The 57,671-nt window shown below is 41.7% G+C and carries 53 protein-coding genes, 1 pseudogene and 1 other annotated feature (1 of these 55 running past the window's edge); of the genes and pseudogenes, 21 read left to right on the top strand and 33 right to left on the bottom strand.

All coding sequences use genetic code 11. The features are described 5' to 3' along the window. Both IQ211_RS02765 and ompW read left to right on the top strand, forming a co-directional pair. Window positions 1-413 carry the 3' portion of a glutathione S-transferase family protein gene (locus IQ211_RS02765; protein ID WP_189759533.1) on the top strand. Its footprint begins 184 nt before the window's first position, so 413 of the gene's 597 nt are visible here — the last part of the coding sequence; its start codon lies off the left edge, out of view; it ends in the stop codon at window positions 411-413. Between the two features lie 612 nt (window positions 414-1,025). Further along, window positions 1,026-1,670, top strand: a complete 645-nt coding sequence (gene ompW, locus IQ211_RS02760; RefSeq protein WP_189759534.1) for an outer membrane protein OmpW — start codon at window positions 1,026-1,028, stop codon at window positions 1,668-1,670. 78 nt (window positions 1,671-1,748) lie between these two features. Here ompW and trpA read toward each other — a convergent pair whose 3' ends face one another. From trpA to IQ211_RS02730, 6 genes are all read right to left on the bottom strand, one after another. After that, window positions 1,749-2,555 carry a tryptophan synthase subunit alpha gene (gene trpA / locus IQ211_RS02755; RefSeq protein ID WP_189759535.1) on the bottom strand — a complete coding sequence of 269 codons (807 nt, stop codon included), beginning with the start codon at window positions 2,553-2,555 and terminating at the stop codon, window positions 1,749-1,751. Next, window positions 2,555-3,745 (bottom strand): tryptophan synthase subunit beta, encoded by a 1,191-nt coding sequence (gene trpB, locus IQ211_RS02750; protein ID WP_189759536.1) that lies wholly within the window; start codon window positions 3,743-3,745, stop codon window positions 2,555-2,557. Before trpB ends, trpA begins: the two co-directional genes overlap by 1 nt. Before the next feature lie 29 nt (window positions 3,746-3,774). Beyond that, on the bottom strand, window positions 3,775-5,139 hold the full coding sequence (trpCF, locus tag IQ211_RS02745; protein WP_189759537.1) for a bifunctional indole-3-glycerol-phosphate synthase TrpC/phosphoribosylanthranilate isomerase TrpF: 1,365 nt from the start codon (window positions 5,137-5,139) through the stop codon (window positions 3,775-3,777). Further along, a complete protein-coding gene (gene trpD, locus IQ211_RS02740) occupies window positions 5,136-6,140 on the bottom strand; it encodes an anthranilate phosphoribosyltransferase (RefSeq protein WP_189759538.1) in 1,005 nt (334 codons plus the stop codon). The genes trpCF and trpD overlap by 4 nt, the downstream gene beginning before the upstream one ends. 66 nt (window positions 6,141-6,206) lie before the next feature. Next, a complete protein-coding gene (locus tag IQ211_RS02735; RefSeq protein ID WP_189759539.1) occupies window positions 6,207-6,785 on the bottom strand; it encodes a glutamine amidotransferase-related protein in 579 nt (192 codons plus the stop codon). After that, entirely contained in the window at window positions 6,785-8,344 is a 1,560-nt protein-coding gene (locus IQ211_RS02730) for an anthranilate synthase component 1 (protein WP_189759540.1), read from the bottom strand. Before IQ211_RS02730 ends, IQ211_RS02735 begins: the two co-directional genes overlap by 1 nt. A 28-nt stretch (window positions 8,345-8,372) precedes the next feature. After that, window positions 8,373-8,478 (bottom strand) — a sequence feature (Trp leader region). Window positions 8,479-8,720: 242 nt separating this feature from the next. On the opposite strand from IQ211_RS02730, the gene rnm reads away from it, so the two are divergent. The 3 genes from rnm to rluB all read left to right on the top strand — a co-directional run bounded on the left by rnm (window position 8,721) and on the right by rluB (window position 11,236). Then, window positions 8,721-9,614, top strand: a complete 894-nt coding sequence (gene rnm / locus IQ211_RS02725; RefSeq protein WP_189759541.1) for an RNase RNM — start codon at window positions 8,721-8,723, stop codon at window positions 9,612-9,614. Then, window positions 9,611-10,231, top strand: a complete 621-nt coding sequence (locus tag IQ211_RS02720; RefSeq protein WP_189759542.1) for an L-threonylcarbamoyladenylate synthase — start codon at window positions 9,611-9,613, stop codon at window positions 10,229-10,231. Before rnm ends, IQ211_RS02720 begins: the two co-directional genes overlap by 4 nt. Before the next feature lie 81 nt (window positions 10,232-10,312). Then, entirely contained in the window at window positions 10,313-11,236 is a 924-nt protein-coding gene (gene rluB / locus IQ211_RS02715) for a 23S rRNA pseudouridine(2605) synthase RluB (protein WP_189759543.1), read from the top strand. A 66-nt stretch (window positions 11,237-11,302) separates the two neighbouring features. Here rluB and cobO read toward each other — a convergent pair whose 3' ends face one another. Together cobO and IQ211_RS02705 are read right to left on the bottom strand one after the other, a co-directional pair. After that, window positions 11,303-11,899 carry a cob(I)yrinic acid a,c-diamide adenosyltransferase gene (gene cobO, locus IQ211_RS02710; RefSeq protein WP_189759544.1) on the bottom strand — a complete coding sequence of 199 codons (597 nt, stop codon included), beginning with the start codon at window positions 11,897-11,899 and terminating at the stop codon, window positions 11,303-11,305. Then, window positions 11,899-12,663 (bottom strand): YciK family oxidoreductase, encoded by a 765-nt coding sequence (locus IQ211_RS02705; RefSeq protein WP_189759545.1) that lies wholly within the window; start codon window positions 12,661-12,663, stop codon window positions 11,899-11,901. The genes cobO and IQ211_RS02705 overlap by 1 nt, the downstream gene beginning before the upstream one ends. A 242-nt stretch (window positions 12,664-12,905) precedes the next feature. On the opposite strand from IQ211_RS02705, the gene sohB reads away from it, so the two are divergent. Next, entirely contained in the window at window positions 12,906-13,952 is a 1,047-nt protein-coding gene (gene sohB, locus IQ211_RS02700; protein ID WP_189759546.1) for a protease SohB, read from the top strand. Window positions 13,953-13,983: 31 nt separating this feature from the next. Here the strand turns inward: sohB and IQ211_RS02695 are convergent, their stop codons facing one another. Further along, on the bottom strand, window positions 13,984-14,178 hold the full coding sequence (locus tag IQ211_RS02695) for a DUF2498 family protein (RefSeq protein ID WP_189759547.1): 195 nt from the start codon (window positions 14,176-14,178) through the stop codon (window positions 13,984-13,986). Between the two features lie 307 nt (window positions 14,179-14,485). On the opposite strand from IQ211_RS02695, the gene topA reads away from it, so the two are divergent. After that, window positions 14,486-17,083: a type I DNA topoisomerase gene (topA, locus tag IQ211_RS02690; protein ID WP_189759548.1), complete on the top strand. Its 2,598-nt coding sequence runs from the start codon at window positions 14,486-14,488 to the stop codon at window positions 17,081-17,083. A 361-nt stretch (window positions 17,084-17,444) separates the two neighbouring features. Beyond that, entirely contained in the window at window positions 17,445-18,419 is a 975-nt protein-coding gene (gene cysB / locus IQ211_RS02685; protein ID WP_189759549.1) for an HTH-type transcriptional regulator CysB, read from the top strand. Window positions 18,420-18,524: 105 nt separating this feature from the next. On the opposite strand, the gene IQ211_RS02680 is transcribed toward cysB, so the two are convergent. Next, the gene (locus tag IQ211_RS02680) at window positions 18,525-19,364 is read right to left on the bottom strand and encodes a hypothetical protein (RefSeq protein ID WP_189759550.1); all 840 of its coding nucleotides are present in this window, start codon (window positions 19,362-19,364) and stop codon (window positions 18,525-18,527) included. A 397-nt stretch (window positions 19,365-19,761) separates the two neighbouring features. Here IQ211_RS02680 and acnA point away from each other — a divergent pair, with 397 nt between their 5' ends. Then, the gene (gene acnA / locus IQ211_RS02675) at window positions 19,762-22,452 is read left to right on the top strand and encodes an aconitate hydratase AcnA (protein ID WP_189759551.1); all 2,691 of its coding nucleotides are present in this window, start codon (window positions 19,762-19,764) and stop codon (window positions 22,450-22,452) included. Between the two features lie 81 nt (window positions 22,453-22,533). On the opposite strand, the gene ribA is transcribed toward acnA, so the two are convergent. Then, a complete protein-coding gene (gene ribA, locus IQ211_RS02670; RefSeq protein ID WP_189759552.1) occupies window positions 22,534-23,142 on the bottom strand; it encodes a GTP cyclohydrolase II in 609 nt (202 codons plus the stop codon). 359 nt (window positions 23,143-23,501) lie between these two features. Here ribA and IQ211_RS02665 point away from each other — a divergent pair, with 359 nt between their 5' ends. From IQ211_RS02665 to yciH, 4 genes are all read left to right on the top strand, one after another. Beyond that, window positions 23,502-23,816: a LapA family protein gene (locus IQ211_RS02665; RefSeq protein ID WP_189759553.1), complete on the top strand. Its 315-nt coding sequence runs from the start codon at window positions 23,502-23,504 to the stop codon at window positions 23,814-23,816. 6 nt (window positions 23,817-23,822) lie between these two features. Beyond that, complete coding sequence (gene lapB / locus IQ211_RS02660; protein ID WP_189759554.1) at window positions 23,823-24,992, top strand: lipopolysaccharide assembly protein LapB; 1,170 nt, start codon at window positions 23,823-23,825, stop codon at window positions 24,990-24,992. A 66-nt stretch (window positions 24,993-25,058) separates the two neighbouring features. Next, window positions 25,059-25,799 carry an orotidine-5'-phosphate decarboxylase gene (gene pyrF / locus IQ211_RS02655; RefSeq protein ID WP_189759555.1) on the top strand — a complete coding sequence of 247 codons (741 nt, stop codon included), beginning with the start codon at window positions 25,059-25,061 and terminating at the stop codon, window positions 25,797-25,799. After that, complete coding sequence (yciH, locus tag IQ211_RS02650) at window positions 25,792-26,118, top strand: stress response translation initiation inhibitor YciH (protein ID WP_189759556.1); 327 nt, start codon at window positions 25,792-25,794, stop codon at window positions 26,116-26,118. The genes pyrF and yciH overlap by 8 nt, the downstream gene beginning before the upstream one ends. 48 nt (window positions 26,119-26,166) lie before the next feature. Here the strand turns inward: yciH and bla are convergent. From bla to IQ211_RS02600, 10 genes and pseudogenes are all read right to left on the bottom strand, one after another. Further along, window positions 26,167-27,103, bottom strand: a pseudogene (gene bla / locus IQ211_RS02645) (class A beta-lactamase). 93 nt (window positions 27,104-27,196) lie between these two features. Then, window positions 27,197-29,134 (bottom strand): exoribonuclease II, encoded by a 1,938-nt coding sequence (locus IQ211_RS02640; protein WP_189759557.1) that lies wholly within the window; start codon window positions 29,132-29,134, stop codon window positions 27,197-27,199. Between the two features lie 378 nt (window positions 29,135-29,512). Continuing rightward, window positions 29,513-30,145 carry an endonuclease III gene (gene nth, locus IQ211_RS02635; RefSeq protein ID WP_189759558.1) on the bottom strand — a complete coding sequence of 211 codons (633 nt, stop codon included), beginning with the start codon at window positions 30,143-30,145 and terminating at the stop codon, window positions 29,513-29,515. A gap of 13 nt (window positions 30,146-30,158) precedes the next feature. Then, window positions 30,159-30,863 (bottom strand): electron transport complex subunit E, encoded by a 705-nt coding sequence (locus IQ211_RS02630; protein ID WP_189759559.1) that lies wholly within the window; start codon window positions 30,861-30,863, stop codon window positions 30,159-30,161. A gap of 2 nt (window positions 30,864-30,865) precedes the next feature. Further along, entirely contained in the window at window positions 30,866-31,492 is a 627-nt protein-coding gene (gene rsxG / locus IQ211_RS02625) for an electron transport complex subunit RsxG (protein ID WP_189759560.1), read from the bottom strand. A 13-nt stretch (window positions 31,493-31,505) separates the two neighbouring features. Beyond that, a complete protein-coding gene (rsxD, locus tag IQ211_RS02620; RefSeq protein ID WP_189759561.1) occupies window positions 31,506-32,585 on the bottom strand; it encodes an electron transport complex subunit RsxD in 1,080 nt (359 codons plus the stop codon). A gap of 12 nt (window positions 32,586-32,597) precedes the next feature. Further along, window positions 32,598-34,961: an electron transport complex subunit RsxC gene (gene rsxC / locus IQ211_RS02615; protein WP_193836318.1), complete on the bottom strand. Its 2,364-nt coding sequence runs from the start codon at window positions 34,959-34,961 to the stop codon at window positions 32,598-32,600. Continuing rightward, window positions 34,954-35,577 carry an electron transport complex subunit RsxB gene (gene rsxB / locus IQ211_RS02610; RefSeq protein WP_189760138.1) on the bottom strand — a complete coding sequence of 208 codons (624 nt, stop codon included), beginning with the start codon at window positions 35,575-35,577 and terminating at the stop codon, window positions 34,954-34,956. Before rsxB ends, rsxC begins: the two co-directional genes overlap by 8 nt. Further along, window positions 35,577-36,158: an electron transport complex subunit RsxA gene (gene rsxA / locus IQ211_RS02605; protein ID WP_189760139.1), complete on the bottom strand. Its 582-nt coding sequence runs from the start codon at window positions 36,156-36,158 to the stop codon at window positions 35,577-35,579. The genes rsxB and rsxA overlap by 1 nt, the downstream gene beginning before the upstream one ends. 117 nt (window positions 36,159-36,275) lie before the next feature. Continuing rightward, window positions 36,276-36,716 carry a DUF2569 domain-containing protein gene (locus IQ211_RS02600; RefSeq protein ID WP_189760140.1) on the bottom strand — a complete coding sequence of 147 codons (441 nt, stop codon included), beginning with the start codon at window positions 36,714-36,716 and terminating at the stop codon, window positions 36,276-36,278. A 167-nt stretch (window positions 36,717-36,883) separates the two neighbouring features. Here IQ211_RS02600 and IQ211_RS02595 point away from each other — a divergent pair, with 167 nt between their 5' ends. Together IQ211_RS02595 and IQ211_RS02590 are read left to right on the top strand one after the other, a co-directional pair. Next, entirely contained in the window at window positions 36,884-37,924 is a 1,041-nt protein-coding gene (locus tag IQ211_RS02595; protein WP_189760141.1) for an oxidoreductase, read from the top strand. Between the two features lie 36 nt (window positions 37,925-37,960). After that, window positions 37,961-38,950 carry a bile acid:sodium symporter family protein gene (locus tag IQ211_RS02590; protein ID WP_189760142.1) on the top strand — a complete coding sequence of 330 codons (990 nt, stop codon included), beginning with the start codon at window positions 37,961-37,963 and terminating at the stop codon, window positions 38,948-38,950. 28 nt (window positions 38,951-38,978) lie between these two features. Here IQ211_RS02590 and add read toward each other — a convergent pair whose 3' ends face one another. The 3 genes from add to manA form a co-directional block, all read right to left on the bottom strand. Next, the gene (gene add / locus IQ211_RS02585; RefSeq protein WP_189760143.1) at window positions 38,979-39,980 is read right to left on the bottom strand and encodes an adenosine deaminase; all 1,002 of its coding nucleotides are present in this window, start codon (window positions 39,978-39,980) and stop codon (window positions 38,979-38,981) included. Window positions 39,981-40,055: 75 nt separating this feature from the next. Next, window positions 40,056-41,519 (bottom strand): YdgA family protein, encoded by a 1,464-nt coding sequence (locus IQ211_RS02580; RefSeq protein ID WP_189760144.1) that lies wholly within the window; start codon window positions 41,517-41,519, stop codon window positions 40,056-40,058. 117 nt (window positions 41,520-41,636) lie between these two features. After that, window positions 41,637-42,809, bottom strand: coding sequence for a mannose-6-phosphate isomerase (manA, locus tag IQ211_RS02575; RefSeq protein WP_189760145.1), 1,173 nt, complete (start codon window positions 42,807-42,809; stop codon window positions 41,637-41,639). A gap of 172 nt (window positions 42,810-42,981) precedes the next feature. Here manA and fumC point away from each other — a divergent pair, with 172 nt between their 5' ends. Beyond that, window positions 42,982-44,376, top strand: coding sequence for a class II fumarate hydratase (gene fumC / locus IQ211_RS02570; RefSeq protein WP_189760146.1), 1,395 nt, complete (start codon window positions 42,982-42,984; stop codon window positions 44,374-44,376). A 110-nt stretch (window positions 44,377-44,486) separates the two neighbouring features. On the opposite strand, the gene tus is transcribed toward fumC, so the two are convergent. Next, window positions 44,487-45,413, bottom strand: coding sequence for a DNA replication terminus site-binding protein (tus, locus tag IQ211_RS02565; RefSeq protein WP_189760147.1), 927 nt, complete (start codon window positions 45,411-45,413; stop codon window positions 44,487-44,489). Between the two features lie 230 nt (window positions 45,414-45,643). On the opposite strand from tus, the gene IQ211_RS02560 reads away from it, so the two are divergent. Beyond that, window positions 45,644-46,276: a helix-turn-helix domain-containing protein gene (locus tag IQ211_RS02560; protein ID WP_189760148.1), complete on the top strand. Its 633-nt coding sequence runs from the start codon at window positions 45,644-45,646 to the stop codon at window positions 46,274-46,276. A gap of 43 nt (window positions 46,277-46,319) precedes the next feature. Here the strand turns inward: IQ211_RS02560 and IQ211_RS02555 are convergent, their stop codons facing one another. Beyond that, window positions 46,320-47,525 (bottom strand): MFS transporter, encoded by a 1,206-nt coding sequence (locus IQ211_RS02555; RefSeq protein WP_282885664.1) that lies wholly within the window; start codon window positions 47,523-47,525, stop codon window positions 46,320-46,322. A gap of 201 nt (window positions 47,526-47,726) precedes the next feature. On the opposite strand from IQ211_RS02555, the gene IQ211_RS02550 reads away from it, so the two are divergent. The 3 genes from IQ211_RS02550 (at window position 47,727) to bioD (ending at window position 50,786) form a co-directional block, all read left to right on the top strand. After that, window positions 47,727-48,647 (top strand): LysR family transcriptional regulator, encoded by a 921-nt coding sequence (locus tag IQ211_RS02550; protein WP_189760150.1) that lies wholly within the window; start codon window positions 47,727-47,729, stop codon window positions 48,645-48,647. Between the two features lie 142 nt (window positions 48,648-48,789). Further along, window positions 48,790-49,989, top strand: a complete 1,200-nt coding sequence (gene mlc, locus IQ211_RS02545) for a sugar metabolism global transcriptional regulator Mlc (protein ID WP_189760151.1) — start codon at window positions 48,790-48,792, stop codon at window positions 49,987-49,989. A gap of 128 nt (window positions 49,990-50,117) precedes the next feature. Further along, window positions 50,118-50,786 (top strand): dethiobiotin synthase, encoded by a 669-nt coding sequence (gene bioD, locus IQ211_RS02540; protein ID WP_189760152.1) that lies wholly within the window; start codon window positions 50,118-50,120, stop codon window positions 50,784-50,786. Between the two features lie 57 nt (window positions 50,787-50,843). Here bioD and IQ211_RS02535 read toward each other — a convergent pair whose 3' ends face one another. The 3 genes from IQ211_RS02535 to ydfG form a co-directional block, all read right to left on the bottom strand. Further along, a complete protein-coding gene (locus IQ211_RS02535; RefSeq protein WP_189760153.1) occupies window positions 50,844-51,128 on the bottom strand; it encodes a DUF1161 domain-containing protein in 285 nt (94 codons plus the stop codon). Window positions 51,129-51,158: 30 nt separating this feature from the next. Continuing rightward, entirely contained in the window at window positions 51,159-51,515 is a 357-nt protein-coding gene (locus IQ211_RS02530; RefSeq protein WP_189760154.1) for a DUF1283 family protein, read from the bottom strand. 64 nt (window positions 51,516-51,579) lie between these two features. Next, window positions 51,580-52,326, bottom strand: coding sequence for a bifunctional NADP-dependent 3-hydroxy acid dehydrogenase/3-hydroxypropionate dehydrogenase YdfG (gene ydfG, locus IQ211_RS02525; protein ID WP_189760155.1), 747 nt, complete (start codon window positions 52,324-52,326; stop codon window positions 51,580-51,582). A gap of 410 nt (window positions 52,327-52,736) precedes the next feature. On the opposite strand from ydfG, the gene IQ211_RS02520 reads away from it, so the two are divergent. Further along, window positions 52,737-53,429, top strand: a complete 693-nt coding sequence (locus IQ211_RS02520; protein ID WP_189760156.1) for a hypothetical protein — start codon at window positions 52,737-52,739, stop codon at window positions 53,427-53,429. A 64-nt stretch (window positions 53,430-53,493) separates the two neighbouring features. On the opposite strand, the gene IQ211_RS02515 is transcribed toward IQ211_RS02520, so the two are convergent. From IQ211_RS02515 to IQ211_RS02500, 4 genes are all read right to left on the bottom strand, one after another. Next, a complete protein-coding gene (locus IQ211_RS02515) occupies window positions 53,494-55,191 on the bottom strand; it encodes an ABC transporter ATP-binding protein (protein WP_189760157.1) in 1,698 nt (565 codons plus the stop codon). 213 nt (window positions 55,192-55,404) lie between these two features. Further along, window positions 55,405-56,331, bottom strand: coding sequence for a dimethylarginine dimethylaminohydrolase family protein (locus tag IQ211_RS02510; RefSeq protein ID WP_189760158.1), 927 nt, complete (start codon window positions 56,329-56,331; stop codon window positions 55,405-55,407). Window positions 56,332-56,364: 33 nt separating this feature from the next. Further along, window positions 56,365-57,078, bottom strand: coding sequence for a phosphatidylserine decarboxylase (locus IQ211_RS02505; RefSeq protein ID WP_189760159.1), 714 nt, complete (start codon window positions 57,076-57,078; stop codon window positions 56,365-56,367). Window positions 57,079-57,560: 482 nt separating this feature from the next. Then, on the bottom strand, window positions 57,561-57,671 hold a 111-nt coding region (locus tag IQ211_RS02500; protein ID WP_228011580.1), incomplete at its 5' end, for an IS1 family transposase.

Here is a 57,671-nt window from a genome sequence, read left to right as displayed (position 1 = left end):
TGGCAATATGTATATATATTTGTGAAAAATATCCTTCTGCAACATTCTATCCTACCGAGCCGAAACCGAGATCCATTATTAACTCATGGTTGAGCTATGCTCTTACTGACCTCGAGTCTCCAGTGTGGAACTTATTGAAACAGCAAGTTTTCATTCCAGAAAATCAGCGAAACCTAGGGCTCATAGATTACGCCAAAAGCGAAGCAAACAGAGCAGTTAACCAAATCAGGCTAAATGAAGGTTACGAATGGATAACAGGCCCTAACTTTACGTTAGCTGATATCTTCGTGACACACACTCTTTTGTGGGCAAAATTATGTGGTATAGCTATAAGTTCAGAAATAAAGGATTACATGGACAGAGCTATGAGTAGACCTGCATATCTGAAGGCCCAGGAAAGAAATAATCGTTAAAAATGATAAACGAGTGGTGGTTGTGGCTATTCGTTTTATTTATGTTGTGTCTTTGGGTTAAAAAATATACTTGGTATGGGATGTTTTCCGTTTTCCAAGCGAACCTCTATTATATCAGTTAATTAATACTGCATTTTCGGGGGTTCTTATACACAGACGCATTAACAGATATCGTCAAATTGTAGCTTTCTCCCACTGGGCCTTGTTGAGGCTAAGATTTACTCTAATACTTGATCTTGTATCTTGAGGCTGTTGGGGGAAGAATTTTTTTTTGCCAATCCTCCTCAGTGTGGATTTTATATAAATGATCAATTTATTAAATTTTTGTTAATAAAGGATAAGGGCATTAAATAAAGATATATGATTTATATTATTATTTATTGTTGTTCATCCAAAAGTTGATATCAAGATATAAATCGTGGATGGCATTAAAATTAATACGCAGAAAATTTTGATTTGGATCAATTTAAAATATCCAGTAAATGAAATAATAAAGTGGTAAATACCTTACTGCGCCAAAAATATTTAAAAGATGTGATCTATCTTAGATCACAATAGTAAACAAACGAGTATATTTCTGACTGTTTTAAAACCACATAAATGGGATGGATAATGAAAAAGATTTCTGCGCTTGTATTGGCTGCTGCTACGTTAGCCCCGTCATTGACTTTTGCCCATGAAGCAGGTGACTTCTTGTTCCGTGCAGGTACAGCAACGGTAAGGCCGCATGCGGGTTCTGATAATGTATTAGAATTGGGATCTTTTGGTGTCAATAATAATACCCAGTTGGGCTTAACTTTTGGTTACATGATTACTGATAATATTGGTGTTGAATTATTGGCAGCGACACCATTCCAGCATAGGGTCAGTTTGCCGGGAGCGGGTGAAATCGCTGAAGTTAAACATTTACCACCAACGCTAATGGCACAATATTATTTTGGTTCATCAGAAAATGAATTTCGTCCTTATGTCGGGATTGGTGTTAACTACACGACTTTCTTTAGCGAAAAATTTAGTAATAATGCAACCGTGAAGGCCGTTAATTTAAATAGCTTAGATCTGAAAGATTCTTGGGGTATCGCTGGGCAGGTTGGCCTGGATTATCAACTAAACAAAAACTGGATGCTGAATACTTCGCTTTGGTGGATGAATATTGAGACTGATGTGAAATTCAAAGTTGGTGATGTAGAAGAGAAAAAATATAAAACCCGTCTTGATCCATGGGTCTTTATGTTCGGTGTTGGTTATAGTTTCTAACTAAAGCTACGTATGTGTTTGACTGTGACATAAGAGAGAACCAATGGGGCGTCATTGCCCCATTTTTTGTTAGTGGGCTTATAATTGTGTGGCGTTTTTCATGGCACGAACAAAATCCATTAATTTTGCCAGCATGATATTGGGTTGATGTAAGTTATTTTCAATAATTCTGACAACAGCTGAACCTGAAATTGCACCCGCCGCACCACCATTGAGAGCGGTTATAACCTGCTCTGGCTCTGAAATGCCAAAACCTTGTATAGCAGGAGCTGCGTGATATTCTTTGAGTTTATTGACAATATGGCTAAGTGGTTGTTGAGCACGATTTTCACTACCAGTTACTCCTGCTCTTGATAGCAGATAGGTATATCCCCGTCCAAATGAAGCAACTTCACGTAATAAATCATCATCTGCATTTGGGGGACAAATAAAGATCGGGGCAATATCATGCTTTATGGCGGCTGAACGGAAAGGCGATGACTCGGATAACGGTACATCAGCCACAAGAACAGAATCAACACCGGCATCTTTGCAGCGACGATAAAATTCATCAATGCCATTGTGAAAGACGAGATTAGCGTAAACTAACAGGCCAATGGGTATATCAGGGTATTTAGCCCGAATTTTAGCCAGCAGGTTAAAACATAATGTAGGCGTGGCCTTGGATGATAACGCGCGCAGATTGGCATTTTGGATAGTTGGGCCGTCAGCCAGGGGATCTGAGAACGGAATACCCAATTCAAGGGCGTCAGCACCACCTGAAATTAAGGTATCAATAATTTCCAACGACAATGCGGGATTAGGATCACCGAGGGTGACAAAAGGAACAAAAGCGCCTTGGTTTTTGTTTTGCAGCTTCTTAAAAAGTTGTTCGTAACGTCCCATCAGATTTCCCCCCTGGATTTTAAAATATCGTGAACGGTAAAGATGTCTTTGTCACCACGGCCAGATAAATTGACAATTAATAGTTGTTCCTTGTCTGGGGATTCATGGATCATTTTCAAGGCGTAAGCCAACGCATGAGAGGATTCCAGTGCCGGAATAATACCTTCATTGCGTGAGAGTTCCTGGAAAGCATCTAGCGCTTCATCATCAGTAATTGAAACATAATCGGCTCTACCGATACTGTTTAAATAGGCATGTTGTGGACCAACGGAAGGAAAATCTAAACCCGCCGAAATGGAATAAGATTCTTCAATTTGTCCATCTTCTGTCTGCATAATGGGTGCTTTCATGCCAAAGTAAATTCCCAATTTTCCGTGTTTCAATGGGGCACCATGCTCTCCAGTTTCAATACCATGCCCCGCGGGTTCAACACCAATCAAGCGGACATCATTTTCTGGAATAAATTCAGCAAATAAACCGATGGCATTTGAACCACCACCAATGCAGGCAATGACTGCATCAGGTAAACGGCCTTCTTTTTCCAGAATTTGAGCTTTGGCTTCTTCACCAATCATACGTTGGAATTCTCGTACCATTGTCGGATAGGGATGAGGGCCAGCGGCAGTGCCCAATAGATAATGTGCTTTCTCATAGCAACCTGACCAGTCACGCATTGCTTCGTTACAGGCATCTTTCAAGGTTGCCGAACCGCTGTGGACAGGGATAACTTCTGCGCCCATCAAACGCATACGAAAAACGTTGGGCGATTGGCGTTCAATATCTTTTGCTCCCATATAAATACGGCATTTCAGCCCCAATAGTGCACAAGCCAGCGCGGTGGCGACGCCATGTTGACCTGCGCCTGTTTCAGCAATAATTTCATGCTTTCCCATGCGTTTTGCCAACAATGCTTGCCCTAAGACCTGATTGGTTTTGTGAGCACCGCCGTGAAGCAAATCTTCACGTTTCAGATATAAACGTGTTTTTGTCCCTTTCGTCAGGTTTTGACACAGCGTTAAGGCAGTAGGTCTACCTGCATAGTTTTTTAAGAGATCCTGAAATGCATACTGAAATTCAGGATCTTTCTGTGCATCAATAAAAGCATTTTCTAATTGGTTAAGTGCAGGGATTAAAATTTGTGGCACAAATTGCCCGCCAAAGTCGCCAAAATAAGGATTCAGTTTACTCATACTCTACTCATCCATTTTTATCTGAAAAATTAGTGATAACAGCGCAATTGTTGAAACACCTGCTTGATTTTCTGGCTGCTTTTGATGCCTGGAGACACTTCAACGCCTGAGTTAAAATCCAATCCATAGCAACCAAGAGTTGCTGCCAGTTGACAGTTTTCAGCATTCAGGCCACCCGCCAGAAAACTGTTATGCTGAATTAATGGATTAATTAATTGCCAGTCAAATGGTTTTCCCGTTCCGCCAGCTCCGTTATCCAACAGTAAGTGATCAACATGAGGTATTACGGAAACGTCCTCAGCCTTAGACATATTAATGGCTTTCCAAATTTCACAATGTTCAGGTAGTACCGAGCGCAGAGCGTTGATGTAGTTTTCATCTTCACTTCCGTGCAGTTGCACTGCGGTGAGTGAAAGCCTACGGGCAGTATTATTGACAAAATCAATGGGTTGATTTTGAAACACACCAACATATAGCAGAGAGGCTTCATTGATGATTTGTTGAGCTTTTTGCAGACTGATTTTGCGCGGTGATTTTTCGGCAAAAATTAAACCACCGTAAACGGCACCCATTTGCAACGCAGCTTTGGCATCTTGTGGGCGAGTCAAGCCACAAACTTTGTTGTCACCCAAAATTAGGCGTCGTAAGGCGAGATCTAAATTTTGTTGTGCCATTAAAGAACTACCGATAAGAAAACCATTGGCAAATTGGCTTAATTCTCGCACCTGACGATGCTGGTGGATACCGGATTCACTGATGACGATGGTGTCTTCAGGTAAACCCACCGACAATTTACGGGTACGCTCTAAATCAATGGACAAATCACGGAGATCCCGATTATTGATACCAATAACCTTTGCGCCCAATTTAATTGCCCGTTGCCGTTCATCTTCATTACTGACTTCGGTCAATACACCCATATCAAGGCTGTGGGCCAATGCCGATAATTTACGATATGTATCATCATCAAGGACAGACAGCATCAGTAAAATAGCATCAGCCTGATAATAACGGGCAAGATAAACCTGATAGGCATCAATAATAAAATCTTTGCACAAAACAGGTTGATGGACAGCAGAACTGACCATGGCGAGAAAATCATAACTGCCCTGAAAGTATTTTTCATCGGTCAGGACAGAGATTGCAGCGGCATAAGGTTGATAAGTTTTAGCAATATGGACAGGATCGAAATCTTCGCGAATCAATCCCTTTGAAGGGGATGCCTTTTTGCATTCCAAAATAAAAACGGTTTGCTTATGAGCCAATGCCTGATAAAACCGACGATGACTTGGAACGATATCAGCAATAAAGCTCTCCAGCGGTTGCTCTGCTTTACGAGTAATCAGATATGCCGCTTTATCTTCAACAATTTTCTGTAATACGCTGGTTTTCATGATCTGGTCCTTGCTGCCAATGCCGTTACTTTTTCATAAGCCTGGCCGCTGTAAATAGTATCGAGTGCCAATTGAGTGTTTTCCCGTAGGTTTTCTTGCCCGTGGATCTTCATTAACAGAGCTACATTGGCTGCTACGGCATGAGCATGGGCTTGGTTTCCGTGACCTTGTAACAACATTGCCAACATGTTGCGGTTTTCTTCTGGTGATCCACCTTGCAGTGATGATATTGGATGGTTTGGCAAACCAAAATCGGTTGCTGTTAATTGATATTGGCGAATTTCACCGTGATTAAGCTCTGCAACATAAGTTGGTGCATGTAAGGCAACTTCATCCATTCCTCCGCTGTGTACAACGGCAGCGCGTTGATAACCTAAAGCGTGTAAGGTATGGGCTATGGGTTCAACTAATTCAGGGTGATAGACGCCGATGAGAGACACAGGAGGACGCGCTGGATTGATCAACGGGCCAAGTACATTAAATAGTGTTCGGGTTTTTAGTTGCTGGCGTACTTGCACCGCATGACGGAATCCACTGTGATATTGGGGGGCGAACAGGAAACAGACACCAATTTCATCCAAAGCCTTGCGTGATTCTTCAGCTTGAGCATCTAATGCAATGCCGAATGCAGCTAATAAATCAGATGATCCAGACCGACTGGAAATACTGCGATTTCCATGTTTTGCCACCTTAAGGCCACAGGCAGCAGCAATAAAGGCGCTGGCTGTTGAAATATTGATGCTATTGGAACCGTCTCCACCTGTGCCGACGATATCACAAAACGTGTAATCCGGGCGAGGAAAGGGGGCTGCGTTTGCCAGGAACGCCTGGGCTGCGCCCGCAATTTCTTGTGGCTGCTCGCCCCGCAGTTTCAGGCTAATTAATACGGCAGTCAGTTGTGTATCGTTCAGCTCACCATGAATAATGGCGGTGAATAGCTGCTGGCTTTCTTGTTGTGTCAATGCCTGAGCACTGAATAATTTGTCAAAAATCAACTGCATCTTCCCATTCCTGTAAGTTGAGTGCTTTTAATTCGATACCCTTAAACTCATCTATCTTTGAAATTGTTAGTTCAATGCCCAGGCTAGAGTTTGTTCAAGGAGTTTGGCACCCTGTGTAGTCAAGATAGATTCGGGATGAAACTGAAAACCACAAACTTTGTGCTCATCATGTCGCACAGCCATCACAATATCACCGCATGAAGCAGAAGCAGTCAGTTCTGCCGGAGTATGCACAGCGGCAAGAGAATGGTAACGGGCGACAGACAAAGGATTTGGGAGGCCGGAAAACATATTTTTCCCATCATGGATGGCCGGTGTTGCTTTGCCATGCAAAATTTCCTGAGCAGCAGAGATTTTTCCTCCGTAAGCTTCAATAATCGCCTGATGTCCAAGACAAATTCCGATTATCGGGATCTGGCCTATTACTTGTTTAATCAATGCGGGCATACAGCCTGCCTCTGAGGGTTTCCCTGGACCAGGGGATAACATTAAAAGAGGAGATGCCATCTCATTAAGTTTGGCAATAATGACGTCTGCTGGCACGGTATTGCGGTAAATAACAACATGGTGACCATGAGTACGCAGTTGATCTACAAGGTTATATGTGAAGGAATCTACATTATCGAGTAAAAGAATATTAGCCATCAGAATGTCACCTCCACATGATGCGCTTGTGCAATAGCGCGAATAACAGCTCTGGCCTTACTGTGAGTTTCATCTACTTCTGACTGAGGAATAGAGTCCAGCACGACACCGACTCCAACTTGAATGGTGGCTTGATCGTTTTCCACATAGGCAGAACGTATCACTATGCAGGTATCAAAATCCCCTTTGCCCGTGAAGTAACCGACGGCTCCGCCATAACTGCCACGCCGTACACCTTCATATTCTGCGATGAGTTGCATCGCCCGAACTTTAGGGGCTCCCGTCAATGTACCCATATTCATGCTGGCTTGATAGGCGTGGAAGGCATCTAAATCATGTCGAAGTGTGCCGATAACACGGGAAACCAGGTGCATAACAAATGAATAACGATCGACTTTGGTTAAATCGGCGACATATCGACTGCCCGGTTCGCAGATACGGGCTAAATCGTTGCGAGCTAAATCGACTAACATCACGTGTTCAGACATTTCTTTCGCATCCGTGCGCATTTCCAGCTCAATTCGGCTATCAAGATCGGCATCCAATTCCCCGTTGTGATCACGTCCACGTGGTCGAGTACCGGCTATCGGATAAATTTCGATCTGGCGGTTGTTGGCATCATATTTAAGAGCACTTTCTGGTGAAGCCCCAAACAGGCAAAAATCTTGATCTTGCATAAAAAACATATAAGGGCTTGGGTTTTGTTTTTTCAATACATGATAAGCGTTCAGCGGAGAAGGGCATGGCAAGGTGAAACGACGCGATGGAACTACCTGAAAAATATCCCCTTGACGGATAAATCGCTGTAGCTGACGCACGATATTTGCGTATTGTTCATCACTTTGGTTACAGCCAACAGTAATATCAGGCAATGTGACAGGTAAGAGAGGCTGAAGCGGAGCTGAAATGGCTGCAACTAAGGTTGCTAAACGCTCTTTAAGGCGTTTTCTTTCTGAATCAGATTCGCCAAACAATGAAGTTTGTAGACGTGAATGTTTCTCTTGATGATCGATCACTAATAGCGTTTCTGCGAGATAAAAACAGAAATCAGGACAGCGTTGGTGAGCTTCTACTTTAGGTAATGGTTCAAACCCGGCGACTAAATCGTAAGCAAACAATCCACCAACAAAAATGGCATCGGGGTTTTCTGAAAAAGAGGCTAGCGCTGCCAGGGCACGCAATGCATCAAAAACTGAATCGGATTTTAGCCGGCTATCTTCGTCCAGATTGTGCTCAATGACCGGAAACCGTGCTCGCATAACCTTCAGTTCTACATCTAATTGAGCTTTACCTGATAGTAAGTTAGTGAGTATCGGGAGCAGGTTTTGGCCGTTTTCAGTGAGTGCCTCAAAAGTAACTTGACGCCCGTTGGCCGTGATGCGCATAGCACTATCAATGATCAAAATGCTTTTGAGATTCTTTTTACTGTGAATTTCAGCAGAATCCAGCAATAACGTTGCTGGGCGATTATTACAAAGTTGATGAAAAAGCAGTGTTGGATCTGTTTGGTAGAGAGTATCTACCTGATTTATAGAGATATTAAATTCTTTGCCAGTCATCTTCATACCCCGTTTCTAATCTTTATTTATAAAAAAACCCGCCTCTTAGGGCGGGTTTTGGCACTTGCGTATCTATTCTGAACTTACGTGCGTGAGCCAACCGCCCTGACTGGGAAGTTGTGCCACCAACGCTTTGACTGCTTAGTTTGCATAAATACGCTCATTTCGAGTGCCTCATTGGTTCAATGGTTTTTTGATAAAAGTTTTTTTAGTAAAGAGTGTCTCAGTCAACCTGCGTACTAGTAAACTAGTTCGTGGGTTGCTTGTCAATGATTTTTTTTCTTCTTGTGTTATCATAACCGCTTTGCGCTTGATAGCGCTTCATATCACTTAATCGATAGTGCCTTCTTCCCATCCGAAAACAGGTTAAAAAACAATGATTGAAGCCGCCAGTGAAATGACAAGACGCTATGATCTGCATAGCCATACGACTGCTTCAGATGGCGTTTTATCACCTGATCAGCTCGTGGACAGAGCTATTGCTATGGGAATTGATGTACTGGCAATCACCGATCATGATACGACGGAGGGGATCCCGCCCGCTTTAAACCATATTCAGCAAAATAATTTGCCATTAACTTTGATATCCGGCGTTGAAATTTCGACATTATGGCAAAATCTGGAAATTCATATCGTTGGCTTAGATATTGATATCCACTCTATTTCCTTAAGGAAGTTTTTAGCGCATCAGGTTGATTTAAGGCAACAGCGTGGTGTTGAAATGGGAAAACGATTAGCCAAAGCAGGCATTGCTGATGCCTGGGAAGGGGCATCCAGATTAGCCAATGGTGGACAAGTCACTCGCGGCCATTTTGCCCGTTATTTGGTAGAAACGGGAGTTGTACCGACTATCCCGAAAGTGTTCAAAAAATATTTGGTAAAGGGAAAAATCGGTTATGTTCCACCGCAATGGTGTACAATCGAGCAGGCTATTGAAACCATTCATCAGGCAGGGGGACAGGCTGTGATTGCCCATCCCGGCAGGTATAATTTGTCGACGAAATGGTTAAAACGGTTAATATTTTGGTTTAAACAACATGGTGGTGATGCAATGGAAGTTGCACAGTGCCAGCAAGCCCCTAATGAAAGACAGCAACTTGGTCAACTGGCAAGAGAATATGGGTTGAAAGTATCATTAGGATCGGATTTTCACCAACCTTGTTCATGGATAGAACTTGGGCGCAATTTGTGGTTACCCGGTGATGTTGTACCGATATGGCACGACTGGTCACGGCTTGGACTGCATAGAAGTATAGAGGTTATTGTATGAGCCAGTTTTTTTATATCCACCCTGACAATCCACAAGTCCGTCTTATTGACCAAAGTGTGGATGCACTGAAAAAGGGCGGAGTTGTCATCTATCCTACTGATTCAGGTTATGCCATTGGTTGTTGCCTGGAAAATAAGGATGCTATGACCCGTATATGCCGTATTCGCCAATTGGAAGGACGCCACAATTTTACCTTGATGTGTCGTGACTTATCTGAAATTGCCACTTATGCCCATGTAGATAACCAGGCGTTCAGGTTGATTAAAAATAACACACCTGGTAATTACACGTTTATTTTACAGGCAACAAAAGAAGTACCGCGTCGCTTGATGAACGAAAAACGTAAGACGATTGGTTTACGTGTTCCTTCTAATCCTATTGCGTTGGCATTGCTGGAAGGGATGTGTGAACCATTGATGTCATGTAGCTTGATTCTGCCCGGAAATGATTTTGCCGAATCGGATCCTGAAGAGATTAAGGATACTTTGGGTAAACAAGTTGATTTAATCATTCACGGTGGTTATCTTGGGCAGCAACCGACGACGGTAGTAGATTTGACGGGGGATTCGCCCGTAATTCTTCGTGAAGGCGAAGGTGATGTAACACCTTTTTTATAAAGTGTACGATTTTCTTAAAGTATACAATTCAATTTTATTTAGTATCACGACGCCTGTGAAGGCGACAATAGAGGTTGCTCAATGAGCGATAAAACAGAAAAGTTACAAAAAGTTCTCGCGCGTTCTGGTCATGGTTCCCGTCGCGAAATCGAAGGGTATATCCAACAAGGGCGCATTAGCGTTGATGGTAAGATCGCAACGTTGGGTGATCGAATCGAAGTTAATCCCGCAATAAAAATTCGTCTGGATGGACGGATCTTAAATATCAAAGAGCCACAGAAAACAGTTTGCCGGGTTTTGGCTTATTACAAACCGGAAGGTGAATTGTGTACCCGCCATGATCCTGAAGGCCGTCCGACTGTATTTGATCGTCTGCCAAAAATGCAAGGCGCACGCTGGATTGCGGTAGGGCGTTTGGACATTAATACCAGCGGGTTGTTGTTGTTTACTACCGATGGGGAATTGGCTAACCGTTTAATGCACCCAAGCCGCGAAGTTGAGCGTGAATATGCAGTCCGTGTGTTCGGTGAAGTCGATAACGCAAAACTCCGTCAATTGACACAAGGTGTACAACTGGAAGATGGCCCGGCTTCATTTAAGACCATTGCGTTTAAAGGTGGAGAAGGGATCAACCAATGGTACAACGTGACTCTGACAGAAGGCCGTAATCGCGAAGTCAGACGCTTATGGGAAGCCGTTGGTGTGCAAGTCAGCCGCCTGATCCGTGTGCGTTATGGCGATATTAATCTGCCGAAAGGGTTGCCGCGAGGTGGCTGGACTGAGTTGGGGTTGGAACAGACTAACTATTTACGTCAGTTGGTTGACTTGGATGAAGAGAGTGTGACCAAAGTTGCTGTTGGGCGCGATCAACGCCGCGTTAAGGCTAATCAGATCCGCCGTGCAGTAAGACGACATACTCAGGTTGCATCCCGTCCGGCAGGGAAACGTCCTGCAAGCAGTTCTCGTCAGAATGCAGGGAAGAAAACGACACCTAAAGGTCGTTAATACGTTTAAGCCGCTGTTTCAGCTCATATCAACATTTATCTGGGCGATTTGAAACAGCGGATTCATTTACCAATCAATACCTTTTTGTGCCTTGATACCGGCATTAAAAGCATGTTTTGCCGGGCGCATTTCCGTAATCGTATCGGCATATTCCAATAATTCTCGATGGCATCCTCTGCCAGTGATAATTACACTTTGATGAGCAGGGCGCTGTTTGAGAGCGGCCAGAACATCGGTCAGTTCTAAATAACCATAACTGACCATATAGGTTAATTCATCCAGCACGACAAGGTGTAGTGAAGGATCAGATAGCATTGCTACAGCCTGTTGCCAGGCTGTTTGGCAGGCTGCTGTGTCTGATTCGCGATTTTGCGTCTCCCATGTGAAGCCTGTTGCCATCACATGAAATTCAACACCTTGCTGTATCAGCAAGTTTCTTTCACCGCTTTCCCATGTCCCTTTAATAAATTGGATAACGCCAGCACGTTGTCCATGCCCGATTGCACGAGTAACTGTGCCAAATGCAGCGGTCGTTTTTCCTTTACCGTTTCCAGTGAACACAATGACAATACCCCGTTCTTGTTGTGCTGCTTCAATACGGGCATCGATTTTTTCTTTCAGGCGTTGTTGTCTTTTCTGGTACTGGCTGTTATCTCTGGTCATTATTCGGCAGGCCCCGCTTTGCGTCCGGGTTGAGCATCAAAACTGATGCCGGAATCATTTCGGCTATCATCTCCCATTACATAAAGATAGACGGGCATAATATCCGCGGGTGTTTTTAACTTAGCGGAATTTTCATCAGGAAAAGCGCTTGCTCGCATGTTGGTACGTGTCCCGCCGGGATTGATGCAGTTGATACGCAGGGAAGTATCCCGATATTCTTCTGCCAAAACTTGCATTAGACCTTCTGTAGCAAATTTGGAAACAGCATATGCTCCCCAACCACTTCTACCTTGACGGCCGACACTGGAGCTGGTGAACACCAAAGAAGCGCTGGTGGATTTTAATAGCAGGGGGATCAATGCCTGAGTCAGCATAAAAGTGGCATTGACATTCACTTGCATCACTTCATGCCAGAGTTGAACAGCTTGTTCTACGATAGGGGAGACGGCGCCAAGAAGACCAGCATTATGCAAGACGCCATCCAAACGTGAATAGCGCTGTGCCAGATCATGGGCGAAAGTTTGGCATTCCTCGGCGGTCACTGTCAGCAGATCCATCGTATAAATGTCAGCAGGTAAACCGCCCTCGTTTGTAATTTGCTGCCTGACTGCTTCCAGTTTCGCGGTCGTACGTCCCAGTAAAATAACCTGTGCACCGTGGCGGGCATAGGTCAGTGCGGCTTCGCGTCCAATGCCATCGCCAGCACCAGTGACGAGAATAATTTTTTGTTGCAGCAAATGACTATTGGGTTGGTAATCAAACATCGAACAATCTTCCTATATTGCTTGTGAATCTATGATTTGCCATTTCAGATTGGCATATACAGGTTATCATCAGAACAAAACTTAAGGTTTCCGTCAAATTTGCCTGCATGAGTGAAAAATGGGTATAAAAAAGTGTAACTTCAATTGAGATAGGGTTAAGTAAACTGTTAGGGCAAGGCGTTCGATTTTTGGTTAGAATGAAACAAATATATTGTTTGTTATAAATGAATAAAGGTGGATCTGTGGAATATTTGTCTCTATACGGATTGTTCTTAGCCAAAGTGCTCACGGTGGTCTTGGCAATCGCTGTTCTGGCGATCGTTTGTATCGGATTAGGTGTACGTAAAGCAATGCACAAAGGGGAATTAAAACTGACCAATCTTGGTGAGTCATATAAGGAAAGACAGCGTCAGATGCAGCAGGCGCGAATGAGTGAAGCAGAACAAAAAATTTGGCAAAAAGAATTAAAAAAACAGCAGAAAAGTGATGCTAAGCAGAAAAAAGCGGCAGCCAAAACAGGTCATAAAGGCATACAGAAGCCAAGTCTTTATGTTTTGGACTTTAAAGGCAGTATGGATGCCCGTGAGGTGGAGTCACTCCGCGAAGAGATCAGTGCAATATTGGCTGTGGCTGACAAAAAAGATGAAGTTTTGCTGCGACTGGAAAGTCCTGGTGGTGTGGTTCATGGATATGGACTGGCAGCATCTCAATTGGTTCGTTTGCGGCAGAAAGGGATACGCCTAACAATTGCCGTGGATAAAGTCGCTGCAAGTGGTGGATATATGATGGCTTGTGTAGCTGATCGCATTATTGCAGCACCGTTTGCCATTATCGGTTCTATTGGCGTTGTGGCGCAATTACCCAATATCCATAGGTTATTGAAGAAAAACGATATTGATGTTGAATTGCATACTGCTGGTGAATATAAACGTACCTTGACCGTTCTGGGAGAAAATACTGAACAGGGCCGCAAGAAATTTCAGGAAGATTTGAACGAAACGCATAAGTTATTCAAATCATTTATCCACCAATATCGTCCATCTTTGGATGTGGAAAATGTAGCCACGGGTGAGTATTGGTACGGTACACAGGCAAAAGAAAATGGATTGATTGATGATGTGGGTGTTAGTGATGATTTTCTGATTGAAAAAATTGAACATTGTGAAGTCATCGGCGTCAATTATTATCGCCGCAAACGTGCCATAGATCGCTTTATGGGCAGCGCGATGGAGAACGTTGACAAATTGTTTATGCGTTGGTGGCAAAGGGGAGAAAAACCTTTGTTGTAACGGCAAAATCGTTACCCAAAACTATTACAGATTATGCGGGTAAATAAAGGCGATTTATATATCCTTTATTGCCCGTATATTTATTCATCAACCAGGGGGAATACTCCACTTCTTTGTTCTGCCTCTCTGCGTACATGCCTTGTATCAAATCTTCGTATGTCTTAATGATTTTATTTACTTTTTTTAGTAACTGTTCTCGCTTAATGGGGATGGTTTCAGTTTTCATTTATTGTGCTCCTGCAAGAAATAAGTTGTTGCGCATCGTTTTTTATCAGGTAGAGTGTGGGCTTTTCGTCATGCAGATGGAAGATTTTGTTTACAACTGTTAAAACATACAATTGCATGGTTTGTGTTGGTATATAAAATACCCTAAATATTTCAACGGGTTTTGCGTTTAAGTAAAAGTACAAGATAAAAATTAGTTGATATCTTGCAAATCTATCGCAATATAAAAAGAGGTTTTATTTTATATATCGCAACATAACGCCGTGATTTTCGCCATCTGAAAAGAAGATAATTAGGTAAAGGTAACTATGGCTAAAGCTCTTGTTATAGTGGAGTCCCCGGCAAAAGCCAAAACAATCAATAAATATCTGGGGAATGACTACGTTGTAAAATCCAGTGTAGGTCATATCCGTGATTTGCCGACGAGTGGAACAGTGAGTCAAAAGAGTTCAAGCTCATCTACCGATAAGAATAAAAAGAAAGTAAAAAAAGATGAGAAAACGGCGCTAATAATTCGTATGGGCGTCGATCCTTATCATGGTTGGGAAGCGAACTATCAAGTTTTGCCAGGTAAAGAAAAAGTTGTTTCAGAGCTGAAAACGCTGGCTGAAAAAGCTGATCATATCTATCTTGCAACGGACCTTGACCGTGAGGGAGAGGCTATTGCATGGCACCTGCGGGAAGTGATTGGTGGAGAGGAATCCCGTTTCAGTCGGGTTGTATTCAATGAAATTACCAAAAATGCAATCACACAGGCTTTTGATAATCCTGGTGAATTGAATCTTGACCGTGTGAATGCCCAGCAAGCGCGTCGTTTTATGGATCGCGTTGTAGGCTACATGGTTTCACCGCTACTGTGGAAAAAAGTTGCCAGAGGGTTATCCGCTGGGCGGGTGCAATCTGTCGCAGTTCGGCTTGTGGTTGAGCGGGAGCGTGAAATTAAGGCATTTGTGCCGGAAGAATATTGGCAACTGCACGCGGATTTAATGGCTAAGGGCGATATCCCTCTCCATATGGAAGTTACTCATGAGAAGGGAAAACCGTTTAAGCCCGTCAATGCGCAACAAACGCAGTCAGCAGTTTCTCTGCTTGAAAAAGCAAGATACAAAGTGATTGAGCGTGAAGATCGTCCAACATCGAGTAAGCCAGGTGCACCATTCATTACCTCAACATTACAACAGGCGGCAAGTACGCGGCTTGGGTTTGGGGTTAAGAAAACCATGATGATGGCACAACGCTTATATGAAGCTGGGTATATCACTTATATGCGTACCGATTCGACTAACTTGAGTCAGGACGCGTTGGAAATGGTTCGTGGTTACATCAGCAACCATTTTGGTGATAAATACTTGCCGAAAAGTGTCAATGTTTACAGCAGCAAGGAAAACTCTCAGGAAGCTCATGAGGCGATTCGGCCTTCTGATGTTAATGTCATGGCAGAAGAATTGAAAGATATGGAAACTGATGCACAAAAATTGTATCAGCTGATCTGGCGTCAATTCATTGCTTGTCAGATGACACCTGCGAAATATGATTCCACGACACTGACCGTTCAGGCTGGTGATTTTGAGTTACGTGCTAAAGGCCGTACTCTGCGTTTTGATGGTTGGACAAAAGTCATGCCGGCTTTGCGCAAAGGAGATGAAGATCATACGTTGCCGATCATGGAAGTGGGCACAGAGCTTGATTTGCAACAGCTAATACCAAGCCAGCACTTTACAAAACCACCAGCACGTTTCAGTGAAGCATCCTTGGTTAAGGAGCTGGAAAAACGCGGAATTGGTCGTCCATCGACTTATGCATCAATTATCTCAACCATTCAAGAGCGAGGATATGTTCACGTTGAAAATCGGCGATTTTATGCAGAGAAGATGGGTGAAATCGTTAATGATCGTTTGGAAGAAAATTTCAACGAATTGATGAACTACGATTTTACGGCAAGAATGGAAGATCAGCTCGATCATGTAGCCAACAATGAAGCCAATTGGAAAGGCGTTTTGGACGAGTTTTTCTCCAATTTCAGTAAACAGCTTGATGTTGCCAATAAAGAACCAGATGAAGGCGGAATGCGTCCGAACCCGATGGTCATTACCTCGATTGAGTGTCCGACCTGTAGCCGGCCAATGGGAATTCGTACTGCGACAACAGGGGTATTTCTTGGCTGCTCTGGTTACGCATTGTCACCTAAAGAGCGATGCAAGCAGACGATTAACCTGATACCGGAAAATGAAATCCTAAATATCCTGGAAGGGGATGATGCTGAAACCAATGCATTGCGCGCTCGTTGTCGCTGCAAAAAGTGTGGTACAGCGATGGACAGTTATTTGATTGATAACCAGCGTAAATTGCACGTATGCGGTAATAACCCTGAGTGTGATGGTTATGAAGTTGAAGAAGGTGAATTCCGCATTAAGGGTTATGATGGTCCGATAGTTGCGTGTGATAAGTGCGGTTCAGAAATGCACCTGAAAATGGGGCGTTTTGGTAAGTACATGGGTTGTACAAACGAAGGATGTAAAAATACCCGTAAGATTTTACGCAATGGGGAAGTGGCGCCACCAAAAGAAGATCCGGTTCCGTTACCGGAATTGGCGTGTGAAAAATCAGATGCTTACTTTGTTTTGCGTGATGGTGCGGCAGGGGTATTTTTAGCAGCGAACACTTTCCCTAAATCTCGCGAAACGCGGGCGCCATTGGTTGAAGAGCTTGTCCGGTTCAAAGATCGCTTACCGGAAAAATTGCGTTATTTAGCACAAGCTCCTGTTGCTGATCCTGAAGGGAATAAAACGGTTGTTCGTTTTAGCCGTAAAACTAAACAGCAATACGTTTCGTCAGAGAAAAATGGCAAGACGACCGGATGGACCGCATTTTTTGTTGAAGGGGCTTGGGTTGTGAAAGAAAAGTGAACGATCTTTAAGATAAATTTGTGCATTATATCCTCATTTATAGGGTATAATTCATGTAAATATATTTAGAGGGATATTTCTTTTTTTGTGGGAAATGTAACTTTTCTTTCTAAAAAGCCAGTTCTATGGACTGGCTTTTCTTGTATTTCAACAAAATTAAAACACAATATATCTGCAACAGGTGCTTGATAGTAGTTACTCGACTTAATTATTTGTTATATAAATATATAGCAGGTGTTATAGTGGTTATATTCTCACAAATATATATTCTATATAGTTATAAGTGAGTAACCATTAGCAATATAGAAATTGGTTAAACTACAAAACGTTCATACATTTGATTATTAGGGACAGTGCTGATATGAAATTACAGCAATTGCGTTATATTGTAGAGGTGGTTAACCACAATCTAAATGTATCTTCTACAGCAGAAGGGTTGTATACCTCTCAACCGGGGATCAGCAAGCAAGTCAGGATGCTCGAAGATGAACTGGGGATTCAGATATTTGCTCGTAGTGGTAAACATTTGACGCACGTGACTCCGGCTGGTGAAGAAATTGTCCGTATTTCACGTGAGGTTCTGTCAAAAATTGATTCAATTCGTTCTGTTGCCAGTGAACATACCTATCCCGATCGGGGTTCTTTATATATAGCGACCACCCATACACAAGCAAGATATGCTTTACCTCCTGTTATTAAGGGCTTTATTGAACGTTATCCCAATGTATCACTGCATATGCATCAAGGCTCTCCAACGCAAATTGCGGAAGAGGTATGCAAAGGAAATAGTGATTTTGCGATAGCAACAGAAGCATTACACCTCTATAACGATCTGATTATGTTGCCTTGTTATCATTGGAATCGTTCTATTGTGGTGACGAAAGATCACCCTCTTGCGAGCAGACAGAATGTGACAATTGAAGAACTGGCTGAATATCCGATTGTAACCTATACATTTGGTTTTACTGGGCGCTCTGAGTTGGATGTTGCTTTTGATCGGGTGGGTTTAAAACCTAAAATCGTATTTACAGCAACAGATGCTGATGTGATTAAGACTTATGTGCGGTTAGGGCTAGGAGTTGGTGTGATTGCCAGTATGGCTGTAGAACTCGTTAAAGACAGTGATTTAGTACGTATTGATATGCGTGATCAATTCGGTTACAGCACGACCAAGATCGGTTTTCGACGCAGTAGTTTTCTGCGCAGTTATATGTATGATTTTATTTGGCGTTTCGCACCACATTTAACGCGTGATGTCGTAGATAAAGCCATTGCGTTACGCTCCAATGAAGAAATCGAAGAAATGTTCAAAGATATCGAACTGCCGATAGTGTAAAAAGATATTTAATATCAGCAAAATAGATATAAAGAAGGTAGATATAGCTAGTGTCAAGAAGATTAAACCACCGCCAAACAGCAGGCAGGTGGTTAATCTTTTATTTTATGTCTCTTTTGGCAGCACCGTCTTAAATTCACCACTAAAAAAATTGTCAGAATTTTCAATTGAAGATTTTTGATTTTTAAGAATGAAATTATCGAAAGCTATTTTAACTTCGTGATTTTCTAACGCTTGATAATTAAATAAAGAAATACAAGAAGAGTAAGTAAATTCAACATTGATATTCTCGTGAGAAGCGCAGTTTGATGTCACTTCTGAGTTAGTTCTGTCAAAATCTATTTTATAGAGTTTTATTTTAGGGACATACATGACACGATCTTCAACGCCAATTGCTTCAATAACACTGGCTAATGTGAGAGTGGAATAATGATCCCCATTCCTTTTTAAGCCCAGCCTTATAGCATCACCTTGTTTTTGCAAAAAATCGGAAAAGCTTTTCAGGCTTGGAGAGTTTGCATTTAAAATAATATCCATGATGAGTTGGAGTAAATTTGTTGCAATAGAAACTCCTTTCATTTCATGCTGATAGGTTTGACTTTCGACATTCATGATACTCATCAATGGCAGTTTCGCCATAATTTCTCCCCAAAATTGAATGTCAGTCTTATATTCTGTGCCGTGGACATGGGTATATTTGGCGATGTGATCAGCGGCTATTGAAGAAAGGGCGATCTGTACTTTTTTGATTTCATTCATTTTCTGTATGACACTGGCTTTGTCGACAATATTTGCAGTAATAATAAATTGGACAAGGCCGTCTGTGTCACTAAGCAGATAATCTGAAAAGGAAAATTTATCTCTAATGCCAGCCGAAAAAAACTGATCAGCTTGTTGTATATGGCTTAGGTAATGTTGGAATTCTTTGTTTTTTTCTGTATCCATAATGTTACCTCCAATCTCTAATAAACGTATTGAGCACCCTGAATATACCGATCTAACTTCAAGATTCGTGTGATTTCTCCCCGTAAAGCAGGGAAAAACCAGGTTTCATATCGTGTTGTAAATTGCAGCTTGACGTTTAATGCGTATATACCTTTATTTTTCAAGTTGCAAATTGAACTTATTAGCCAGAAATGTGTAGAAACTTTAGAGTCAATTCAATCAAACTCTTAGGGTGTGAATAAAACATATCTACTTTAGCGGTGTCATCATTAAAATTTATCAATAAATGAGGATTTACAGCCAGTTAGCAAAATGTGTGGTGACGGAATAACAAATAGTTGCTTATATGTTATGTTTAATGATGGCTGACCATCAATAATAAGAAAGGAGAGGAGTTATGTCGTTTAAATTGAAAACGGACTGTGCTTCAACGCTCTCGATTGGAAGCAAATCCACTGGCAGTAAAACCTATCACTATTACAGTTTACCTCTGTTATCTGAACAAATTGGCAATCTATCCCGCCTGCCAAAATCACTGAAAGTTCTGCTCGAAAATCTCTTGCGCAATGTTGATGGTGAATCCGTTGTGGAAGATGATTTACAGGCGCTGGTGGAATGGCAAAAAACCGGTCATGCAGACCGCGAAATCGCTTATCGTCCCGCCCGCGTACTTATGCAGGATTTTACAGGTGTGCCGGCTGTCGTCGATCTTGCTGCGATGCGGGAAGCTGTGTTGAGACTCGGTGGTAATGTAGAGCAGGTTAATCCGTTATCCCCTGTTGATTTGGTTATCGATCACTCGGTGATGGTTGATAAATTTGGCACTGAACAGGCATTTTCAGAAAACGTCCAGATAGAAATGGCACGTAACTATGAACGTTATCTGTTCTTGCGTTGGGGACAGAAAGCTTTTAATCGTTTCCGTGTTGTCCCTCCTGGTACGGGGATTTGCCATCAGGTTAACCTGGAATATCTGGGTAAAACCGTCTGGTATGAAAATCAGAATGGTAAGGATTTTGCTTATCCTGATACGCTGGTCGGGACGGATTCTCACACGACCATGATTAATGGATTGGGCGTTCTGGGATGGGGTGTAGGGGGAATTGAAGCCGAGGCGGCGATGCTGGGGCAGCCAGTTTCCATGCTGATCCCAGATGTTGTTGGCTTTAAACTGACCGGAAAATTGCAAGAAGGGATCACAGCAACTGACCTGGTCCTGACAGTGACACAAATGCTGCGTAAGCACGGTGTTGTAGGTAAATTTGTTGAATTTTATGGTGATGGATTATCTGATTTGCCGCTGGCAGATCGGGCAACTATTGCCAATATGTCCCCTGAATATGGTGCAACTTGTGGTTTCTTCCCTGTAGATGACATTACATTAGACTATATGCGCTTAACGGGGCGCCATGAAGAAGAAATTGCTTTGGTTGAAGCTTATTGCAAAATTCAGGGACTATGGCGTCATACGGGGGATGAGCCTATCTTTACCAGCACCCTGGAATTGGACATGTCGACAGTTGAAGCCAGTTTAGCTGGACCGAAACGCCCTCAAGATCGGGTTGCATTGGGAAATGTCCCACAGGCTTTTCAGTCTGCCATGGAATTGGATATCCATAAAACGCAAGCGCACTCAGCAACGGTATCAGTGACTTTAGATAACCAAACTTTTTCATTGCAAGATGGTGCCGTGGTGATTGCTGCTATTACCTCTTGCACAAACACCTCTAACCCGAGCGTATTGATGACAGCGGGATTACTTGCCAAAAAAGCGATTGAGAAAGGCTTGCAGCGTCAACCGTGGGTTAAAACTTCACTGGCACCAGGTTCGAAAGTTGTGACAAATTATCTGGAACTGGCAGGTTTCATGCCATATCTGGAAAAATTGGGTTTTAACTTGGTGGGGTATGGTTGTACTACCTGTATTGGTAACTCTGGGCCATTGCCTGATCCTATAGAAGCTGCGATTAAGCAAGCTGATTTAACCGTTGGGGCAGTGCTTTCTGGTAACCGAAATTTTGAAGGACGTATTCATCCCTTAGTGAAAACCAACTGGTTGGCATCACCGCCGCTGGTGGTGGCATATGCGCTTTCTGGCAGTATGAAAACGGATCTGACGCGAGAACCTATCGGAAAAGATCAACAAGGCAATGATGTTTATTTGAAGGATATTTGGCCTGATAGTACAGAAGTTGCAGAAGCGATTGGAAAAGTCAGAACCGAAATGTTCCATAAAGAATACGATTCTGTGTTTGATGGTGATGAAAGCTGGCAGTCCCTGAGTGTGGAAAGTTCAGCAACTTATGCCTGGCAGTCGGATTCCACCTATATCCGACATCCACCGTTCTTTAGTGATATGACGGCTGAACCGAAACCTGTTACAGACATTCATCAGGCTCATATTTTGGCGATCTTGGGGGATTCAGTCACGACGGATCACATTTCCCCCGCAGGAAACATTAAGGCTGACAGCCCTGCCGGACGATATTTACAAGAACATGGTGTTGCACCAAAAGATTTTAATTCGTATGGCTCAAGGCGTGGCAATCACGAAGTTATGATGCGAGGAACGTTTGCTAACATTCGTATTCGTAATGAGATGGTATCAGGAGTTGAAGGCGGTTATACCCGGCATATTCCTTCACAATCCCAATTGACTATTTATGATGCGGCTATGCGTTATCAGGAGGAAAAAATACCATTAGCCGTTATTGCGGGGAAAGAATATGGTTCAGGATCAAGCCGGGACTGGGCTGCAAAAGGAACAAGATTGCTAGGAGTCAGGGTGGTGATTGCAGAATCTTTTGAACGCATCCACCGCTCTAACTTGATTGGTATGGGAGTCTTGCCATTGGAGTTTCCTCAAGGTGTGAACCGTAAGAGCTTAAACCTGACGGGAGAGGAGCGAATTGATATTACAGGATTATCTGATATTCAACCTGGGCAGACAATTGCCGTGAAAGTTACCTATGCCAATGGACAGGAAATTGTGATTGATACTCGTTGCCGTATTGATACGGGAACAGAACTGGCTTATTTCTATCATGATGGTATTTTGCATTATGTGATTCGTAATATGCTGAAATGATAAAAAATCACATTTAGAAATAAAAACTGCGCCCACACCGACGCAGTTTTTTCTATTTCATAGAAAATAATTAGGGAACTTTTAGCTTGATTTAGGCAGCAAATGGCCCATTCGGTTAGCTTTGGTGTCTAAATAGTGAGCGTTCTGGGGGTTGCGTCCTACGATCAATGGAACACGTTCGGTGACATTAATCCCTGCTTTTAGCATGATTTCAACTTTTTCAGGGTTGTTAGTAAGAAGGCGAATTGCATTAATATTCAATATCTTATATATATCTGAACACAGGGTGAAATCTCTTTCATCGGCAGCAAAACCTAATTGATGGTTGGCTTCAACAGTATCAATACCTTGATCCTGTAAAGCATAGGCACGAATTTTATTCAGCAGGCCAATATTGCGGCCTTCCTGGCGGTGATAGAGCAAAACACCTCGGCCTTCCTGGCTAATTTGCGAAAGTGCGGCTTCTAATTGGAAACCACAATCGCATCTTAGGCTGAATAAAGCGTCTCCAGTGAGGCACTCTGAGTGGATGCGCGATAATATAGGCTCATCACCCGAGACATCGCCGAAAACAAGAGCGACATGATCGCGGCCTGTTTTGATTTCTTCAAATCCAATCATTAAAAACTCGCCCCATGGCGTAGGTAATTTTGCTTCAGCTACTCGTTTTAGCTGTATTTTTGTATTCATATGTTGATTTAACTCGTTATAAATATTGCGATATCAGAACAATACCGGTTGAGAAATCAGCTAAAACTACGCAAAAATTTTCTCTGATTACAACGCATGCACGCCGACGCATTGTAACAGAAATTATTAATACGCATGAATATAAAGCATCCAGTCCTTTAATGATAAATATATTAACATGCTAAACTATAGGCAGATTTTTGCAGATGTATTTATTACAAAAAGAGGGAAATCAGGGTTTATTGCAATAAATTGCTCCCTTTACGTAGACGTGTGTAGACGAGAAATGCTAATTTAACACGCCACTATGTCTGTTATTTGGCATAACTAATCAGCAACGATAGATAACAGGAAGAAATGTGAAATATTTTCTGATCTTATTACTGGCACTGGTTGTTTTTGTTATCTCAGTGACACTGGGAGTAAATAATAATCAGGTAGTGACGTTTAATTATTTGATTGCTAAGGGCGATTACTCTGTATCCACATTGCTGGCTGCATTGTTTGCTGTTGGCTTTATCCTCGGTTGGGGAATTTGTGGTTTTTTTTACCTACGCGCCTGTGTTTCTTTGCGACATGCGAAACGCAAAATTAAGCGATTGGAAACTCAAGTGGAACAACCCTCTGAATCATCCAAAAAAGTCGTTTCTACCGTAGCATTAAACAAGGAATAATTCTCTATGTTAGAGCTGTTGTTTCTGTTGCTTCCTATCGCCGCCGCTTATGGCTGGTATATGGGGCGCAGAAGTGCTCAACAAGATAAACAACAATCGGCTGACCGCCTTTCGCGTGAATATGTTGATGGTGTTAACTTTTTGCTTTCCAATCAGCAAGATAAGGCAGTAGATTTATTTCTTGATATGCTGAAAGAGGATAGCCCGGCTTTTGAAGCTCACCTGACATTGGGAAATCTCTTCCGTTCCCGTGGTGAAGTTGAAAGAGCCATCCGTATTCACCAGTCCTTGATGGAAAGTGCTTCCCTGACATTTGAACAGCGTTTACTTGCGATCCAGCAGCTTGGGCAAGATTATATGGCTGCAGGAGTCTATGATCGCGCAGAGAACATGTTCGTTCAGTTAGTTGACGAAACTGACTTCCGTGAAAATGCTTTTAATTCCTTGCTAACCATCTACCAGTCAACCAGTGATTGGAATAAAGCCATTGATATCGCTGAAAAACTCGTAAAGCTGGGTAGACACCATTTTCGGGAAGAAATTGCCCATTTCTACTGTGAGTTGGCTCTGCAATGTATGGGCAGTGATGATTTTACTACTGCGATCGGCTACTTAAATAAAGCGGCCCAAGCAGACAAAAATTGTGCCCGTACTTCTATTATGTTTGGTCGTATTTATATGGCTCAGGGGGAATATCTTAAAGCGACCAATGCGTTGAAACGCATTCTTGAGCAGGATAAACAATTGGTCAGTGAATCTTTGCCAATGCTGGAGGAATGTTATCAGCATTTGTCTCAACCGGATGAGTGGCAAGCTTTTGTGCAGCGTTGTGTAGAAGAAAATTGTGGTGCGATCGCTGAACTTCATATGGCCGATATTATTGAGAAAAAGGAAGGACGTGAAGTTGCTCAAAACTTCATTAACCGTCAGTTGGAACGCCATCCAACAATGAGATTATTTTACCGTCTGATGGATTACCATATGACGGAAGCGGAAGAAGGGCGGGCGAAAGAGAGTCTGATTCTTTTGCGCAATATGGTAGGTGAGCAAATCCGCACAAAACCTGGTTATCGATGCCATAAATGTGGCTTTACTTCTCGTTCGTTATATTGGCATTGCCCATCATGTCGTTCTTGGGACTCTATTAAGCCGATCCGAGGATTGGATGGTCAGTGACAATGTCACGATTATGCTGCTATTCATTAGTAATTTAAGTTAATTAGTAAATCAAAGGGCCTAAAAATGATCTCCCACACAGTTCAAACTTTAGATAAACAGATTGACTCGCCTGTTATTGTTGCACTGGATTATGACAATCAAGATGCAGCGCTGGCATTTGTCGACAAGATTGATCCACAATCCTGTCGTCTGAAAGTAGGCAAGGAGATGTTTACACTGTATGGCCCACAATTTGTTCAGGCGCTGCATCAGCGTGGTTTTGATGTGTTTTTGGATCTTAAATTTCATGACATCCCCAATACAACGGCAAGAGCTGTTGCTGCTGCCGCAGAATTAGGTGTGTGGATGGTTAATATTCATGCAAGCGGTGGGGCGAGAATGATGACAGCAGCTAAAGAAGCGTTGCTGCCTTACGGTAAGAATGCACCTTTGTTGATTGCGGTGACAGTGCTGACCAGTATGGAACAATCTGATTTATCGGGCACAGGTATTGATATGACTCCAGCGCAACATGCGGAGCGTTTGGCATTTTTGACAAAACAGTGTGGTTTAGATGGCGTAGTTTGTTCAGCCCATGAAGCACAGCAATTGAAATCTGTATGTGGACAAGCCTTCCAACTTGTTACTCCAGGTATTCGCCCTGAAGGTACAGAAGCGGGAGATCAGCGCCGGATTATGACACCTCCTCAGGCGGTTCAGGCTGGGGTGGATTATATGGTGATCGGGCGTCCAATTACCCGCGCAGAAAATCCGGCATTAGCACTCCAACAGATTAATCAATCTATTGGAGTTGTTCATGGATAATAACTCTCGCCTGGTTTATTCGACAGATGGTGGCCGCATTCAGCAGGAGGAAAAAGTAAAGCCTTCTCGTCCGAAAGGTGATGGTATTGTACGGATCCAGCGCCAGAGTAGTGGCCGTAAAGGGAAAGGGGTTTGTGTGATTACGGGCATAGATGCTGATGACCAAACTTTGGCTAAGCTGGCAGCTGAATTGAAGAAAAAATGTGGCTGCGGGGGTTCTGTCAAAGAGGGTGAAATTGAAATTCAGGGCGATAAACGCGACTTGCTGAAGCAACTGCTGGAAGCAAAAGGCATGAAAGTAAAACTGGCTGGAGGCTAAGCTTCTACCAGCTATGCAGTTTATTGGCTGCATAGCTGGTTAATTGAACTAATTAATACGTGTCACGATACGAGCAGCCGCTGCCAGTACATCAGGACGGGCAGTGGCTTCTTTGTTATCTGGCTGAGTAAAATAAGTCACTAAAACTAATGGTGCACGGTTAGGTATTGGCCAAATAACCGCAATATCATTTGTTGTACCATAATCGCAGCGACCGGTTTTATCTCCTACAATCCAATCCTTGGGGACTCCCGCTTGAATACTGGCACCACCCGTTGTATTGCCTTTTATCCACTCGGCTAATTTCGGCTAATTGTTCACGTTGTGTTATAGCCAGGGCATCGCCTAAAACCAAATTATATAAACTTTTTGCCATAGCTTGAGGGGTGGAAGTATCACGTTCATCACCTGGAATAGCGGTATTTAATTCGGGTTCATAGCGATCGAGACGAAAAGAATTATCACCGATAGTACGGGCAAAACGTGTCACTTCATTTGGGCCATTCAATTGGTTAAGAAGCAAATTCATAGCCGTATTATCGCTATATTGCAGTGTTGCTGCGCTCAACTCTCCTAAGGTCATACCCTCTTTGAGATGTTTTTCCGTAATTGGGCTATATTCAACAAGATCTGCTTGTTGATAGTGAACTTGTTGATTTAATAAGTGAGCATTTTTTTCGCTCTTTTGCAGAATAGCGGATACCGCCATCAATTTACTGGTGCTGCATAAAGGAAAACGCTCGTTTGCACGGTAGGTGATAGTGGAATGATCAGTCGTGTCTATCAATACCACACCAAGTCGGCCATTGGCATTTTTCTCCAATATGGAAAGCTGGTGGGTGATTTGATTTGTCTCACTTGGTTTTTTTGCAGATATTTCATGGTGAGAAATTTGATTGTTATGAATAGCTGCATTGGCTGGCAAAGTGAATAATACACCAAGTAAGGACGTGAAACCTATTCGGTTTACCGAAGAAAATAGCATGTGAAAGTCCTCATAGAGATTATTTTATTGTTATTACAAAACTGCCGCCATAAATGGCGGCAGAATTTAATGGAAATGACTTGCAAGATGTGTCTATACAGGGCGTGCCACAATATTGCGGGTTTCCATTCTGACCTCTTCAATACGGACATTAATGATGTCGTTCAGGCGATGAACTGTTTCACCCTTGATCAATACGGAACCTGTTTCTTGACTGCATTGAAGTTCATCACGAACAGCATGCAAAAATGGTCCAGGGACGAAAGCAATGGCACCGTTATCAACCAATCGAACTCGCAGGCCACCACGGGTGATATCGATAATTTCTGCCGGGAAGGTTTTATCTGTACCAGCATGAGGTTGCAAGAAACGAGCATAGAGCCAATCACCAACATCACGTTCTGCCATGCGGTTAGCTCGGCGACGATCAGTCAATTGCAGGCAAAGATCTTCAGTCGGTTTTTCTATCTCCACTTGCTGGATAACGGCTTTCAACAAACGGTGATTGATAATATCGCTATATTTACGGATAGGAGATGTCCAGGTCGCGTAAGCATCAAACCCTAAACCAAAGTGTGGGCCTGGTTCTGTTTTGATTTCAGCAAATGTTTGGAAACGGCGGATGCGACTGTCCAGGAATTGGGTTGATTGTTTATCCAGTTCACGGCGCAATTCGCAGAACCCTTCCAGATTCAGTAATGCTTCGGCATTCGCTTCAATGCCGTTTTCCTTGAGAACTTCAACGACCTGCTCAATCTGGGTAGGTTCAAAACCCGTGTGGACGTTATAAATACCAAAGCCTAACTTATCACGCAGAATTTTAGCGGCACATAAGTTTGCTGTGATCATGGCTTCTTCGACAATACGGTTAGCGGTACGACGCTGTTCAATAACGATATCAACAAAATGGCCGTTTTCATCAAGGATAAATCGATAATCTGGACGTTCCTTGAAAACCAGCGCATTTTGCAGACGCCAGTTATTGCGACGTTCACACATCTCTTTGAGGAGAGTGATTTGATTAGTCACGGCGCCTGATTCTGGTTTCCAACCTTCCTGGCCTTCTAAATAGTCTGAGACTTCGTCATAAACCAGCTTAAATTTAGACTCAACCCAAGCAGAGAAGAATTGAATATCATCACCCAATTGACCATCTTCGAAAATTGAAACCTGACAAACCAGGGCAGGGCGGCGTACATTAGGGCGCAGAGAACACAGGTCATCGGATAGCTCACGAGGGAGCATTGGGATATTGAAACCTGGCAGGTAATTGGTGAAACTGCGCTGGTAGGCAATTTTATCCAGTTCGCTACCTGCTTTGATATAAGCCGTAGGATCGGCAATTGCGATAGAAAGTTTTAGGCTGCCGTCATCATTTTTGGTGATGTGTAGGGCATCATCCATATCTTCGGTTGTTGCGCTGTCGATAGTGACAAAATCCAGTGCGGTCAGATCGATGCGTTCGATGGAACTATCATCCAACGGGCAATCTGTCATTGCTGGCGCTTCGCGTTCCAGTTCGTGGCGAGTTAATGTTACCCACCATGGTGCGTAGTGGTCATCACCTTGGGTAATATAGCCAGTAATTTCGGCATGAAAACCGCGATCACCTTTCAGAGGATGGCGGCGCATTTCAGCTACGGCCCAATCGCCGTTTTCAAAGGTATGGTCAACGTGGTTTGCTGGGCGGCAAGGGATAGTGTCTTTTAATAATGGGTGATCAGGAATAATCCATAGTCGGTTGTCATTTTCTTTCTTCTGGACCTTTCCTACAAAACGAGTCAGGAAGGGTTCAATCAGAGACTCAGGTTCAGCAATTTCTTTCTCTTTGTCTGTGTGGATAGCTGCGGTAATCCGATCTCCGTGCATGACTTTTTTCATGTGGGGAGGTGGAATGAAATAACTTTTTTGGCCGTCGACTTCTAAAAATCCAAAACCTTTCTCAGTCCCTTTGACTAAACCTTCTACACGCAGGGTCTGAGCGTGAAGTTGCTGTTTTAGCTGCGCAAGCAGCGGATTATTTTGAAACATAATATCTGGGGAATATAGAGTTATTATCGATAATTTTGGACAACAGTTTTACGCGAATCGAGAGTATGGAGCAAGTAACATCTTATCAAAACAGGAAAAACTGTGGTGTAAGACCAAAAATCGGCCATTTTACCGAAATGGGGAATGCCATTTTTATTTCTCCACTGATACGACAATATTATTAGTCCTAATCCGTATTAGATAATGTTTTAAACAGAAATATTTAGTTACAACATACTTTTTCAAATCCCAACAACACAACCATAAAACTCAACTTACAAATCTCAATAGGGGAAAAAATGATAATGATATGATTTTCTCAGTCTGCCTCCTGTAAGAATTAAAGGAGACAGACTAATGGAGATTCAGGATTTTTAATTATTCGGTTTTATCCGTATATTCACAAAGATCCTCAATAATACAAGAGCCACAGCGCGGCTTGCGGGCAATGCAAGTATAGCGACCATGCAGAATCAGCCAATGATGACAATCAACCTTGAATTCGGCTGGCACAACTTTCAATAAGTTCTTCTCGACTTCATCAACATTCTTCCCTGGGGCAAATTGAGTTCGATTACTGACGCGAAAAATATGTGTATCAACCGCAATAGTTGGCCAACCAAAAGCAGTATTTAAAACAACGTTAGCCGTTTTTCGACCAACGCCTGGTAACGCTTCCAACGCTACGCGATCTTCCGGTACTTCTCCTTGGTGTTTTTCCAGCAATATCCGGCAAGTTTTAATCACGTTTTCAGCTTTAGTGTTATATAACCCAATAGTTTTTATATACTCTTTTAAACCATCAACGCCCAAATCAAGGATCGCCTGCGGTGTATTAGCAACGGGATACAGTTTTGCCGTTGCCTTATTCACGCTGACATCTGTAGCCTGTGCAGATAGCAATACAGAAATGAGTAACTCAAATGGAGAATTAAATACCAGCTCAGTCGTTGGGTGTGGATTGTTATCCCGTAAACGGGTAAGTATCTCAATCCGTTTTTGTTGATTCATATCTGGTTACTCTTTAGCTTCTTGTGATATGGCTTCCACAGCCTTTTTCTACGTTGTATTGGCGTTCTTTATGTTCTGCCCGATTTTTGATGCGTTCATCGATGATATATTTTCCTGCCAGCATCAGACCTAATCCGATAAAAGCACCTGGTGGCAGGATGGCAAGCAAGAAAGGGGAGTCCAGATGGATGATTTCAATACGTAGTGATTTAGCCCAGTTACCCAGCAATAGATCGGCGCCATCAAAAATAGTTCCGTTCCCCAAAATCTCTCGCATGGAACCCAATACAAATAAGGCGAAAGTTGCTCCCAGCCCCATTGCAAGACCATCAATCGTTGAATGGTAAAGAGAATTTTTTGATGCGTAGGCTTCAGCACGACCAATCACAATACAGTTAGTCACAATCAGGGGAATAAAAATACCCAATGATTCGTAGAGTCCGAAAGCAAAAGCATTGATTAACATTTGGACGGCACTGACGACAGACGCGATGATCATCACATAAATAGGGATACGAATTTCATGGGGTACCCAGCGACGTAATGCTGACACGGCCATATTGGTACTCACTAAAACCAGTGTCGTCGCTAATCCTAACCCCAGAGCATTGGTAGCTGTAGAGGAAACGGCCAATAAAGGACAAAGCCCTAAAAGCTGTACCAATGCGGAGTTATTTTTCCATAGCCCCTGAATAAATAGGTTCTTAGTTTCATTCATAATTATTTCTCTTCGCAAGTTGGCAGGGAAGAAAGTTGTGTCGGCACTGTTTCCAGATAAAGCGTGGTCCGTTTAACAGCATTGACAACAGCCCGCGGTGTAATGGTTGCTCCGGTAAATTGGTCGAATTCTCCACCGTCTTTCTTGACCGCCCAGTTGCGATCATCCTTTGACATGATTTTTTTGCCAGAGAAAGCATAAATCCAATTGGAAATTCTGGTTTCAATTTTGTCGCCCAAACCGGGGGTTTCATGGTGTTCAGTGACTCGAACACCCAGCACGCGGCCAGAAAAATCAGCACCAACCAGTAATTGAATTGCACCCGAATAGCCATCAGGTGCTGTACTTTCTAACGCAGCCGCAACCGGAACGCCTTTTTTACGGGCGAGGTAAAGACGGTGAGGCTGTTCATTGCCTAATGCACTGTTTGTCACTAGATAACATTCATTTTGCAGGTTATTGTCGTATAAAGCAGGGGGAACAACTTGATCCAGCAATACCTTATGTTGCAAAGCTGCCTGTTCGTCGATCCGATCCTTTGTTAATGAATAAACAATTGCCGTTAACCCTGTCGTACAAGCTGCGAAAATTGCGAGGGTAATACCGTGACGACGCATAGTTTCTAACATAGTATCTCTTTTCCTATTTATGGCCGTAAGCACGAGGCTGGGTGTAATTGTCAATAAGTGGCACACATATGTTTGCCAGTAATACCGCAAATGCAACCGCATCAGGATAACCACCATAAACACGAATTATCCAAATAAGCCCGCCAATAATGGTTCCGTAAATCAAACGGCCTTTTGGTGTTGTTGATGCGCTAACCGGATCAGTTGCAATAAAAAATGCGCCTAACATGGTTGCACCGGAAAAGAGTTGCAATAAAGGCGGTGAATAACGAGTAGGATCAAAAAGCCAACTCATCAATGCACAGATACCCAGTGACAAAATAACTGCAGTTGGAATTTGCCAGTTAATGATTTTTCGGTTGAGCATGATCAGGCCGCCAACCAAATAAGCAACATTAACCCATTGCCAGCCAATGCCAGCTAAAACACCTTGTAATATAGGTTGTTGTAATACTTCATCAATATTGTGAGTCAACCTGCCAGTTTTGAAACTGTCCAGCGGTGTTGCTTGACTCAATCCATCAATACCTTGTTGCAGTTGTAACAAAGTTGAGCCATCTGGCGTATGTCCTGTGAAAATGACCATAAGGCTATCCCATGGCGTTAAAGTGAATGTCTGTAAAGATTCAGGAGGCATCCAACTGGTCATTTGTACGGGGAAAGAGATCAATAGAACGACATAGCCGATCATGGCAGGGTTAAACGGATTTTGCCCAAGTCCGCCATACAAATGCTTAGCAATAATGACAGCAAAAAATGTGCCGAGCACGATTAGCCACCATGGCGCTAATGGTGGCAGGCTAATACCTAAAAGCAATCCTGTCACTAAAGCAGAGTTATCTTTGAGATGGGGAAGTATTAGCTGTTTTTTCAATGCTATAGCAGCAGATTCAGCTAACAATGCGGTAATGACAGCTAGCAAAATCTGGAATAATGTTCCAGAGCCAAAGAAATAGGTCTGGACAGCAATACCAGGTATGGCCGCTAAAACTACCCAAAGCATGATCTGACTAGTGCTTTTTTGGTTGTGTGTAAAAGGTGAACTTGCGACTTTTAGTTGGTTGTTGTCAGTTTTTACTGGCCTAAATTTCATCGATAAATTTCACTATTCGGTTGTAATTACTTGTTCTTCCTGAGCGGCTTTTTTAGCTTTGACACGAGCAATAGCCGCCGCAACAGCTGCTTTACGGGGATCAGTCTCTTCCGGCTCTGCGGAATCCGCTTGAGGGAGAGTTGATTCCGGTTGGTTTTGCGCGGCTTTCTTGGCTTTAGCACGGGCAATAGCCGCCGCGACAGCTGCTTTACGGGGATCGGTTTCTTCCGTTTCTGCGGAATCCGCTTGAGGGAGAGTTGATTCCGGTTGGCTTTGCGCGGCTTTCTTGGCTTTAGCACGGGCAATGGCCGCCGCAACAGCAGCTTTACGGGGATCGGTTTCTTCCGTTTCTGCGGAATCAGCGTGAGGGAGAGTTGATTCCGGTTGGTTTTGCGCGGCTTTCTTGGCTTTAGCACGGGCAATAGCCGCCGCGACAGCTGCTTTACGGGGATCGGTTTCTTCCGGCTCTACGGAATCCGCTTGAGGAAGAGTTGATTCCGGTTGGCTTTGCGCGGCTTTCTTGGCTTTAGCACGGGCAATGGCCGCTGCAACAGCTGCCTTGCGTGGATCTTGTGTATCATCCCCGCTATCTTGTTGAGATTGCTCTAGTGACGTTGTCTCTTCACCGCTTTGTGCTGCCTTTTTCGCTTTTGCCCTGGCTATCGCAGCGGCGAGGGCGGCTTTACGCGGATCATTGTCTTCAACCGATGTTGATGTATTTTCCTTTATATCTAAGCTTGTAGTAATTTGTTTTTCTGCCTGACGAGCACGCAACTGTTCTTTTCTGGCCTTACGTGCTGCAATTGCTGCCGTATTGTCAGGTGATTGTCCTGCCTGCACAATAATAGATTCGCCAGTATTACCCTGTTTTTCCTTCGCACGGGCAAGGGCAGCTTGTACAGCACTTTTATCACTGTTATTTACTTGAACAGCCGCTTTTTTGTGGCGTTCTTCACGCGCCAATTTTTCCCGTTCCATACGTGCTTGTTTGGCTTCAAAACGCACCTTGGCTTCAGCAGATCGGCGTGCTTCTGCTTCTATCGCCCATATTTCAGCTTTTTCCTGTCGGTAGTATTGAACCAGGGGGATGTTACTTGGGCATACATAAGCACAAGCGCCACATTCAATACAGTCGAATAAATGATGATCTTTGGCCTTTTCATGTTCTTGCCCACGACTGAACCAGTACAGTTGTTGCGGCAGCAATCCGGCAGGGCATGCGTCAACACATAGGCCGCAGCGAATGCACGCTTCTTCAATGACTTTGGGTTCCATCTCTTGTACCGAAGGTGCAAGAATACAGTTACTGATTTTGACGATGGGGACATTCAAATCAGGTAAAGTGAATCCCATTAATGGTCCACCCATAATGACCATTTGTTCTGATCCTGGGTTAAATCCGGCTTGTTGTAACAGGAAGTGAACAGGCGTGCCGAGGCGAGTCCAGAAATTACCAGGCGAAGTGACTGCTTCACCTGTTAGCGTAACTACACGTTCGATTAACGGTTCGCCGTCAATAATGGCACGTTTTATCGCCACGACTGTTCCCACGTTTTGCATAAGAACGCCGATGTCTGAAGAACGACCGCCAGAAGGTACTTCTTTTCCGGTCAGGATCTTGGTCAGTTGTTTGGCACCACCAGAAGGATATTTTGTTGGAATGACGCGCACAATGATGGACTTATCACCACTAAGTGCTGCGTTTAAGGCATTAATTGCTTCGGGTTTGTTGTCTTCAATGCCGATCAATACCTGCTTTGGATTAAGCAAATGTATTAAGATGCGGATACCCGCAATAATTTCTTTTGCATGTTCTTGCATTAAACGATCATCAGCGGTGATATAAGGTTCACACTCGGCCGCATTGATGATTAGGGTGTTGAGATTGTGTCGTCCGCCTTTCAGTTTTGTTTCAGTAGGGAAGCCAGCACCACCTAAGCCTGCAATACCGGCTTGTTGAATGCGTTGTAATATTTCATTGACTTCCAATGTGGTGTAATCAGCGACTGGGTTGCGTTCTCCCCATTGATCTTTACCATCAGGACGCAACCGGACACATAATTCTTTCAGCCCGGAAGGATGTGTCGTGACGCAAGGTTCAATTGCAATAATTGTCCCAGATGTGGAAGCATGAACAGGTACTGTTTTGCCCATTCCAAACGTTAGTGCCTGACCTTTCAGCACATTATCGCCCACTTTAACCAGCAGTTCGCCTTCTGGCCCCAAATGTTGCTGTAGGGGGATGATTAATTCATCTGGCAATGGTGCATGGCGTAATGGGGTGCGGCTAGATTGCAACTTCATTTCCGGTGGATGGATACCACCATTAAAATCCCAGATTTTATTTTTGTTAAGCAAGTTGAGCAAATTAAACATGGGTTTTAACCTCAACAGACTTAGCAGGAGAGAACAGAGTGGGATCTGGTGTTACGGGAATATTTTTCACTGGAATGGTGGTTAAATCCCATTTCCAATTTGAGGTAGTAGTAGCAACGGGGATCATTGTAATGCAATCTGTTGGGCAAGGTGCGACACATAGGTCACAGCCTGTGCAGAGATCTTCAACAACGGTGTGCATGGCGCGGTTTGCACCAATAATAGCATCTACAGGGCAAGCCTGAATGCATTTTGTGCAACCTATGCAATTTTCTTCATCAATGAAAGCAACTTTCCTGGCTGGATTCTGAACACTATCGTCGCCATCTAACGGTTGTGGATCAACACCCAGCAATTCAGAGATTTTGAGCATAGCTTGCTCTCCACCAGGGGCACATTTATTGATCATTTCGCCATTATTGGCAACTGCTTCCGCATAGGGGCGACAGCCGGGATAACCACACTGTCCACATTGACTCTGGGGCAATAGATTGTCGATATTTTCAACAATCGGATCTTCTTCTACTTTAAAACGACGCGCAGCAAAACCAAGGATTAAGCCAAAGGCTAATCCGAGTATGCTTAGTACGCCGATAGCAATCCATAATGACATCATTAGAATTTCACCAAACCACTAAATCCCATAAATGCGAGGGACATTAACCCTGCTGTAATAAGCCCTATTGATGAACCACGAAAAGGGACAGGAATGTTGGCAACGGCCAGGCGTTCCCGAATGCCGGCAAATAGCACCATGACAAGAGAAAAACCCGCGGCAGCACTGAAACCATATACAGCAGATTGTAAAAAATCGTGAGATTGATTGACATTCAGTAATGCAACACCAAGTACAGCACAGTTGGTGGTAATCAGTGGCAAGAAAATTCCTAACAGGCGATAAAGCGTCGGGCTGGTTTTGCGGACGACCAATTCCGTAAACTGAACTACAACCGCAATAACGAGAATAAAGCTTAAAGTGCGCAAATAAACCAAATCAAGCGGGACAAGAATAAATGTGTTTACCAGCCATGCGCAGATAGAAGCCAAGGTCAGAACAAAAGTTGTGGCCAGCCCCATACCGATGGCAGTTTCGAGTTTTTTGGATACCCCCATAAATGGGCATAGACCCAAAAATTTCACTAAAACAAAGTTATTGACTAAGACTGTGCCAATAAATAACAAAAGGTATTCAGTCATTGCTATACCTGAAAATAAGATATTGGAAAATGGAACACTGCTTACATAGTTTGAGTAGAAATTCCCCACCTGAATGTGGGGAAGCGGGGCAATGATAACAATCAATTGTGGGGTGTGTTATCGATCTTGTGTGAAAGTCATTTTCACCCGATGGGAACGTTTAATGTAAGGAGTAAAAACGGCAGCAGCCAGTAATGGCCATAATAGGGAACGTATTGCCATTTCATCAGAAATAGGAGAAAAGGCGAAAGTTTTTATCGCTATCAGCACGGAAAGCATCAGCCAAATAATAAACATACGGGGGAATCGTTTCGAACGAATAAAAAGTAGCTTCAATACCCATACGGTGAAACACCACATTATTGTCGTGGTTAATACTGAGGTATACCACAACGTGGTAAAACTACCACCTATTTGATGAATCGCTTCATTTTTATGGATAAACGTCATTATATATAACAGTAACATCAAACTGGCAGCAATTAATGTCATGATTAGATAGGCAGCAGGCGCTAATAACCAGCCATTAATACGATAATAATCATTGGACTGATACATAAGAAGTTTTCACTCCATCATGAGTGTTTTTGATATTGGGGAAATAATTATAGGAAAAAGAGAGTAATACTGGAATCAGGATTATTTGCTAACGTGTGAGAGGTGGTGATACTTTCTGATGCCTGATTATGCGTTTACGACACTACGATCATTTTTTAGAGGCAGTTATGAGTGATTTTTTAAAAGTTGGTTTGGTAGGTTATGGCTATGCAAGTAAAACATTCCATGCGCCATTGATTGCGGGAACACCCAATATTGAATTGGTGGCTATTTCCAGCAGTGATGCAAATAAAGTTAAAAAAGACTGGTCAATGATATCAGTCGTTCCCTCACCGGAGGAACTTTTCCATGATCCCAACATTGACCTTATTGTGATCCCAACCCCAAATGATACTCACTACCCATTGGCACAACAGGCATTAGCGGCAGGTAAACATGTCATCGTTGATAAGCCTTTTACCATTACGGTAGAACAGGCCCAATCGCTGAAAAAGCAAGCGGAGGAAGCCAATTTATTGCTATCTGTATTCCATAATCGCCGCTGGGATTCTGGTTTTCTGACGGTGAAATCAATTATTAAAGAAAATAAATTGGGAACATTAAAATATTATGAATCCCACTTTGATCGTTACCGTCCCGCCGTTCGTCAGCGCTGGCGTGAAGCCGCCGGAGTCGGTAGTGGCATTTGGTATGATTTAGCGCCTCATTTACTGGATCAAGCCGTGCAACTTTTTGGCAAACCTCGAGCTATCACAACCGATTTGGGTATGATGCGCCCAGATGCAGAGACGGCGGATTATTTTCATGCCCAGCTCACCTATCCTGATTTGAAAGTGGTATTACATGCAACTATGCTTGCAGCGGCAGAATCGCCTATTTATACATTGCATGGTATGACTGGGAGTTATATCAAGTATGGGTTGGATACTCAGGAAGAGCGTTTAAAGGCAGGGGAAAGGCCGCCACGGGCTGACTGGGGATATGATGCACGGGATGGTTATGTGACGTTGTCACAAGATGAGAGCTTGGTTGCGAAAGTTGTCCCTACTGTACCTGGCAATTATGGCGCTTATTATGCCGCTATTCGTGATGCGATTTTGTTTGGAAAACCAAACCCCGTGACGGCCAGCGAAGCTATTTTGATTATGAAGCTTATTGAGGCCGGTGAAAAATCGGCAAAAGAACAGCGTACAATCTTAATTGACTAATTAAACAGTGGCAGGTGGGTAAAGGGGCTTATATTGATGAACGTGTTGCAAAAATTAAGAATCGATCCTTTTTTAGTGACATTAATTGCTGTGGTCATCATTGCATCGTTTTTTCCTTGCGAAGGTGAAGCCAAGAAGTGGTTTCAATACTTAACTACGGCCGCTATCGCATTATTATTTTTTATGCATGGCGCGAAATTATCCCGTAATGCCATTTTGGCAGGGATAGGGCATTGGCGGTTGCACTTGGTGATTTTCACCAGCACGTTTATTCTGTTTCCCATACTGGGAATGGGATTACGTTTCATCGTGCCAGAGTGGATGCCACCAACAGTTTATATGGGCTTTCTTTATCTTTGTGCTTTGCCTGCCACGGTACAATCAGCGATCGCTTTTACTTCCGTTGCAGGGGGAAATGTTGCCGCAGCGATATGCAGTGCTTCAGCCTCAAGCTTGTTAGGTGTATTCCTGTCTCCATTGTTGGTTGGTTTTTTGATCCAAACTCAAGAAGGAGGGGCTCAAACCGATACCTGGAAAGCGATAAGAGATATTATCTTGCAGTTAATGGTGCCTTTTATCGCCGGACATTTATCGCGTCCTTTGATTGCCAGTTGGGTAGAAACACATAAGAAATTAGTCAACATGACAGATCGTTCTTCTATCTTGCTGGTGGTTTATGTTGCATTTAGTGAGGCGGTGGTGGAAGGCATTTGGCATAAAATCGATGCCTATTCATTGCTTATGATTGGGATCGTCTGCTGTGTTTTATTAGCTATCGTACTACTAATTAACGTATATAGCTCGCGTTTGCTGGGGTTTGGCAAAGATGACGAAATCACTATTGTGTTTTGTGGTTCGAAGAAGAGCCTGGCGAATGGTGTACCAATGGCGAACGTATTATTTCCCGCGTCAATGGTTGGTGTGATGCTGTTACCGTTGATGATTTTCCATCAGATCCAACTGATGGTTTGTGCTGTCCTTGCTCAACGTTATGCGCAGCGCCTAAAAACAGAAAAGGCAGAATAATTTCTGCCTTTGGAACAAATAATGTTTCTTAGCGGTTGGCAACTTTTGCTTTCAGTGCCTGTTTTTCTGCGTCACTAAGGAATGCAGTTGCCAAGCCATTAATCTGCGCCTGTCGGATTAGCGCTGGAGACAGTCCCGCTGCTGGCGCAGCAACGTGATACTCATGGCGAATTTCAATGCCTTCTACTGCCGGATCATCTGTATTGATTGATGCCAGGATCCCGTGTTCAAGGAACTGTTTCAGCGGGTGAGCTTGTAAGGAACTGACTGTGCTGGTTTGCAAGTTTGATGTCAGACAGGATTCAATACCGATACCATGTTTAGCCAAATAATCCATTAGTGCTGGATCAGTGATTGCTTTGACTCCGTGGCCAATACGAATGGCACCCAATTCCCGAATAGCGTGCCAGATGCTTTCCGCACCTGCGGCTTCACCTGCATGTACGCTAATATTCCAACCTGCGTCACGTGCTCGGATAAAATGTTGTTCAAAGAGATGACCGGGGAAGCCTAATTCATCACCAGCCAGATCTAATGCAGTGATATGTTGTTTATGAGCAAGAAGTCCAGCGAGTTCTTCGGTGCACGCTTTTTCCCCAAATGTTCTGCTCAGGATACCAATTAAACGGATCTGAATATCATGTTGCTGGCTTGCTGAGTGAATACCATCGATTACTGCTTCCACGACGCCTTCAACGGGAAGTTGGTGTTTCATTGCCATGTAATAAGGAGAGAAACGTAGTTCTGCGTAATCAAGACCCGCATTGACCGCATCTTCAACGTTTTCAATGGCGACTCTGCGGCAAGCTTCTAAATCGGCAAGTACAGTCACACCCCAGTCTAATTTTTGCAGGAAGCTGACAAGGTTAGGCTCATTTTCAATGATTTGGACATGCGGACGTAATGCTTCCAGCTCATAAGCTGGCAGTGGGATATTATGTTGACGCGCAAGATCCAAAATAGTTTCAGGACGGATATTACCGTCAAGGTGACGGTGAAGATCGGTCAATGGAAGCTGTATGTCAATCATTTTATTATCCTTTTTATTAAATTTTATATATACAAAAAGCCAGCCAACGTGTTGACTGGCAAGAAAGTGAAAACGCTATTCTGCAAGGCCATTATCAAGCAGGAATTGATGTAAGTTGGACTCTTTGTCGTTTAATTTGACTTTATCATTGGCATAGAGGAAGTTAAGACCAATGATATCGTCTTTATCAGTCAGGATTTTGTATTCAATCCCTTTTTGGATGATCATCTCAACTTGCTGTTTTGCTTGAGCTTCTGCGGTATCTTTATCCTGACCATCTAGCATTGCTGACTGCGCAATAGATTCTACCAACATGGCTTTCGGTACATTAATGTGCAAAGACAACTCTTGAACCAGGGTATGAATCATTTCTTCTGGTCCCATCAGTTGCAATGCACTTTTATCCTCTGGAATATTTTGTAAGGAGAGGTTGAAATCCACTGAACTTTCACCTTTGCTGTTTTTCCAACTAAAAGGAGAAATACTGAATTGTGGATTGTTATTCAGGAGAAGATGCAAATTACTGAGGATCGCCAAGGAAGTCGCATCATAAGATGCGTGATCCGTAGTCAAGGCTGCTTCTGCCGCATCATTATAGGCTTGGGTAAATTTACGCACAGACGGGCCATCAAGTTTTTCCATCCCCAGAGCTAACTTACCAGAGCCAAACTCTATATCTTTAATCTTTACACCATCAATGCTATAAACGATTTTGATGTTCAGATTGTCTTTATCCTCACCTAAGTTGGATGTCACTTTTATTCCTTTAAGAGCGATATCTGGCTCATTAGGAATTCCATTCATGCTGAATTCGCCAATACTGTAGCTTTGATCTCCGGTATAGATATCGAATTTGCCTTTTTTGTTATCCCCTTTAAAATCAATACTCTTCAGCGAAATTGACTCTTTTTTGGTCGGATCACTGAAAGACAGTTCATCACTTTTGACTGTGAAGGAAAATTCACTGAGATCACGATTGACGTCGGCACGGATTTTTGCACCTGAAAATGACAGAACCCGTTGGTCATTATTTTCAGTCGCTTCCGTATGATTAATAGGGATCAGATCAATATTAGCAGAGAGCGCACGGCTATAACTGACTTTAGCATCTAAGTTAAACAGTGATTTTTCGTTTGTGATATTAAATAGTTTTTTCAACGCATCACTTTTCTCCAGTTCTGCGTGGACAGAGGCCATTTGGGGGATCAAATTGAATTTCTTCAAGTTAGAGATCGGAAATGGCCCATGATCGATTGTCGATTTGAAAATGATTTCTTCATTTGGTGGGATATCGGCATTTTTTACACCATTCTTGATGTTTAGAATCAAACGGACATCGGAGCTGAAAATACCTCGTTTGACATCTTTTGCTTGCCATTCTATACCGCTTTCAGGAAACGATTTTACCAGTTCTGTGTTTGCCTGTTTTATGAAGCCATCTAAATGATCTTCAAGTTTCTTACCTGTATACCATGATGCTCCTGTCCATACAGCACCCAGAGCAACAACAACGCTTACTGCAACTAACGATTTTTTCATGTGGAGATCCCATCCTTTTAACGCGTATACATAGACGTATTATGCGTTTTGTATTTATGTCAAAATATGATTAACTGCCAATAAAAAATTAATCATAACCATATGAATCTAATAAAATTAATTAGATACTCTGGCTATTCTTCCCCTACCATAAACAGTGACGGCTTTTTCAATAGCAGGCAAGAAAATTGATTCACCTGAAAGTAATTTCAACTGCTGTTTATCAGTGCTGATCACTGCTTGCCCTTCAATACAAAATAGAACCGATGCTGCACCATTTTCCAATGAGATTAGTTGTTCTGAAACAGAATAAACAGAAAAACAAAAATCATTAACAGGAACAGGGTAATTCAGCGCATCTTTTTCCTGCCTTGGCACGGTTAGCAAAGTATCGGCAGCTTTTGGAATAAAATCCAGATTAGCCATTAATTCAGGGACATCAATATGCTTGCTGGTTAAACCAGCACGCAACACATTGTCAGAATTGGCCATAACCTCTAAGGCAACGCCATCAAGATAGGCGTGGGGTGTGCGAGCATATAGAAACATCGCCTGACCGGGTTCAAGTTCAACGACATTGAGCAAGAGTGGTGCAAACAGTCCATTATCATCGGGATAGAATGAGGCCATGTTTTTAATGGTATCCCACGGCTCGCCCTGATGACAGTTTAATGCTGACTTTAAGACAGCCATCGCCAACTGCTTTTGTTCGCCTTGCATATTCAATAATTGTGAAAACAGAAACGCCAGATTTTGTTCAGTTGGTTGCTGGAGGAAGGTTTGAATATCTGGATGCGCGGCAGAAACATAATCCAATAATTGCGCGATCTCAGATAACGGTCTAAAAGCATTCATGGCTTTGAATGGCGTCAGCGCATAGACCAATTCAGGTTTGTGATTATCATCTTTGTAGTTGCGTTGTGCTGATTCTAACGGTATCCCTTGTGCATTTTCTTTGGTAAAACCTATTTCTGCTGATGTCTTATCAGGATGCACTTGAATAGACAGTGGTTGAGCTGCACATAATACTTTGAACAGGAAAGGCAAACGTTGGAATTGCTGGGCTACTTTTTCTCCAAGGTATTTCTCTGGCTCTTTATCGATCAAAATATTTAAGGCGATAGTTTCACCCGTTTGAGGATCTGTTACCTGTGAACTACATTTTGGATGTGCGCCCATCCATAGCTCTGCCATTGGCTGATTATCCGCGTTCTCGATACCATAAATATCCGTCAAAGCAGTTTTACTTCCCCAGTCATAATGTTGGATTTTGTTGGTCATTTTCAGCATGGCGAAATTTCCTATAATAAAAAGTCACTTATTTATATGACAACAATACAATAAACACGGTTAGGTCGCATTATCGATAATAAATTTATGGCATGATATGAAAATGCCGACTAATTTATCTGCAAAGTTTGTTCCGGCGTATTCAATTATTCTGTGTGCTAAGGAGATAGTAATGGCAGCCACTCGCATTGAAAAAGACTCAATGGGACCTATCGAAGTACCTGCTGACCAATTATGGGGGGCGCAAACTCAGCGCTCACTGGAGCATTTCCGCATTTCTCAGGAAAAAATGCCTGTTGCCTTGATTCATGCCCTTGCATTGACTAAACAAGCAGCGGCCAGCGTTAATATGGATCTGGACCTTCTACCTAAAGAGCGTGGTGAAGCAATTATCGCTGCGGCGAAAGAGGTGTTAGAAGGCAAACACCCAACAGAATTCCCTCTTGCTATCTGGCAGACCGGTTCGGGAACTCAAAGCAACATGAACATGAATGAAGTGTTGGCGAACCGTGGTAGTGAGATCCTTGGTGGTAAAAGGGGTAATGAACGTCTGGTTCATCCTAATGATGATGTTAACAAGAGCCAAAGCTCTAATGACGTTTTCCCAACGGCCATGCATGTTGCAGCAGTTACTGCATTACGTGAGCATCTGTTACCAGAGTTAAACGTACTCCAAAAAACTCTGGCAGATAAAGCGGAAGCATTTAAAGACATCGTAAAAATTGGTCGTACTCACTTACAAGATGCAACGCCATTGACTTTAGGTCAGGAAATTTCCGGCTGGGCAGCTATGTTGATGCATAACTTGAAACACATTGAAGAGAGTATTCCTCATGTGTGTGAGCTGGCCCTGGGAGGAACTGCGGTAGGAACTGGTCTGAATACTCACCCTGAGTATGCCGTCCGGGTTGCGCAGAAAATTGCTGAATTATCTGGTCATCCTTTTGTTACTTCGCCAAATAAATTTGAATCCCTGGCAACTTGTGATGCTCTGGTCCATTCACACGGTGCATTGAAAGGTTTGGCTGCATCATTGATGAAGATTGCTAACGATGTTCGTTGGTTAGCTTCTGGCCCTCGTTGTGGTATTGGTGAAATTTCCATTCCTGAAAATGAGCCAGGTAGCTCCATCATGCCAGGCAAAGTCAATCCAACTCAGTGTGAAGCGATGACTATGTTATGTGCCCAAGTGATGGGTAACGATGTGGCCATTAATATTGGTGGTTCGTCTGGTAACTTTGAACTGAACGTATTCCGCCCAATGGTTATCCATAACTTCCTGCAATCTGTTCGTTTGCTGGCGGATGGTATGCGTAGTTTCAATGAGCATTGTGCTATTGGTATTGAACCTAATCGTGATCGCATCACTCAATTGCTGAATGAATCACTGATGCTGGTAACGGCATTAAATACTCATATCGGTTACGATAAAGCGGCTGAAATTGCTAAAAAAGCACATAAAGAAGGTCTGACGCTGAAACAGTCAGCACTTCAGTTAGGATATTTAACTGAAGCTGAATTTGATGCATGGGTTCGTCCAGAAGATATGGTTGGCAGCATGAAGTAATGCTTGTGCTATACGCATTAAACTTCAAGTTGCAATTTACGTGATTTCTCCCCGTTTTGTGGGGAGAAATATAAAAAGCCGGAGTAAATGCTCTCCGGTTTTTTTATTTCTTAGATTTCTTTGTAGAGATGTAAGCGGGGAATGACCAACTCAAGTGACTGCGCTTTGGGTTTATACTTATGTTTAATTGCGTTGGCATTGTAATTGGACAAATTGCCGAGTTTGGGTTTGATTTCACTTTCTTCTGTGTAGAAAACAATCACAGGAACCGGACAAGCATATTGGACTTGCTTTTGTATTTCTGAATACCATACACGAGCAATAGGTTGTACTTTCACTGGCCGTTTAATTTTCAATACCACATCATCGGGTAATTTTTTTATATCTGTAATCTCCAATGCTACCAATGCTGCCCATTGATCACTGGAGTAGGGAGGGACTGCTCTACCCGCATTATAGCTTTTCTCCAGCCTTTCCAGAATTTGTTGCTTGGTGACTTTATTAATAATGTTTTTATTAGCCCAGCCAAAATTAATGGAGTCGGGATTTAATAGAGGAGTGATAGTGCGATAGGCATTCAGGGTAATAAGGCCACGCAAATGATCATGAACAAATTCAAAACGTTGTTCTTTGCTGATACCTGATTCTTTGGTAACGATATTTTCTAACTCTATTTTTAATTGGTTTACTTCATTAATGATTGCCATTGCTTCTTTATATTGCGGGTGGTTAACCGCAAAACACAAGGCACCAGGCAGGCGGCTAGCCGCTTTACTGCTGACATTCGGATTATTATGGTGTATGAATAGCTTCTGATAGAAGTGTAATCCTACATTGAGCGCTTCATTTCCCTGTAGCGGATTGACCATAATTTCGGTTATTTGTTCATGTTCTTCACCTTTTTCGATTTTCGGTAATTCAAATACCCGGGCATCAATAAGCCTGTAACTCATTAACAACTCAATCAGTTCAGATAGCTTTTCTTCTTGTTTTTTAAAGCAAATTGTCAGTGATTCTATTGAAAAATACTTATTCATAATTGTTCTTAACCCAAATTTCCGGCGAGCATACGACGACTTATTTAGTTACAACATACTAATAATATAAAACCAAACTTCCAAAAAATCTACCATCCACTACCACAAAAGCTAACTAAAAAAGAAAACGCCTATTGCGAAATAATTTAACATTGTGATAAAAAACCAGTAACACATTAATTTGAAATTAGATGGTTGATAGAGTGGGGCATACACCAAGGTCGTTACTTATGAAAAGATTAGTTAAGCCAGTGAATTCCTTTAAGAAAGTGATTGATGCATTGTTACCATACGCCGAATTGATCACAGCTGATTTATCAACACAAGAAAAGGTGATTAAAATAGAAAGTGAATTTGCTAAGTTTTTTTTATTAGATCAAGGATATATCAATATGCGCAGAATCAACGATAATTTAATCATTGCGACACTTTTTTCGCCCTACATTATCGGATTATCTTTCTATTCTGGAGCAGAAATCTATTATTCCATTGAACTGGGGGAAAGCTGTAAACTTTATCAAATTCCCAGGGTTAGTGCATTGAATACGATAAAGAAGCATGATCTCTATAGAGAGTGGATGAGAATAATTTCCTATAAAATAGCTTTCTTATATGCCAGAGATATTAGCCTTTTCCGTCATACTAATAAGGAAATCGTGTGTAGTTTGTTATCTCGCCTGATGACCTTACCGACAGAATTCAGAGAAAATATTACGGTAATTAAATATATAGAACAAAGATGCACACTTTCACGCAGTTGTATACAACGCGTGTTACTTACTCTAAAAAAAGATGGATGCATTGAAATTATTGATGGATATTTAACAAAAGTTTTAGTGTTACCGATTGAATCCTATTATTAATAATAAGCCGACATTTCTCATTTATGCCGGCAGCTATATTTTATTATTTTGGTAATTTATTGAGTTTTAAACCTAAATAAATAGCAACTATCATTAATAATGAAATAAACGCAGCAACGCCATTCCATGCAAAATAGAACCAAAATATTCCACCTAATGTTCCTGCAATACTGGAACCGGAGTAATAACAGAATAAATAGAGTGATGAAGCTTGTGCTTTGGCGCGCTTGGCTCTCTGTCCTATCCATCCACTAGCAACGGCATGAGCGGCAAAGAAGCCTGTTGTCAATATCATCACTCCCAGTATTACCGCCCAGATAGGAGAAAATAGGGTGATTAAGCAACCTATTAACATCATACTAATAGCGGCTAACAATACTGTTCCTCTTCCATACTTACTTATTAATCCACCAGCTTTAGTTGCGCTGTAAGTTCCTGTTAAATAAACGACAGATAACAAACCAACTATAGTTTGGCTTAAATGATAAGGGGCTTCTAATAACCGATAACCAATATAGTTAAACATAGTGACAAAACTTCCCATAAGCAAAAAAGCTTCGGCAAAGAGCAGGGGAAGACCTTGATCACGCAGGTGTAGCTTCAAATTGATAAGTAATGGTTTAGGTTTTAATGAGCTGGATTTAAAGTGCCTGGATTCCGGTAACATCTTCCAAAACGCAAGAGCGGAGATTAAAGCAAATGTACCAAGTAAGAGAACGGCAATCCGCCATGAATAGTGATCAGCGATCACACCAGCAATCAAACGTCCACTCATTCCCCCTATTGAATTACCACTGATATAGAGGCCGATAGATAAGGCTACATAACTGGGATGGATCTCTTCACTTAAATAAGTCATCGCGACAGCAGCAACACCACTTAATGATAACCCCACCAGTGCACGCATAACTAAAATCCCGTGCCAACTTGTTACAACAGAGCTTAAGAGAGTAAAAATGGCGGCAGTAATGAGTGATACTACCATGACATGTTTACGGCCAAGTGCATCGGATAAAGGGCCAGTTATTAATAAACCGAGGGATAACATTCCAGTGGACAGGGATAAAGCCAAACTACTATTGGCCGGCGAGATGTCAAATTCATCTGACAAAATTGGCAAAATGGGTTGAACAAAATAGAGTAATGCAAATGTTGCCAGTCCTACGGCAAAGAACGAGAGAGTGACTCGCAGGTATACAGCATCTTCACGTTGAATGTAAGGCTGTTTACCTTTGTATCCATGATTAATTGTGTTTTCAACATCTCTTTCGACGTCAGAGACTGCTGATTTTTCACTGACGCTTTGGATTGTATTCACGTTACTTCCTTATCTAGGTAAAACAAACGTTAATTACTTGATGTAGATCAAGGATAGAAATTCATGAATATTTTGTCTAATATATTAATCATTCAAAATGATATGTTAAAAATATCAATGAGGTCATAAATAATGACTGCTAATATTGAGCTCAGACACTTACGTTACTTCATTGCTGTGGCAGAAGAGTTGCATTTTGGACGTGCAGCAGAACGATTGAATATCTCACAACCACCATTAAGCCAGCAGATCCAAGCGCTGGAAGCAAATATAAATGCCAAGTTACTGGTGCGTAATAACAGGAATGTTAATCTAACACCTGCCGGACAGATGTTTCTCCAGGAAGCATATCAAATCATTTCCCAGGTTGATGCTGCAGCAACCAAAGCTGCCAGAATGCAGCAAGGGGAGTTGGGGGAGATATCGATTGGCTTTACATCTATCACACCTTTTATACAAAAAGTAGCACTGAGTTTACGTCAATTTCGGGAACGTTATCCTGACGTCGCCATCCATATGCATCAAATGAATACCAAACAGCAAATAGCACCTTTGCAAACAGGCAGAATCGATATAGGAATTATGCGTAATACGTCATTGCCCGATAACTTGGAGCATCAGTTACTCTTCCGCGAGCGTTTTATGTTGGCCGTATATGATGATCATCCTCTGCTGAAGTACGCTAATGAAGGTGTGAATTTGGAAATGCTATCTGATTATCCACTGGTGTTTTTTGAGCGCGATGTAGGAACGGCACTGTATGATGAAATTATTTCCTTATTGGCTAATGTAGGAGTGGTTCCAACGATTTCCCAAGAAGCGGGAGAGGCCATGACAATATTAGGATTAGTCGCTGCGGGATTAGGGGTAAGCATTATTACAGAATCGTTTACTCGAATGAAACTGGATGGAGTTCAATATTTGCCTTTAGCAAACAACCCTGCTTATTCCGAAGTTTGGCTGGTTAAACATAAAAATCACAATAACAGCGCTGCGGCGGATCGGTTAACTCATCTCCTGATTTCAAACATTGTGGATGAAGCTAGTAGATGAAATTGTTCATCAAAAGTAATAATCACGATAAGTTCGTGTGAAAGATCACATTTCTACCTTAAACGGATATCTTCTCATTTAAACAGAGACATAATCGTCATTATTAATTTTTTAGCAGCGTGAATTAAATGCAGGAGGCGAGGTGAGTGTTGATGTTCAACCAAGTCATATTGACCAGATCAGACAAACTAACATTGGGTTGGTTTATAGGTTAATTGATCAATATGGACCTATCTCGCGTATCGCACTTTCCAAAAAAGCTCAATTAGCGCCGGCCAGTATTACTAAAATCACACGAGAACTCATTGATGCACATTTAGTGAAAGAAACTGAATTTCCTGATCTTGGTTTTAGAGGTCGTCCTGCTGTTGGGTTGAAGGTAGATAGTAAAGGGTGGCAATTTTTATGTATTCGTATTGATGAAGGACATATTGTCATTGGGCTTCGTGACTTGAGCGGTAATCTTGTCGTTGAAAAGCAATCAGTATTTTCTGTGCCTCAGCATTGTTCTTTTTTAGATTGCATCGTCAATGAGATTGATAACTTCTTTTTGTATCATCAATCTGCTCTGGAACGTTTAACAGCCATCAGTATTACTATCAATGCGATAGTCGATCCGGTAAATGGGATTATTCATAGTTCACCCTACTACGATATCCACGATCTTCCTCTGGGAAAATTTTTACATCAGCGCACAGGACTACCAATTTTTCTGCAACATGGCATAGCCGCATGGACAATCGCAGAATCTTTATATGGAGCAGGGCAAAACTACCAGAATCTTATCCAGATTGTTATAGATGACAATGTTGGCGCAGGAGTTATGACAGCAGGACAAATGCTCCATGCAGGAAATCATAGTGTCGTAGAAATCGGGCATATTCAAATCGAACCTAATGGCGAACATTGTTACTGTGGCAATATCGGCTGTCTTGAAACTGTGGTGGGTATCAAAAAAATTTTGCAAAAATTTCACGCCCAGACAGAAAGCCAAGCTGACTCCGTGACAATTGATTCATTTTGTCAGGCCGCTATGGAGGGAGATCCACGGGTAACAGAAATGGTTCGTGATGCAGGAGAACGAATCGGGCGCATCATGGCGATTATGGTCAATATCTTTAACCCCGAAAGGATCCTGATTGGTTCGCCGCTGAACAGCATTAAACATATTCTCTATCCTGCCATTCAACAACAGATAACACAACGTTCACTTCCTGGTTATAGCCAACAAGTTGATATTGTGGCTACTCAATTTAACAATACAGGCACACTACCTGCGGCAGCCTTAATTAAACAGGCATTGTATAACGGTGAATTACTGCTTGAGCTAATGCAAGGATAGCACCCATCACGCAAAACATTGAGCTAACGCAATCCCTGCCTTAAACACATCTCCTACACTCTAGCCTTGCTCGCTAAAGAGAGTAAGTAACCGGTCAATCTATTCTGTTATTACGGAAAAATGAATTTATGTTAACGCGCTTATTTGTTACAGGCACGGATACCAACATCGGTAAAACAGTTGTTACCCGCGCATTATTGCAAGTCTTTAATCGTGATGGAACAACCGCTGTAGGATATAAACCTATTGCGACAGAAAAACATGAAACTCCGGAGGGAATACGTAATCGTGATGCCTTAGTCATACATAAATCTTCACCGGTACAAGTGGATTATGAAGAAATCAATCCTGTTGTTTGGGAAAACAGCTATGAAAAAGAAAATCGTACTGATTTTACTCAAATGACGAAAGGACTAAAAAATTTAGGCTATAAAGCAGATCGCGTCATCATTGAAGGTAACGGAGGGTGGCGTATGTTAATGGAAGATGAAACGTTTTATTCTGATTGGGTAGTGCAAGAAAAACTTCCTGTCATTTTGGTCGTTGGTATTCAGGCCGGTTGTGTCAACCATGCTATCCTAACGGCGCAATCCATCAGGAATGATGGTGTACCCCTGATTGGCTGGATTGCTAATCGCATCAATCCAGGATTAGCACATTACGCCAAGGTATTGGAAAGGTTACAGCGTCACATACCAGCTCCGCAATTGGGAGAAATACCTTATCTTTTAAGACCAGAAGAACGCGATTTATCTTGCTATCTGGATGCGTCTGCGATACTGGCAATTGACGATTAAAACGAGAAGTAAAAAGGGAGCAAATTACGCTCCCTTTTTCGAAAATCAGCAAGAATATTACTCTCGGCCTTTCTTATCATGAGAAAGACGGACATAGACTATTTTTTGTTTGCCATAATCACAATGACCAACAACTTTTCCACTTGCCGTATTGTTTTCAGTGACTTGATCACTAGGAACTAAGTCAAGTCTAAAATCCGTTGCTGAAACACCATTTTTAATGATTTTCTGCGCAATCTCTTCTTTCAAGTTTTCACATGTTATCTTTTGTGAAGCTTGCACTGTAAAGGAAAAAAGCGCAAAAAACAAAGCTCCGGTCAGTAGGATCTTGTTCACTATCATCTCCTTATTTTGATGTCGGCGTTGATTTTATCAAGGTTTAATCGGGCGGCCCGTATTGATATCCAGGCAACGTTTTGTGCTCGGTTCCCAATAAGCATTAATATCGACACTTTTTAAACAGGCTTCACGATTATCAGCTTCCGCTTCATACTTATCAAACTCTTTTTCTTTACGTTTGTCCGCTTTATGGCGCAATCTTCTCTGTTCATCCCATTCTTCTTTGCTTTGACGAGCCATTTCTTTGCTTAAGGAAGTTTCTCCACCATTGATGGTTACACACGTACTTTCTGACGCACATGGCGTAGAGAAGGCGGACGTCTGCCAAAAGAGGGAGGATACCAGAGCAACAACAGAAACACTTTTAACAATCAAAGAACGAACGTTCATTTTTGAACCTCTTTATTACTTAAACTATAAAACTAAGCCATTTAGCGAATCTGCTAAAAAAGCATTAGTTTCTATGTATGCTTAAACCTGCGAATGACTGACAAACGGGCATCATTTCCAATGTATTAATGTTGACGCGAGAAGGCAGGTTAGCAACCCAAAATACCGCTTCGGCAATATCATCCGCCGTTAATGCATCGGCGCCGACATAAGTTTTGTCAACTTTTTCTTTATTGCCTTTAAAGCGAATATGAGAAAATTCGGTTCCTCCAACCAGACCAGGTTCAATATCGGTGACTCGGATATTCTTCCCATGTAAGTCAGCTCTCAGCCCTAAACTAAATTGTTTGACAAAGGCTTTAGTCGCACCGTATACGTTACCGCCTGCATAGGGCCAACTTGCTGCAGTGGAACCAATATTAATAATATGGCCATGATTGGCTTGTACCATATTAGGCAACAAAGCCCGCGTCATGTTCACTAACCCTTTCGTATTAGTATCAATCATTGTTTCCCAGTCATCAGGATTAGCTTGGTGAGCGGGTTCTAACCCTAACGCAAGCCCTGCATTATTCACAAGAACGTCTACATGACGTAGGTTATCTGGTAATTGTTGAACGGTTTGCTCGATTGCTGTGCGATCTCTCACGTCAAGTTGGATGGGGTGGAAGTTCTCACCCAATTCATTTTTCAACTGATCTAATTTCTCTTTACGGCGTCCTGTTGCAATGACGATGGAGCCATGTTTGATAAATTTTCTTGCAATTGCTTCACCAAAACCCGAAGTTGCACCTGTCACAAAAATAATCATAACTATCCTCTTATCTGTGAATTATTATCATAATATCCATGTTATTAGAAAAATTTGTTTCTCATTAGTCAAGGTTAAATTTTTTCATTTGCATTTAATTTATTTTTTTAATATATGCATGCAACTTCAAGTTGCAATTTACAGCACTATATGAAAGCACACACATCTTGAAGTTAGATTGGTATATACCACTCGTCTTTCAAAATTCGTCTTATATCTTCCCCGCTTCGCGTGGAGATATAAAAAATCACATTGATTTGCAAGCTGCAATTTGAAGTTGAATTAGTATATATAGTTACTTATTCATAGCATGCGAGTAATTAGCCAAAAAAGTTCTATAGGAAATTAGCCACACCATTCAATGAATGTATGTAAAATAATCTACACTGAAATAGAAATCAGAGGATAATATGTCATTTTATCAACCATTTAAAATTTCTTTTGAATCAGGGGATCTTATATTTTGGTTAGATGATAAGAGAAAACAATATGCTCAAAAATACCCAGAATTTCAGCTGTTTCTTGATTCTAATAACATATCAACCCTTGATAGATATTCAATTACTCAAAATGAAATTAAGGTACGTAAGATGTACGGACAACAGATTCCTCATAATCAAGAAAGCTTTACAACGGCGGTAATGAAACACTGGAAATACAAAGACATACTCAATCAAGAAGATAACTATGATATTGATTATAATAATGGGAACGTTTACTACCCTAGAAGAATAACAAGCCGAAAATGTAAGGCTGGGTTATCTTGGTTTTCTCACTCACTAAACCATGCAAGTATCCATTTTATCTTAGATGGAATAGATATGGAGAATGCTATCAATAAAAAAAACAACCCAAAAATCAACAAAGGAAAAGACTCATATACCAACAAAGAACTGAGATGGATATACCGAAACAGGAAAGATCCAAGGGTTCAATCCTGCATACAATTCTGGCTAGATGGTTCGCCAGTATCTCCACCTTGGATAGAAAGAAGATATGTCGATTTATGGAAAAATTACCATCCGAAATTTGAAAATTCAGAGATCGAACTAGGGGAATTTGCTGAGACCGTTTTGAATTTTGAATATAGAGACTATACGTAGGTTTGTGTAATTATGGATGAAACGCAGATGGCCCGCCAAATGCGGGCCTGAAAAAGTGAGCAGGTTAGTTTGCTCTTGCTTGCTCCATATATTCTTGTAGGGAACCATCGAATGCAATTTTCCCTTTGTCGATTCGGATTACTCGCTCAGCCAGTTTAAATACACGCGGATCATGGCTTATCATAAGCACTGTTTTACCGCGAACAATATTGTTCAATGACTCAGCAAAGCTATTTATTTTACTATTGTCCAGATAGGTCGTAGGTTCATCAAATAGCAGTATTTCTGGTGTCTTAAGGTACAAACGCGCTAACCCAATTACCTGCCTTTCACCACCCGACAGGGAAGAGCCTTTTTCGTCAATGTATGAATCCAGGCCATCTTTCAATTTGTCCAACAGTTCATGGCCACCTGCTTTAATCAACGCAGAAATCATCTCTTCCCTGGTTGATTCTGTATTGGCAATGTGCAAATTATCGTATAACGTGCCCTTTATAATCTGAGTTTGTTGTGACATCACACCAAATTTTTGTAACCAGCGCTGAGAATCAGGATTATCCAGCACTTCACCAAAAATTGAAACGTAGCCTTCGTTTAGTGGTGTTAAACCTGTCACGATATCAAATATCGTACTTTTACCTTGGCCATTATCACCGACGATAAGAACCCGTTCTCCTTTTTGTATAGAGATATTCATGTCTCTGAACAAAGTATCTCTGTCGTTATAGGAAAATTTCTTAACGTTGATATCAATAGCATTGGCACTACAATTTTCCACTGATTGGCTCTGTTTGCGATTGTTTGGCTGGTATGCTCCCAACAATTCGAAAACCCTGTCCAACAACGACTTGAGTGAAGCAAATTTATTTAAATGATTACTGTATCTCTTAATGGAATCAGACATCAATTGTTCATAGGTAAATGCAGCAACAAAGTTACCAGGGTTGATCGTTCCATCCATCAATAGCAAACCACCATACCAAAGCACAGCAATGGTCGATGCTAACTGTGCAAAAAAGCCAAGAGGAATAGATAGGGACATAAACAGTCCGGTGATCCTCTCAACATTTTTCACTTTAGTATTAGCATCATTAATTCTCTTTTTCTCCGACTCTTCAGAATTGAAAATCTTGACAGATTTGATCCAAGAAAGTGATTCTTGGATGACGCCGGTCAATCGTGAGTTATAAATTTGCAGAATTCTTTCATAAACAGCCACTCGGTTAGTGATTGGCTTGCTGATTAAAGTCGTCAGACAAACCATCATAAATGCCAAAATCGCCAATTTAATATCAATCAGGGCCATAGCAATAAATGGGCCGATTATTGATAACGTATCATAAAGAAATTCGCTATATAAATCTCTAACTCTATCTGATACAAGGTAAGTATCATTTTTTATTCTGAATGCCAGATTCGCTGAATGAAATTTTCTGGTGATATGATAAGGAAAAGAGAGGAAAGAATCGACTAGCGATTTCCTCATATTATAACTCAGTTCTGATGCATTAATTGTTTGCATCCAAATAATAATAGCGTGACTGATGACAATCAATAATGATACTGCAATTAGAGAAGCAATTAATTCATTAAATGAGAAAGAAAGAATTAGCTTATCCTTTAATAAAGTATTGACTAATTCCTGAACCAGGAATGGAAATACAACCTCCGCTAAAGCAGCCACTACCGTAAAAACAATAGCCAGCACCAACGCTGTTTTTTGTTTACGTATAAAAGAATAAAGGAATATAATATATTTCATATACTGATCACTGTTAAGTTATCAATCTAACTAGTATAGACAACATGTTAAAACTTATCATCCTACCAAAAAGCGACTAACTCCATCCTTAGAATACATTTATTCTATGGCAATAAAATACAACTTATGCTAATTACCTTTCAAGATGCGTCTTATATCTCCCCGCTTCGCGGGGAGATATAAAAAATTACATTGATTTGCAAGCTGCAATTTTTAGATTACTTGTATTTTATAAGAATACCTATTTAAATGCATAACCATGCAGGAAAGCAGGGCGCCGCTCTTCATATATTCAGATAAATTGAAAAGTTTTGGTGTTAATGCCAATTTAGAGCAAACTTTTTCCAGCTCATGGTTTTTGTTCATTTCATAGATATACTCCTCCGTGCCTGCTTTCAGATCATTAATATTGGATGAACAAAGAATATGCTGATTGACTCTGACAGAGTTACAAATCCCACTGTATGCAATATCTTTACTGATGCTGATAATGTTGGTGACTTTCTCCAATTCTTTCAGCTCGTCGCTGTTGAATCCGCCGGTATAAACGAGCGTATTTTCTTTATCCAGTGGGAAAATGCTGCAATCCAAATGGTAAAGATAAGGATCTTTTTCTTCCACTTTCACGATTTTGAGGTCGAATTTTTCTTCCATCCAGTCATAGGTCTTAATATCACTTCTTATACCATAACCACCGACCAGGACATTATCATGCAAATGTTTTAATTCAGCTTCACCTTCAAAATAGTAAGGGGCAACTTCAGTTTTATAGCCCAATGATTCAAAGAAACTGACTCCAATAGGTGTTTCTGATCTTCTGATTTCTGATGCAAAATTAGCAACTATTGCTGTTGGATCTTCATCTCCAATAATAATACCCAAGTTAGCAACATATACTTGATCTTGTAGCTCTTGGTGAGTATCGGATGGCAACAGATAGACCAACGATTGTGATGACATAAAGCTATATAGCTTATAGAACTGTCTTAAAGCCACTTTGCTATTAACATTGATAGCGGATTCGTCCAGTTCCTCCATCCAAATGTTATTTCTTACATTGGTGTTTAATGAAAATGGAGGAGCTAATAAAAACACGGGCATTTTCAGATCAGAAATGATATTAGGAGAATTCTTTAACATCTTAAAACCTCAATTCTAGTTTATATTATTTGTTTATAGAGAGTTATCGTTGATTCTAACTAACTTCGTCATACCACCAGTGACATGTTCCTTTTCAGTGACTAATGAAGTTAATTCATCATCATCAGCAACAGGGATCACCAAGTCGACTTGTGAACCATACCGAATCATTGAAAATCTATCACCCTGATATACAGGCGTATTTTGTTGTATATGGAACGGTGTTATCGTATCAACATCATAATCACCGACTTGAACCATATAGTATTCTCGATTAATGCCAGGCGAATAGACCTTATTGACAACCCTTTGATTTAAATATAAATAGTCGTCATAAATTAATTCAATGTTCTCTTTATAAAAAATATTATTCTCTACATCAATCATTGGTAGATTGTTGGTTTCCAGAGGTTCATGTTCCGCGTAACTAAGGATACCATCGTAAGGAATTCTATTAATATGCACATCATAGCATGTCATAAAGATACCAATGACCAGCGAACGCTTGTCATAATGTTTATCTCTGATGATATCTTGAATGCTATATTTTTTTCCTTTTACTTCGGTGATCGCTTCATCTGGGTTTATTATCCCACTATAGATGACAAACCCATCAGCAGGAGATAAAAAATACCTATCATCTGTATTGATTGTTCTCGCTGGGTCCCTGAAAAAGCCTTCCTGGAAATAAGTTTCAGGCGGAAGATCAGGGAGTCCATTAAATATCGATTTAATGGCTTCGTTCATTTTGTTACTCATTATTACCTCTAAAAATGTTCATCAACTAGAACATGAAAAAGAGAAAAAACAACATCATACAAACAGTTACAGCGAGATATGTTACAGACTAATATTAATGATTCAATTTTATTTTTTTTATGGGTATGTTTATTTTTTGTTTGTCAATAAACAAAATTTCACCTAAGTTAACTAGACTGATATATATAGCCAACTAAATATAAATATATTGATGATACAAAATATGGGTAGTAAGGTAGTGTATTATATATATCTGTCAGTGACATTTATCACAAATATGACAAAAAATTAATTGAAATTTAAATAAATGACGTGTTTGGTTCAATTTTTAATCCACTTAAATACTTAAAGTGATATAACGCTAAAGTCAATTAAAATAAATGTGGAGTTTGATATTTGAGCATTTTAAATTTAAATAATTCATTAAAAAATAACAATATCAGGTCACGTATTCAAAATGTTGATTGGTCTTAAATATAATATTCTCTTTCGATAAAAGTCCCGATGACTTTGTCATGCATTTCCGGTGATTTTGAATAGCCTAATGTTTTACGATTCAGCCGCTTAATTCGGTTTCTAAG

This window comes from Xenorhabdus griffiniae, from assembly GCF_015163655.1.
Classification (GTDB): domain Bacteria; phylum Pseudomonadota; class Gammaproteobacteria; order Enterobacterales; family Enterobacteriaceae; genus Xenorhabdus; species Xenorhabdus griffiniae.
Note: the sequence above shows the minus strand (reverse complement) of the source record. Positions and strands in the feature narration are given on the sequence as shown.

Coding starts and splice junctions, on each gene's coding strand:
- ompW (WP_189759534.1), top strand. CDS start 1,026: ATGAAAAAGATTTCTGCGCTTGTATTGGCTGCTGCTACGTTAGCCCCG.
- trpA (WP_189759535.1), bottom strand. CDS start 2,555: ATGGGACGTTACGAACAACTTTTTAAGAAGCTGCAAAACAAAAACCAA.
- trpB (WP_189759536.1), bottom strand. CDS start 3,745: ATGAGTAAACTGAATCCTTATTTTGGCGACTTTGGCGGGCAATTTGTG.
- trpCF (WP_189759537.1), bottom strand. CDS start 5,139: ATGAAAACCAGCGTATTACAGAAAATTGTTGAAGATAAAGCGGCATAT.
- trpD (WP_189759538.1), bottom strand. CDS start 6,140: ATGCAGTTGATTTTTGACAAATTATTCAGTGCTCAGGCATTGACACAA.
- IQ211_RS02735 (WP_189759539.1), bottom strand. CDS start 6,785: ATGGCTAATATTCTTTTACTCGATAATGTAGATTCCTTCACATATAAC.
- IQ211_RS02730 (WP_189759540.1), bottom strand. CDS start 8,344: ATGACTGGCAAAGAATTTAATATCTCTATAAATCAGGTAGATACTCTC.
- rnm (WP_189759541.1), top strand. CDS start 8,721: ATGATTGAAGCCGCCAGTGAAATGACAAGACGCTATGATCTGCATAGC.
- IQ211_RS02720 (WP_189759542.1), top strand. CDS start 9,611: ATGAGCCAGTTTTTTTATATCCACCCTGACAATCCACAAGTCCGTCTT.
- rluB (WP_189759543.1), top strand. CDS start 10,313: ATGAGCGATAAAACAGAAAAGTTACAAAAAGTTCTCGCGCGTTCTGGT.
- cobO (WP_189759544.1), bottom strand. CDS start 11,899: ATGACCAGAGATAACAGCCAGTACCAGAAAAGACAACAACGCCTGAAA.
- IQ211_RS02705 (WP_189759545.1), bottom strand. CDS start 12,663: ATGTTTGATTACCAACCCAATAGTCATTTGCTGCAACAAAAAATTATT.
- IQ211_RS02695 (WP_189759547.1), bottom strand. CDS start 14,178: ATGAAAACTGAAACCATCCCCATTAAGCGAGAACAGTTACTAAAAAAA.
- topA (WP_189759548.1), top strand. CDS start 14,486: ATGGCTAAAGCTCTTGTTATAGTGGAGTCCCCGGCAAAAGCCAAAACA.
- cysB (WP_189759549.1), top strand. CDS start 17,445: ATGAAATTACAGCAATTGCGTTATATTGTAGAGGTGGTTAACCACAAT.
- IQ211_RS02680 (WP_189759550.1), bottom strand. CDS start 19,364: ATGGATACAGAAAAAAACAAAGAATTCCAACATTACCTAAGCCATATA.
- acnA (WP_189759551.1), top strand. CDS start 19,762: ATGTCGTTTAAATTGAAAACGGACTGTGCTTCAACGCTCTCGATTGGA.
- ribA (WP_189759552.1), bottom strand. CDS start 23,142: ATGAATACAAAAATACAGCTAAAACGAGTAGCTGAAGCAAAATTACCT.
- lapB (WP_189759554.1), top strand. CDS start 23,823: ATGTTAGAGCTGTTGTTTCTGTTGCTTCCTATCGCCGCCGCTTATGGC.
- pyrF (WP_189759555.1), top strand. CDS start 25,059: ATGATCTCCCACACAGTTCAAACTTTAGATAAACAGATTGACTCGCCT.
- yciH (WP_189759556.1), top strand. CDS start 25,792: ATGGATAATAACTCTCGCCTGGTTTATTCGACAGATGGTGGCCGCATT.
- IQ211_RS02640 (WP_189759557.1), bottom strand. CDS start 29,134: ATGTTTCAAAATAATCCGCTGCTTGCGCAGCTAAAACAGCAACTTCAC.
- nth (WP_189759558.1), bottom strand. CDS start 30,145: ATGAATCAACAAAAACGGATTGAGATACTTACCCGTTTACGGGATAAC.
- IQ211_RS02630 (WP_189759559.1), bottom strand. CDS start 30,863: ATGAATGAAACTAAGAACCTATTTATTCAGGGGCTATGGAAAAATAAC.
- rsxG (WP_189759560.1), bottom strand. CDS start 31,492: ATGTTAGAAACTATGCGTCGTCACGGTATTACCCTCGCAATTTTCGCA.
- rsxD (WP_189759561.1), bottom strand. CDS start 32,585: ATGAAATTTAGGCCAGTAAAAACTGACAACAACCAACTAAAAGTCGCA.
- rsxC (WP_193836318.1), bottom strand. CDS start 34,961: ATGTTTAATTTGCTCAACTTGCTTAACAAAAATAAAATCTGGGATTTT.
- rsxB (WP_189760138.1), bottom strand. CDS start 35,577: ATGATGTCATTATGGATTGCTATCGGCGTACTAAGCATACTCGGATTA.
- rsxA (WP_189760139.1), bottom strand. CDS start 36,158: ATGACTGAATACCTTTTGTTATTTATTGGCACAGTCTTAGTCAATAAC.
- IQ211_RS02600 (WP_189760140.1), bottom strand. CDS start 36,716: ATGTATCAGTCCAATGATTATTATCGTATTAATGGCTGGTTATTAGCG.
- IQ211_RS02595 (WP_189760141.1), top strand. CDS start 36,884: ATGAGTGATTTTTTAAAAGTTGGTTTGGTAGGTTATGGCTATGCAAGT.
- IQ211_RS02590 (WP_189760142.1), top strand. CDS start 37,961: ATGAACGTGTTGCAAAAATTAAGAATCGATCCTTTTTTAGTGACATTA.
- add (WP_189760143.1), bottom strand. CDS start 39,980: ATGATTGACATACAGCTTCCATTGACCGATCTTCACCGTCACCTTGAC.
- IQ211_RS02580 (WP_189760144.1), bottom strand. CDS start 41,519: ATGAAAAAATCGTTAGTTGCAGTAAGCGTTGTTGTTGCTCTGGGTGCT.
- manA (WP_189760145.1), bottom strand. CDS start 42,809: ATGCTGAAAATGACCAACAAAATCCAACATTATGACTGGGGAAGTAAA.
- fumC (WP_189760146.1), top strand. CDS start 42,982: ATGGCAGCCACTCGCATTGAAAAAGACTCAATGGGACCTATCGAAGTA.
- tus (WP_189760147.1), bottom strand. CDS start 45,413: ATGAATAAGTATTTTTCAATAGAATCACTGACAATTTGCTTTAAAAAA.
- IQ211_RS02560 (WP_189760148.1), top strand. CDS start 45,644: ATGAAAAGATTAGTTAAGCCAGTGAATTCCTTTAAGAAAGTGATTGAT.
- IQ211_RS02550 (WP_189760150.1), top strand. CDS start 47,727: ATGACTGCTAATATTGAGCTCAGACACTTACGTTACTTCATTGCTGTG.
- bioD (WP_189760152.1), top strand. CDS start 50,118: ATGTTAACGCGCTTATTTGTTACAGGCACGGATACCAACATCGGTAAA.
- IQ211_RS02535 (WP_189760153.1), bottom strand. CDS start 51,128: ATGATAGTGAACAAGATCCTACTGACCGGAGCTTTGTTTTTTGCGCTT.
- IQ211_RS02530 (WP_189760154.1), bottom strand. CDS start 51,515: ATGAACGTTCGTTCTTTGATTGTTAAAAGTGTTTCTGTTGTTGCTCTG.
- ydfG (WP_189760155.1), bottom strand. CDS start 52,326: ATGATTATTTTTGTGACAGGTGCAACTTCGGGTTTTGGTGAAGCAATT.
- IQ211_RS02520 (WP_189760156.1), top strand. CDS start 52,737: ATGTCATTTTATCAACCATTTAAAATTTCTTTTGAATCAGGGGATCTT.
- IQ211_RS02515 (WP_189760157.1), bottom strand. CDS start 55,191: ATGAAATATATTATATTCCTTTATTCTTTTATACGTAAACAAAAAACA.
- IQ211_RS02510 (WP_189760158.1), bottom strand. CDS start 56,331: ATGTTAAAGAATTCTCCTAATATCATTTCTGATCTGAAAATGCCCGTG.
- IQ211_RS02505 (WP_189760159.1), bottom strand. CDS start 57,078: ATGAACGAAGCCATTAAATCGATATTTAATGGACTCCCTGATCTTCCG.